This window comes from bacterium (assembly GCA_029210965.1).
Lineage (GTDB): Bacteria > BMS3Abin14 > BMS3Abin14 > BMS3Abin14 > BMS3Abin14 > JALHUC01.
Map to the genome: position 1 here is coordinate 57,672 of JARGFZ010000008.1, position 40,763 is coordinate 98,434.

Genomic DNA, 40,763 nt, shown 5'->3' on the forward strand with positions numbered 1-40,763 from the left:
ACTCCAACAACCAGCCGATATTCACCTTCGACTACCGTGATGTGGGGCTCACCCTCAGGCTCACGCCCCAGATCAACAGCAGCAATTATGTGAAGATGGACATATTCAGCAAGCTCGAGGCTTTGGTCTCCAGCACGATAGGGACGTCGGAGCTTGCTCCCACGACCCTGAAACGACAGGCCAACACCACGGTAGTTGTCAAGGATGGAAATACTGTGGTCATTGGCGGGATGATCCGGGACGACAAGGTAGAAAACGTCAGCAGGGTACCGTTCTTCGGAAGCCTCCCTCTCATTGGACCCCTTTTCCGCTCGCAATCGACCAGGTCAGAAAAGAGCAACCTCCTTATTTTCCTGACCCCCCACATCATCTCCAATTCAAAGCAGCTTCAGGATGCGGCCCGGGGAAGGATGGAAGGTTTCCAGGAGTTCCCCGACGCCGACACTAATAAGAAAAAAGATCACAAGGAGTTCCCCGGGGAGGTCAGGAAAAGGATGAACCTTGGCGAGAGTGAAACCGACATACCTGTCGGCTCTGAAGAGCAGGAATAGGCCTCATGACGGTCCCAGGTGTAGAGGATAGGATCCGGCAAGCTCTTTCCGAAGGGGGGTTCCTCAGCCCTGAGCAGTTTATCGAGGTGGATCACCACGCCCAGCGGAAAGGACTCGCTCTTACCGAGGCCCTTGTCCAGTCAGGCTTCCTGGATGAGATGCAAGTCATCGGTCTGTTGAGCGAAGCCACCGGAGTTCCCTTCAGGATGGAATTTCCCTCCGGATCCACAGCTCTTCCACTACCCCGGACCCTTCCCATCCAGTTCGCCAGAAAACATACTATTTTCCCCTTCAGGGATCCCGATGACGGGACACTCTACGTAGCTGCCAGTGCCATCGATGATGAGGTTATGGAAAATGTGCGCACCCTGTTCGCTGAGGAGGTTCAGCCGGTCCTCAGTACACGCCGGTCCATACTGGAAGCTATCAACCGCACATACGAGCGGGCATCGGAGTCGGCAGGGGATGTTATTGAAAACCTCGAAAATGGCGATCTGGCAATCCGTGTCTCGGACCTGGAGGAACCCCAGGACCTTCTCGATGGGTCTGATGAAGCACCTATTATAAACTTCGTTAATTCGGTGCTTTATGAGGCTGTCAAGGAGAGGGCCAGTGACATCCACGTGGAGCCTTTCGAGGATGACCTGTCCGTCAGGTACCGTGTTGACGGGGTTCTTCACAACGTCCACCACCTGTCCAAAAAACTTCATTCCCCTATCCTGTCCCGGGTGAAGATCATGGCCAGCCTGGACATCGCGGAAAAGAGGCTTCCCCAGGACGGCCGGATTAGGGTCAAGATAGCGGGGAAGGATGTCGATATCCGGGTCTCAACCGTTCCCACCAGCTTTGGGGAACGTGCTGTTCTCAGGCTGCTTGACAGGAGCCAGGTTCTCCTGGGCCTTTCCGAGATCGGTATGGGAGAAGATCATCTCAAGGCTGTGGAAAAGGTGACGCATTCCAGCCACGGCATTACCCTGGTCACTGGACCTACCGGCAGCGGAAAAACCACGACCTTGTACGCGGCTCTCACGAGGATAAATTCGGCGGACAAGAACATCATCACCGTTGAGGATCCGGTAGAGTATCAGCTTGCGGGGATCAGTCAGATCCAGGTAAACCCCAAGATCGATCTCACCTTTGCCAACGGTCTGCGGTCCATACTGCGGCAGGATCCAAACGTTATTATGGTCGGGGAGATAAGGGACCTGGTGACTGCTGAGATAGCCATCCAGGCATCATTGACAGGGCATCTCGTGTTTTCCACCCTTCACACCAACGACGCCGCCGGTGCTGTCACCAGGCTCATTGATATGGGAGTCGAACCGTTCCTGGTGGCTTCATCGGTCAACGCGATCCTGGCCCAGAGGCTTGTCAGGATGATCTGTACCCGTTGTAAAGAACAATATGCTCCTCTTCCCGAGGAACTGGAAGAAGTTGGAATAGACAAAAAAGATCTGCATGAGGGAAGACTGTGGCGTGGTGCAGGGTGCGCCCACTGTCTTGGCACCGGCTACCTGGGGCGGACCGGCATTTATGAACTTCTGGTCGTAAGCGATTCCATTAAGGCAGCTGTCCTCAGGAATCCGGACAGCGGATCCATTAAAAAAGCCGCCCTGGCGGAGGGGATGCGAACATTAAGGCAGGATGGCGCCGGAAAGGTCCTGAAGGGTATTGTTACCATCGAAGAGGTCCTGAGGGTAACCCAGGAAGAAAACGGCCATGCCGCTGTTTGAATACGCTGTCCTTGATAGCAAGGGGAAGCGGAAACAAGGGTTTCTGGATGCTCCTTCTTCCCAGTCGGCCAGGGAAATACTCAAGAAAGACGGTTTTTACATCGTTTCTCTTGATTCGGCCGCGGTCGATTCAAGTATACCTGCCCGCTCATCCTTCCCTGGTTTCGGGCGTATCAGCCGGTCGGACCTGGCCTCCCTGACCCGTCAGCTTTCAACACTTCTAAGGGCCGGCCTTCCCCTGGTGCAGGCGCTGGAAGCGCTGGTGGAACAGATGGAAAAACCGGCTATACGAAAGACTCTTTCCGGAGTCCGGAACCTTGTCAACGAAGGGGCCACCTTCCATGAAGCCCTGGCTCAATATCCCCTGGTTTTTCCCGGTATTTATGTACAGATGTGCCGCGCGGGAGAGACAGGGGGTTTCCTTGAAAAGATAATGGAAAGGCTCGCCGATACCCTGGACAGGGAGGTGCGCCTCAGGGGTAAGGTTGTCGCAGCGCTGGTCTATCCCATGGTGATGACAGTTCTGGGCACCACCTTTCTTCTCTTTCTCTTCGCCTACGTTGTCCCACAGGTTGTGGGTATTTTTACCGATTTCGGGCAGACCCTTCCTGTTCCCACCATGATCCTCCTGTTTGTAAGCGGGATCGTTTCCAGGTACTGGATACTGTTTCTGGTGATGATCGGGGTGGCAGGGATTTCCTACCGCGCCTTTGCTCGCGGTGAGAAAACGGGGCTTGCCCTTGACGCCTTTAAGCTAAAGGTTCCCCTGTTTGGTGGACTGGCGCTTAAGGTGGCCACCGTAAGGCTATCCCACATTCTCGGGACACTTCTGACAAGCGGTGTTCCCCTTATCAAATCCCTTGAGATCGTGGGGGATGTTCTGGGCAACAGGGTCCTCGTATTGGCGGTTCGCGACGCCAGCCGGCAGGTTTCCCAGGGAGGGTCCCTTGCCCAGGCTTTCAGGACCAGTGGAGTGTTTCCTCCCCTATTGCCGAGGGTAATATCTATAGGTGAGCAGAGCGGCGAGCTTTCGGAAATGCTCACCGGTGTTGCTGAAACATACGAAGAGGAGGTGAGCCGTTCCGTTCAGGCCCTCACTGCCATCCTGGAACCTGCCCTCATCCTCATTATGGCGGTTGTTGTCCTTTTCGTGGTTTTGGCGATCCTTCTTCCTATTTTTGAGTTGAATCAGCTTGTTGGAGCCGGTTAGAAATGAAGATATATGAGATTTGAATTCTCAACCTTATCACGCTATGCCGTGAGTGACCTGAAAGGAGAAAGCGTGAGTAAAAAATATTCAAAGAGGCAAGCCGGTTTTACTCTCATTGAGCTCATGGTGGTCATGGTTGTCCTCGCGACCATCACTGTTTTCGTGATTCCCAAGTTCATGGATGCACCCAAGCAAGCTAAGAGGGTCAAGGCTCAGGTGACCATTTCCGCACTGGAAACAGCCCTCAAGACCTACTACCTGGACAACGGATTCTATCCCACGACAGATCAGGGACTCGAGGCCCTGGTGATGGAACCGAACACCGACCCGATACCAGGAAAATGGAGGAAAGGGGGATATCTGGAGAAGGGCAGGATCCCTGATGATCCATGGGGTACCGAATACATCTACCTTTCACCGGGATTACACGGGGACTTCGATATTATCGCTTATGGTCAGGACAAGGTTGAAGGTGGTGAGGGGTGGGATGCGGATATTGAATCGTGGAACCTTGAATGAGATCGGTTCCCGGCGATCACCAGACGGTTTCACCCTTCTGGAGGTCGTCATCGTTGTTTCCGTCATAGCTCTGTTCATCGGACTGGCGGTTCCCAGGCTTCCTGACGTGGCTGGTATGAGGATCCACCGAAATGCCCGCAAGGTGTCCATGATGCTTCAACTGGCCCGTACCAGGGCTGTTTCCCTGCGGCGGTACTACCGCATGGATGTAGACCTTGACACCAGCGGTGTATCGGTTTCCTACTTCGGCCCCGAGGGAACTTACATCCCGGACGATGAGGTTCGTCAGTTCAGCCTGCGGGAGGGGTTCATCGCCGATGTCGTCAACTCCAGTGAAGGGAAGGTTCTTGAAGGCACCGGTTGGGTAAGGATATCTCCTCGCGGATATATCCAACCTTCCCTCATCCACATAAAGGATGAACAAGGTCGAGTCCTTACGGTGGCACCGTCTCCGGTTAGCGGGCGAGTACAGATCCAGGAGGGGTACACCGACCTCGCTACGAGGTTGGGACCCCTGTGGCCTGATGAGCGATAACAGATCCCAGACCGGTTTCACCTTGCTGGAAGTGATGGCGGCCCTGTCAGTGCTTGCCGTAGCTTTTGTGGTGCTTCTTCAGACCGACGGTCTGAACGCCACCCGTACCCTTCACGCCGAGCGTGTCATGGGTGCGGTACAACTGGCTGGCGAGAGGATGGAAGATGTGTTCGCATCCGGTTCCGAAGATCTGTTCTCGGATAAAGGAGAACTTGAAAACGGGATCTATTCCTGGGATAGGACTGTATCGGACACCGCATTTGAAGGTTTAAAAGAGGTCCGTCTCACCGTCATGTGGAACGAGGGGGCACGGGAGGAGAGCTATGTGGCGCTGGCATACCTTCCCCGCTAAACAGTTGGATGAAAGGGTCCGGACCGAACAGGACCAAAAGGGCATTGCTCTTATCCTGGCGGTGGTCTCCGTATTTCTCCTCACGGTAGCTGTATTTCAGACCAGAGTAGGCGTTAACCTTGCCGAGGAGATCGCCCTGAGTTCCGCCCATGAGATGCAGGCCCTTTACATGGCCAGATCCGGCCTGGCTTTGGTTCGAGAGGCACTTGCAGAGGACGAAACCCAGGTGGATTCCTATCAGGATGACTGGGCCGCGGCCAACGCAATGGGGGCTGTACCTATTGCCGAGGTGGGGTGGGCCATCGGCAAGGTATCTGACGAAGAGGGTAAATTCAACGTACTGGATCTCGTCAACGAAGATGGGGAATCAGATGATAACACAGATTTCGCGGCCCAAAGACTGGTTGAGCTGCTACTGAGCCTCAATGTTCCCGATTCGCGGGCAGATGAGATCGTCGACAGCCTCATCGACTGGATGGACTTTGACGGGTCAGTGACCGGATCAGGCGGGGAGGATCTTTATTATGGTTCAAGGGATAACCCCTATTCCTGCCCCAATGATCTTCCCGCCGGTATAGATGACCTTTCCCTGGTCAAGGGTATTGGTCCTGTTCTGCTGTATCTGGGTGAAGGTGAAATTCCGCCTCTCATCGACTTTATCACCGTCTATGGTGACAAAAAACCGGGGGATATCTTCCGGCGGATCAACCTTAACACGGCCTCGGTGGGGATGATCCAGACTCTCAGCCACGAAATGGATCGCCAACTGGCCGAGGAGATCGTGGAATCCAGAGATGCGGAGCCCTTCAACTCCGCAGCCGAAATAAAGGACGTGCCGGGGTTCCCCGATGAGATGTACAATGCGGACATGGGAAATAACATCAAATTGGCTGATCTCATAGATGTTTCCAGCAGCCATTTTTCAGCCACCATCACCGGCGAGACGACCATGGCCTCCAGCAAGGCCTATGGCGTTTTCAAAAGGACCGGAAACGCTGTGGAACTTGTTTACTACAGGGGGTTCTAATACATAAAAATTATGAATATAATCTTAATTTTTATGTCTGAAATTACGCGCACATTAATCTGTCGAGGACAGAACATGAAACACCTGGCAAGGATCTTTTATATGGAAAATCCAGGGCGGGTCTCGACGGGACTTGGAAACTCTCTTCCAGATTTAAATTTCCTATGTTCCGTTTTATGCTCATCAACTGATGATAACATTGGAAATTTAAATGTTTGAAAAAAAATCGATCGGCATAGCCTTCGAGGCGGATGGTACCGTCAGGGTCGCGGAACTGACCTCCAATTTGCGTACCGTAACCCTTTCCAGGGTCTGGACCATGGAAGGGGAGGGAGCGGATAACGTCGATTCATGGGAACAGGCCATTGGCCGGCTCCGTGACTCCAAAGTGGATCTTGACAACGCGGTCATCGGCATTCCCGATTCCGTTATCTACCGTAAACATCTCACCTTTCCTTTCAGTAACCGTAAAAGGATCATGCAGATCCTCAATTCCGAATTGGATGGAGAGATTCCTCTTCCCGTTGAAAAAGTGGTAGCCGATTTCATACCGGGGCAATCTGCGGGTGCCGGTCTGCACGGCACCGCCATGGTCTGTGACAAGAGCACGTTATCCCTGTTTCTGGACCTGATGGGACCCGGAGCGAAACTTAAAAGCGTTCAGACCGGATCTGTCGGGCTCGCTGCCGCATCCATCAAGGCCGGTATGGCAGCTGGTGTTGCTGTTCACTGCGGCCCGGGAGAGGCTGTCCTGATCGAATTCCGGTCGTCCAGGATAAAGGTCATCAAGCGGTTGGCTCTGACAAAGAGTGAAGAGAAAAACGCACAGCTTCTTGTTGAAGAGATACGCCAGCACACACTTAACGAAGACGAGGTATATCTGGGGTGCGCTGACATTAACAATGAGGTAAAGGCAGGACTCACTGGTGAGGTGACGCTGCGAATCAAACCCATGTCAGATCTAGATATCGTGCAAAGTGCAGCCGGGGTTGAGACAGACACGGCCCATAATGTGGCCGCTATTGGTCTGGCGCTGGGCAGCCTCGGGGCCAGGGAATCCCTTCCCTTCGATCTGCGCCAGGGGTCCTTTAAACAGGTGACACATTTTGCGGGGCTTAGGACTCCTATCCTGAGGACCTCAGCACTGCTGCTCATCCTTGGATTACTGGGAGTGACCAGCCTCATCACCAGCCTCAACCAGGCCCGCGGGGAGTACCAGAACCTTAATAACCGGCTGGAACAGGATTTCAAAGAGCTGTTTCCGGGAGCGAGGCACCAGGCAGGGCAGGAGGCAGGTCATATAAAAGGGGAGTTGGATGACCTGAAAAGAAAGATGGCGACTCTGTCAGGACTGGAGGGACGAGGAGCCCTGTCGGTCCTTGCCGCGTTGAGCGCTGCCGTTCCTGAAAATGTTTCCCTTAAACTGGATGAGCTGTCTTACGATTCAAACAAACTGCGGCTTGACGGATCTGTTTCCTCCTTCGATGTTGTCGATCGGATCAAGGGGGTACTGGATTCAGATCCTCTTTTTGCCGAGGTTCAGGTACAAAACGCAAGGGTCGGTGCCAATATCAACAAGGTGACCTTCCGTCTACAGATGGAGGTCCGCTAGCATGTGGGGTTTATTCTCGAAACTTTCGGATCGGGAAAGGTGGTTTGTTCTTGGGGCTGCTCTGTTCGTGGGATCGGCTCTCATCTTTGGGGTCATCGTCAACCCTGCCCTGGAAAAAAGGCAGCGGTTCCTCAGAATGGCCCAGGAAAAGCGCCAGGATCTGGTTCAGTTTAACGAATATGCCATGGAGTACCGCTCTCTGCAGTCCTCCTTTGTGGATATGGAAAAGATGGTAGCGTCCAGAAGTTCGGACATGTCACTGCTTGCGGCCATGGAAGGTAATGCAAGGAAACTGGGCCTGGCCGACAGGATCGCCAGCATGAAACCGTTCACCAGCGAACTGGAATCAGGGATCGTCCAATCCAGCGTTGAAATGCGGCTGGAAAAGATAGATCTCAAGGGGTTGGTGCAGTTCATTGAAGCCATTGAGACCGGGCCGCACATGGCTGTGACCTCCAGGTTGAGGATCAAGACCCGATTCGATGACCCTGCTCTCCTTGACTCCACTCTGCTTGTGACCACATTGGAGACCCGATGAACCGCCAGGCCGTCCTTCGTTCTATAGTTTATTTAGCTCTCTTTCTCTCTTTTACTCTCCTTTTCATACTGCTCAACTATCCGTCCGAAAGGTTGACGGATCAGGTGAACGGATTTTTGTTTGCTGCCACCGAAGGTGCCGTATCTGTTGACAATGTTCGTTTCAGGCCCCCGCTATCCCTGGAAGCGGGAGAAGTAACTGTGGTGGTAGGCCAGGGATCAGTGGATATGGGTCGGGCGGTGGTGGGTATGCGCTTGTTTAGTTTCCTTTCCGGTAATAAGGGTGCTGACGTGCGTCTTGAAAACCCCTGGCTCGATTCCAGCTTGACCGTTGTCTCATCCGGGGAAGGCTGGGATCTTGATGCCCCAAAGATTGAAATAGACCTTTCCGAACTACCGGAAGATATCATGCCCTTCTCCATGCAATTGAAGGGGAAGGTAGACTTGTCCCTGAACCTGCTGTCAACAGACTCCTCCATGGGTGTTTCCAGCGCTGAGGTAAAGATCACATCCGGGCCCATTGAGATGAGCGGAGATCTTCTGGAGACGCTGGGTTTGGCCCCCTTCCCCATTTCCAGTGTCATGGCCGTCGCCACTGTAAAGGACAATGTTCTTACTCTTGGGGAAAACGCCCTGGAGGGGGGTCTCGCGGGTAGTGCCCGGGGTGACATAAAAATCGCCCCCGCCAACTTCATGGCTTCGCGCCTTAACCTCACCGTGGAGCTTACGCCGGGTCCAGAATACCGGGAACGCCTGACCCCCTTGTTTGCACTGATGGGTGCGCGGGCGAAAGCCAACGGGAGTGTCAGTTTCAAAATACGGGGAACGATCGAAAAGCCTGCCGTCACAATGTAGGGAAACCGCCCGACACGGGAAGGGAACATCAGGTATCTAAGTAACTAAGTATTTACGTATTTACATATCTGGATGACCTGGTAATCGGGGATATGGTTACCTGTAGCTGGTAAGTTCCTGAAACATAGCTACCTGGACACCTGGACACCTGGACACTCACATACCCTCCGCGTCGCCGCGTCCCCCATGTTTTGCCAATCACCCATTACCAGTCACCATTCACCCGTCGTTCCATTTTTCCCAATCTCCATTCTCCCTTTTCCCTTTTCCCTTTTTTCTTTTCTATTCTCAATTATGATGTATAATTTATCCGGGGTCTTTCAGGGGTGAAGGACCTTTTTAATTTTGGGAGCAAATGAGATGTCAAACAGGGCAAAACGGACCACATTTTATTGGGTAGTGATCATTGTTGCTGCCCTCTCCGTCGATTCCTGGGGAATGTCCCGCAAGCCCCCGCAGCCGGATTACATACCCGGCCGGGTCCTGGTGCAGTTCCAGGAAGGAGTGGCCCCGGAGAAGGCTTTGTTGATAATCCAGGGGGAGGGGTGCAGGGTAGAGAAGGTGTTGAAAAGGACCGGTTTGCATCTTGTAAACCTGCCTGAGGGAATGGATGTGCCGGAGGCACTGGAGCGTTTTCACTCCTACTCTGAAGTTCTGTACGTTGAGCCTGACTATCGTGTAGAAATGCTGGAAGAAAAAAAATAACGGAATAGAAATATCGAGAGGCATAATGGGCCCTGAATGAAAAAAATTATCGGAACGATCATACTTGTGCTTGTTCTGGTCCCCCTTGTTTTTACGGCCGGCGAAGCTGGAAGTAACAGGGGTAAAGGTAAGGAAGATCCGGTTTCCCGGGGGTACGTTATCGTCAAGTTCCGGGCCAACGCTCCTGAAGCAGACAAGGGAAAAGCCAGGGAGCGGGTTTCTGGGCGCAAAGGCCGCAAACTGAAGCGGGCAGGCATCGAAAAGGTGCACATCCCACCCGGGTGGGACGAAGAGATGGCTGTTGAGATGCTCAGCCGGGACCCGTCTGTTGAAAGTGCGCAGGTGGACTACAAGGTCGAACTTCTGGCTGCGCCGGTCCTGTTGGGAGTCATGTCTACCCTGGTCCCCAACGACCCCTTTCTCGGCGACCAGTGGTACCTTGACGCCGTGCCCATTAAGGGCACCTTCGCCAACGCCGGCACCGTTAATGTGGATGTGGATATCGATGCCCCGGAGGGCTGGTACGTTGTGGATCGTACATTTGACACCTCCATGACAGCCGCCGTGGGGGTCATCGACTCAGGGTGCGGGGAATTGGGGACTTTCGATACAACCACCGGATATGATCCTGGGCACAGCGATCTGCCCAACAGCGTTCTTTTCGCCAACACGGCAGAATTGCCGGCTGACGGAGCGGACACCACAGGCGACACAAACCTCATGCGCGACGACGCCAACGGCTGGGACTTTGCAGACGTAGACAACATCCCGGCCGACGACATAACTGCGCCTGTCGCGACCTACCACGGGACCCTTATCAGCGGCATCATCGGGGCTGCCTGGGATAACGGGCAAAGGGGGGCCGGCATCGGGAAGGGCCAGCTCCAGGTACTGCCTCTCCGTTTTACGAACAGTTTTTTCGATGTGGTAAATGCTGTTGAGTACGCCATGGATCTTGTGGATGACGGCCATGCTGTCCCTGTCCGGGTCCTTAACATGTCCTTTAAATCGGCCAACGGAATTGATCCCAACGGTCTTTCCGAGGCTGTTGCCATGGCTGGGAACCCTACATATCGTATAGCGGTGGTTGCGGCAGCGGGGAACGATAACGGGAACAATAACGACGATTTTATCAACCGTGTGTGGCCTGCGGAGTACACAAGAGATCCTTCCATAGCCAGCGTTCTTGCAGTGGCAGCCACAGGCACAAACGGGGCTCTTGCCGGGTTTTCCAACATTGGCCCTAACTCCGTTCAGATCGCGGCTCCCGGTGACAATATCTATTCCACCTACGGGGGCAGTGCAGACTACGCTTACGGTAACGGGACCTCCTTCTCAACACCCATTGCGGGAGCGGTGCTGGGCCTCGTCATGGCAGCTTACCCGGAGCTTTTGCCCGCCGAAGCCATCGACCGGGTCATTAAGGGCGGGGATTTCGACGCCCGTCTGGCTGGTCTGGTGCAGTCCGGAAAAAGGGTGAACCTGGCCGGCGCTCTGGCTCCCTTTTACCCCTATTCCGGCCTGGCCTACCTGGACAGTGCCGTTACGGTTTCCATGTACGCCGATACAATAAATCAGCAGTATGGGACAATGGTGAACGCGATCATTGATCCGGTTTTCAGTACAAGCCCCGATGCGGCGGTCATCGTCGCTGGAGGGGGAGGGTCGTGGGCTGTGTCTCCCCTTGCGCCGGGTATCACCCAGTTTACTCTAAATTTTGATGGAGCTTCGGCTCCCGTGGGAACCTACGATACAGGTCCCTGGAGGGTGACCGCCATACGGCCTTTCACGGCCCAACTCTTACCCAATGAGACGGTGTCTTTCAGCTCCCTTATTTCGGGGGATATCACCTGGGCCGTTAGCGACACTTCAGTAGCCACCATTGACAGCAATGGGGTCCTGACCGGACTCTCCAAAGGCATGACGAGGGTCATTCTTTCAGTTGCCGGCGTGGAAACGGATTACAGCGGACAGGTGCTGGTGCTGTCGTCTTCCACCTCTTCCAGCGGGTCGAGCGGGGGAGGGTGTGGAATCACTTCATCCCCAGGTGATCCATATATATCGGAGCTGATTGAGATGATGCTGGTGGGAATGATGCTGGTTATGCTGCGCAGGAGATGGATGGCGGTGCCCAGTCCAATGTCCAAAGCCCAAAGTCCAAAGTGATAGGACTTCAAGTCTGATATTCACCCCCTGGATACGGCTGGCTGGACCTAAAGCTGTCACAAACGAACCGCAGTTACGACTGCGGTTTTTCTTTGGACTTTGGTCTTTGGGCGTTGGTCCTTGGTCTGTCCCCTTTGTGTTAACCCTTAATGACGCATAACGGGCGCATTCTGGCCACTTTGGCCGCGATCCCGGCCCGGTGCACCACCTCCACAACAGCGGAAACATCCTTGTAAGCTTCAGGCATCTCCTCCATAAGGGAGGTCTTTCCCGCAGAACGAGCGAAGATGCCCTGATCTTCCAGCTCCTTCCAGATAGCTCTTCCCTTTGCCGCCCTGATGGCCGCCGTCCGGGAAAGGACCCTGCCGGCCCCGTGGCAGGAACTGCCGAAGGTCTCCTTCATCCCTTCTTCGGTCCCCCTCAGCAGGTAAGACGATGTCCCCATGTCACCCGGTATGATCACCGGCTGGCCAAAGGGTCGATAGCTCTCGGGTACCTCCCTGTGTCCGGGGGGAAAGGCCCTGGTGGCGCCTTTTCGGTGGACAGCCAGTGTCCTGGTTTTTCCATCCACTTCATGTTTTTCCAGCTTCACGATGTTGTGGGCGATGTCGTAAACAAGCTTGAAACCGAGATCGGAGGGGCCGATCTGTAGAAACTCCTGAAAAGACTCCCGTACCCAGTGCATAAGACACTGCCTGTTGGCCCAGGCGTAGTTGGCAGCACACTTCATGGCCTTCCAGTAGTCCTGTCCCTCGGGTGAGTTGAAGGGGGCGCAGGCAAGCTGCCGGTCCGGCAGTTCTATCCCGTATTTCCTCACTGCCCGGTTCATGACCTCAAGGGAGTCAGTGCACACCTGGTGGCCGAAGCCCCGGGACCCGGAGTGGATCATGACGGCGATCTGTCCCTTATGGATGCCGAAGGCATCCGCGGCGGCAGGGTCGAAAATTTCCTCAACATATTGCACCTCTATGAAGTGGTTCCCCGAACCCAGGGTCCCCTGTTGGGGAGCCCCCCTGGTGAGAGCCTTGTCTGAAACAGCTGAGGGATCGGCCCCGGCCATGCAGCCCCCCTCCTCCGTGTAGACAAGGTCCTCCGGTTCCCCAAGCCCCCTTTCCACTGCCCACCTCGCTCCCCGGGTGAGGACCTTTTCCCGCTCCTTGCTGCCCAGTTTAATGGGACCTTTGGAGCCAACACCTGTGGGTATCCGGGTAAAAAGGGTGTCCACCAGCTTTTGAAGGCGATCCCTTTTGTCCAGGTCCTGGCGTGTCAGGTGAGTCACGACCATGCGGACTCCGCAGTTGATGTCGTAACCTGTTCCACCCGGTGAGATGATCCCCTCCTGGTCTACATCGGTGGCCACAACCCCGCCAATGGGCAGGCCGTAACCGAAATGCATGTCCGGCATGGCCATGGAGGCGCTGACAATGCCTGGAAGGGTTGCACCGTTAGCCACCTGGCGGGCGCTCTTGTCCCTGGCAATGTCCTTCATGAGTCGGTCATCGGCATAAATGATGCCGTGCACCCTCATGCCCGGAACGGCACCCTTGGGGATCTCCCATTTGTAGTCGTTTATTCTTTTGATGGTGATTTCGCTCAAAAAAGCGGTCTCCGTTTGGTAATCCGTTATCAGTGATCCGAAATCAGTTATCCGTGATCAGTAAGTTCAAAACATTATACTGTTTATTCCGTATTACCTTACCTTCCCAATTGACAAAACAACGGATAAAATTATTCTTTCACGCTTCACTGCATTTAAACATCAAAGATCACTTTAATCGTAACACGTTCGCTGGATTGGTCGATCTCCAGCCCGTGGTAAGTTGCCGCCTTGATGTGTGCATTGAGGGTGTGGATCTCAGGGTCATAGATGGCGCCTGTAAAAGTTGCGTCCAGATGGTTATTCCTGATATTCAGATGTGTGATTTTACCAGGGAGAAAACTCTCAGTATCTTCCAGATAAATGATCTCGTTGAGGAGTTTAACTAAAAGACTGGGAAGGGATCCGGCTTCGATCCGGATACTTCTGGTGAGAGGCTGGTCGCCTCCGGAAGAGTCTGACAGGAGGGAGGCCAGACCATGGACGGCGCTGGTAAAGGCATCCTCGAGGCCAATGCCCCAGGCTTCGATGCCCAGGTCTGCGGTTATATTTTCGAGTTCCCTGAATCCTCCTGCCATTATAACCTCGTAAAAAGTCCCGTTGGTCCTTTTTTCGAGGTGGTCACGCATCAGGCGTGACCACCCCAGGTCCCGTCGCGGCGGGACTGCTTGATGGATTTATTCTGCGTCCATCAAGTGTTTATCATAACGCTACCTGACAGCAGCTGCAATGTTGTCTGTTTCCATGCCGTTCTTCACATCAGCGATGGCGTTTGCACCGTCCACGTAAACCAGTGAAGGTTTGTGCATGGCAGCCTCCGCTGCGTCAACATGAACAAAACATGCCACGATGATGAGGTCCCCGGTAGATGCCTTGTGGGCAGCGGCGCCGTTGATGACCATTTCTCCGGCACCGCGCTTCCCCACGATGGCGTAGGTCTCGAAACGGTTACCGTTGGTGATGTTGTATATCTGGACCTGAGAGAAGGGGATGATCTTTGCCGCTTCCAACAGGTCCTGGTCGATGGTGATGGACCCCTCATAGTGCAGATTGGCATTTGTAACTGTTGCCCGGTGGATCTTGCCTGCCAGCATGTTGTAAAGCATTGTAATAGCCTCCTTTAAGGGCCCGGTGTGGGTTTATTAGTCACCACTGATCTCAAGGACAGTGTTATCGATGAGCCTCGTATCTCCCAGGAATACTGCCATAGCCAAAAGCGCTCGTTTCTCTATGGATGAGAGAGGGGTCAGGTCGTCTGCATTGACGACACTTACATAATCGATCCTGTTAGTTGACTCCGATTCGATGATCCCGGCTACCTTCTTCTCAATTGCCCGAGGGTCCCTGACCCCTTCCCTTATCATTTCACGGGCCGCGTCCAGGGAACGAGAGAGCGTAAGGGCGCCGGCCCTTTCGTCGTTGTAAAGACGGGCATTCCTGCTGCTCATGGCCAGCCCATCCTCCTCCCGAACTGTCGGCACTCCGATAACGCGGATGTTCATATTCAAATCCTGGACCATCCTGGAGATGACGCGGTACTGTTGGTAATCCTTGAGCCCGAAATAGACCATGTGGGGACGCACGATATTGAACAGTTTGGAGACCACAGTTGTGACTCCGTCAAAGTGCCCCGGTCTGGAGGCACCGCACAAGGTTTCGGTGAGGCCCGCAACGGACACTGTCGTGAGGGTACCTTGTGGATACATCTCATCGGCGCCGGGTGTGAACAGGACATCGCAACCCACCTCCCGGCAAAGGGAAGCGTCACTTTCCAGGTCCCTTGGGTATGAATCGTAATCCTCGTCAGGCCCGAATTGGGTCGGGTTTACGAATATACTAACAATCAGAGCATGGTTCTCTTCCCGTGCCTTGCGCATGAGGCTCAGGTGCCCTTCGTGGAGGAACCCCATTGTGGGGACGAACCCGATCCGGTCGCCTTGTTCGCGGAGGCGGTCGGAGTGGTCATACATCTCTGATATAGTTGTAATGATCTTCATATTATTTTCAGGGTTAATGCGGCTTTCAATAAAGGGTCATCTACTGCGTTATCGCCCTTCGGAAATCCTCACCGTATGTTCCATATACGCCTCCGGTGTCCCTCAGGACTCTGGCCTTGTATCTAACCCTTACTTGAAAGCCTTGTAAAAAAGGAAGGATGAATGGGGAAGGAGGGAGAGTGAAGATGAACTCCCGTTTTCTATATTCCACCTTTCCCATTCCACCTTCCTCCTTCGTTATCCTGTTACTCCTCTACACTCTACACATTGCACTCTGCACTCACTCATAAGAGTGCTCCTTCCCCGGGAACCTCCCTTCCGTCACTTCCCTGGCGAAGTCGGATATGGCTCGTTCCATCTCCTTACCCAGCTCGGCGTACCTCTTGACGAACTTTGGTACGAACTGGTCGAAAAGGCCAAGCAAATCGTTTAACACGAGAACCTGTCCGTCACAGTGTGGACCGGCTCCAATTCCGATAGTTGGTATGGCAAGCTCTTCGGTGACCTGTCTGGCGGCCTCGGCAGGAATGCCCTCAAGGACCAGGCTGAAAGCCCCCGCGTCCTGAACAGCTCGGGCGTCGTCCAGAAGAGCCTGGAGCCCTTCTTCCCCTCGGCCCTGGACTCGATATCCCCCCATCGTGTGAACCGACTGGGGCATCAGGCCAATGTGGCCCATAACAGGTATACTTCGCTGGGTGAGGTAGCTGATCGTCTCGGCCATGATCACACCACCTTCCAGCTTCACCGAGTGGGCTGGAGTCTCCTTTAAAAACCGGCAGGCGTTTTCAAAGGCCTGGACAGGGCCGGTCTGGAAGGAACCGAAGGGCATATCGGCAACGAGGAGGGAACGCTGGCAGCCACGGCCCGCAGCGCGGGTGTGGTGCAGCATTTCCTCCATGGTTATGGGCACGGTGGTGTCGTACCCAAGGACCACCTGGGCAAGGGAATCGCCTACTAAAATAATGTGGACGCCCGCACGGTCCGAATAAAGGGCGCTGGGATAATCGTAGGCCGTGACCATAACTATAGGTTCGCTGGCCTTCATCCCTTTGATGGTGTTTATGGTTATTTTCTCACTCATTTAAGACCCCATCGTTGGTGAAGGGTGAACTGTGAAGGGTGAACAGAAAGTGCGCTGATTCCCAATCACTTTCCACGAGTCACAAATCACGGCTTCTGACATAAAAAACCCCGTACTCAGACGGGGACATCTGCCGCATTGGCAGGCTCAAAAAGTATCCCCGTCCCGGTCCGACTAAGCGGATCCAAGCGGTACGTAAAACTGGACCCCTTTTTTCATCCGTTGGATCTCCCGGACCAGGTCCTGGAAGTCCTCAGGTCTCCTGACAAAGTCCACCTCGGCGGTGTTGATGATCAGGAGTGGGGTTTCATCATAACTGAAAAAGAATCTGTTGTAAGCCTCGTTAACTGCTTCAATATAATCCCGGCTTATCTCTCTCTCGTAACTCCGGCCTCTCATTCGGATACGCTGCTGAAGCACCTCCGTTGGCGACTGGAGGTAAATGACGAGGTCCGGTTTCGGGATTCTCTGGTCCAGCAGTGCGTAAATCTGCTGGTAAAGCATCAGTTCGTCCTCATCGAGGTTAACCGATGCAAAGATCCTGTCTTTGGCGAACAGATAATCACAGATAATACTCTGGCTGAAGAGTTCCTGCTGAGCCAGTTCGCGCTGCTGCTGATACCTGCTCAGAAGAAAGAACATCTGGGTCTGGAAGGCAAAGCCCGAAGGGTTCGTATAGAACTTGGGAAGGAAAGGGTTATCCGCTGCTTTTTCCAGGACCACCCTGGATGCGAACTCCTCACCAAGCATCTGAACCATGCTCGTCTTGCCGACCCCGATGGGTCCTTCAACAACGATGTACTTTTTATCTGCCATTACCAGTCCATAATTATAAGGCTACATTGGGCGATTGACAACAGAAGAAAAGTTCCGGATTCCTGGTTCCGAATTGAGAATAAATGACATTAATCCTCAATCCTCAATCCTCAATCCGTAATTATTTAAGTTCCTCCAACGTTCCCAACCGTCTTATTATCTGCTCTGGATGCTGGATAGCCAGGTCTGAAGCTGCCTCACAAGCTGTTATCCCGGAGGGCGGTATTTTCAGGTCCGGCGCCAGTTCGGCAAGTGGCTCCATGACGAACCTTCGGTGGAGCATGCGCGGGTGAGGAACGATAATGTTTTTTCCTTTTACTGTAGTATTTCCGAGAAGCAGAAGGTCAAGGTCAATATTCCTCGATCCGTCCACTTCCTGTTCCCGAGCTCTGCCCATGGCTGTTTCAATGCTTAATAGCGCTCTCAAGAGGTCTTCGGGTACCAACGCGGTTTCCATCACGGCAACGGCGTTGAGGAACGGTCCTCCCTCCACACCCACAGGCGATGTTTCATAAAGGCCGGAAAGAGCTATAAATCGGGTATCCTCAACTGTTTCCAGCTTTTTCACTGCCTTATCAAAGGCCAGGACCCTGTCACCAAGGTTGCTTCCCAGACCGATATAGGCGGTCTTGATCCTCATACTACCAGCTTACAGCTCCGATGCGGTCAAGTGCTTCCTGCAGGCGATCCTCGTTCACCGTGAGGGAAATTCGGAAATAGCCTTCTCCGTAAACCCCGAACCCGTTGCCAGGAGTCAGGACCACTCCTGTCTCCTGGAGTATCCTCCCGACAAACTGGGCGGAGGACAGACCCTCGGGAGTTCCCACCCAGAGATAGAATGTGGCTTTGGGGACCATGAAGGAGAAGCCGCTCTTTGAAAGATAACCGCATGCAAGGTCACGCCTTGACTGGTAAATCTTCCTGAGTTCCTCCACCGGTTCCTGATCACCCTGGAGAGCTTCAATACCAGCTTCCTGGATCGCCTGGAAGATGCCGGAGTCGATATTTGTCTTGATCTTACCAATGGCACCGATAGCATCCTGGTTACCGCATACCCACCCGATGCGCCAACCGGTCATGTTGTAGGTCTTGGAAAAGGAGTGGAATTCGATCCCCACCTCGTCGGCCCCGGGGATCTCAAGAAAGCTCATGGGAAGCTCTCCATCATAGTAAACTTCGGAATAGGCCGCGTCGTGACACACGAGGATATTGTTCTGTCTGGCGAAGGCGACGACCTTTTCGAAGAACTCCCTGGTAGCCCCAGCGGATGTGGGGTTGTTGGGGTAGTTTAAAAACATCAGCTTGGCCCTGTCCAGTATGTCAGCCGGGATGGCTGAAAGGTCAGGCAGGAAGAGGTTCTCCTCTAAAAGAGGCATGAGGTAGGCTTCCCCGCCCGCGAACATGGTGCCGATGCTGTACACCGGGTAACCCGGGTCGGGACACAGGACGACGTCTCCCGGGTTGATGAAGGCGAGGGGAGCGTGGGCAATCCCCTCTTTAGACCCGATGAGGGATACAACCTCCCCGACCGGGTCCAGATCAACGCTGAACCGGTCTCCGTACCACTTGGCGACCGCTTTCCGGAAGCTCGGCATTCCTTCATAGCTCGGGTACTGATGATGGATCGGGTTGTCCACGGCTTTCTTCATTCGATCGATTATATTGGGCAAGGTGGGGAGATCCGGATCTCCGATACCAAGGCTGATAATATCGATCCCTTTGGCCGCCACTTCCGCCTTCATGCGGTCGATCTCGGCAAAGAGATAGGGAGGAAGAGCCTTGAGGCGGTCAGCTTGCAATATTTTCAACGGATACCTCCTGGGTGAAATAAAAACATGTAACTAAGTATCTACGTGTCAAAGTATCTAACTGGTCTTGTGGATAATTTTCCACCATGATCTGATGTGTTACCTAGACACCTAGACACCTAGACACACTGGTCGTAGTTATATGCCAAGAACGTCCGCCATGGAATACAGGCCTGGTTTCTTACCCACGATCCAAAGGGCGGCGCGGACAGCGCCCAGGGCGAAGTTGTCCCTGCTGTGGGCACGATGGGTCAGTTCAACGCGTTCCCCTGGTCCGGCTAAAAGAAGGGTGTGTTCCCCCACAATATCCCCCGCGCGGATGGTCTGGATGCCGATCTCATCTTTCGTACGTTCCCCGATCATCCCATGTCTTGAGTAGACTGCGTGGTCAGCAAGGTTCCGTCCAAGGGCTTGGGCCACCACCTCGGCCAGGGCCAGGGCGGTGCCGCTGGGAGCATCTTTCTTCATGCGGTGGTGGGCCTCCACGATCTCAACATCGTAATCATCACCCAAAGCCGTCGCCGCCATGGCGGCAAGTCTGAAGAGGACATTGACTCCGACGCTCATGTTGGGAGAAAAAACGGTGGGAGTCCGGAGGGCGAACATGCCTAAAGCTTCCTTGTGCTCCTCCCTTAGGCCCGTGGTTCCGATAACCGCGGGAAGACCAGTTTCAGCACACACCTCCAGGTTCCTCAGGCTCCCTTCCGGTGTGGTGAAATCGATGAGGACATCCGCCTTACCGGAAACAGATTCCACCCCGGACGTTATGGGAATATTGCCGTCCGGCAGGTTGGGGGTGTCGATCATTTGTCCGAGACGCGGGTGTTTTTCATGTTCGAGGGCTCCGCTCAGCTGAACCCCGTCCGTGAACCCGATGGTCTGGATAATGGCGTTCCCCATTCTTCCACATGCGCCGGCAACAGCAACTCTGATCATTGAATTTTCCCCATTCAAGATTCTAATATGTCTCAGGATTCAAAGTTAAAGATAATCCATCACAGGGCACACAGGGTTAATAAAACCAAGACTTGATGGACTCGCAAAAAGTCCATCAATGCGCCCCGCGCGGGGCGCCCGAATCAATGACTCGCACTGTAAGTCATTGATTTGTAAGGAAAGGGAAAACGACGCTTTTCCCTTTCCTTGGAGCGAAAAGTCCCGGATTGGACTTTTTGCGACTTTATCAAGACTTGGACTGTGAGCAAAAGTATATTTCTCCAGTGTCACCGCCGTGGAGCGGCCTTAAGCAGGCCGCACTGTGTTAAATTAGCTTTTGATCTTATTCTTCGCTCTGTGTCCTGCGTTCTATCTAATCACTAATCACCAATCACGGATTTTAAAGCAGCCCGAACTTGGTTATGGCTCTTCGCACGACCTCCGCTCCCTTATCCGTGATGGGAACCAGGGGAAGTCGAAGTTCATTCTTCATGCGCCCCATCATGGCAAGAGCAGCCTTGACGGGGATAGGGTTGGTTTCGACGAACAGGGCATCGCACATCGGCAGGAGCCGGTGATGAAGCTCTGCGGCTCCCGCCATGTTGCCCTCCAGGAACCTCCGGCAAAGTTCAGCCATCTCACCCGGAAGGATGTTGGAGGTGACCGAGATAACTCCGCTCGCTCCTACTGCCATGAGAGGGTAGACCAGCGTGTCTTCCCCTGACAGAATAACAAAGTCATCCGGAACCAGTTGGCGGGTGAAGCTGGTTTGCTTCAGGTCGGCAGCAGCGTCCTTCAGGCCCACAATGTTGGGAACAGCTGCGAGGCGGGCAACCGTGTCCGGAAGCATGTTGATTCCCGTCCTGCCGGGTACGTTATACAGGATGATAGGGATGTCCACCTTCTCCGCAATGGTGGAAAAATGCTGAAAAAGCCCTTCCTGAGTGGGTTTGTTGTAGTAGGGGGTGATCATGAGGCACGCGTCTGCCCCCGTTTCTTTCACCTTTTTTGTCAATTCCAGCGCTTCGGCAGTGGAATTGGATCCGGACCCGGCGATGACCGGTACTCTGCCTGCAGCGTGCTCTACAGTGATGTGGACAACTTCGATGTGCTCATCATGGCTCAGGGTGGAAGCCTCGCCGGTTGTGCCGCAGGGCACAAGTCCGTCGATGCCCTTTTCGATCTGAAAATCCACGTGGTCTCTCAGTGCCTGGGTATCGATCTGACCGTCCGAAAACGGCGTGACTAAGGCAGTGAACGCTCCCTTGAACATGTTAACCTCCCCGGATTGTTTCTTCAGTAAGCTGAGCCCGATAAACGAGGGACGCCTCTCCCTCAAGGCTGACGTCCACGAAATCTTGATCTGAACCGTCCAGGTAAACCCCCAATATGTCCCCACCCCTGGTTTTTGCCAGAACATGTGGGGAGGTTAAGCCTCGAGCGGTTGTAATGATGACAGAAGCGATGACCCCGGTCCCGCAGGCCAGGGTCTCGGCTTCAACACCCCTCTCGTAGGTCCTGACCTGAATATTTCCTGAATCGGTGATGTGTACAAAGTTAACGTTGGTTCCGGCAGGTGCGAACCGCGGGTGAAACCGGATCTCTCTTCCGAGATCCTCCACAGCGGCTGATTCGAGGTTATTGTCCTCCAGAACAATGACCGTGTGGGGGACCCCCGTGTCCACGAAACCGGCTGCAAACACCTTGCCGTCGTTCAGGTTAAGAATGAACTCAGGATCCAGGCTGTGGGGCTTCGTGAGCTGTACCCGGACAACAGATCCATCAACCGATGCCCGGATCGGTCCGGCGATAGTTCTGAATACGGATTGGGCGCCAGCGATACCGTCCATATATGCCAGACGTGCAGCACACCTTGCGGCGTTGCCGCACATCTCAGCTTCGCTGCCGTCCGAGTTGAAGAACCTCCAGGCAAAATCGTGCTCTTCATCGTTCTCAATGAGGAGTAAACCGTCAGCTCCAACTGACTGACCTCTTCGGCACGCACAGACAGCGAGATTTTTCATCTCATCATCAGCCACGATCTTGTTGCGGTTGTCGATGATGATGAAGTCGTTGCCTGTTCCGCTCATTTTCGCGAACGGTATCGGAAACTTCAATGTGCCTCCATTTGGTAGCGATGGGGCCGAAGTTTCCGATCCCATTCGCTCAAGTCCAAAGTCCAAAGTCCAAGGTCCAAGGTCCAAAGTGCTCAAAGTGCGCATTACAATATTAACGTTATTGATTCTTTGCGCCCCGTGTGGGGCGCCCGGATCAATGAACAGCCGCGCCTGGGAGAGGCGCCCGGATCAGTGACTGAAATACAGGTCGTTGATCCGTGAGGAAAGCGAAAATGACACTTTTCGCTTTCCGTGGAGCAAAAAGCCGATAACGGACTTTGTGCGACCCTGTCAAGTTAAAAGAACCCCTCTCCCTTTATCAGATCCTCGTATGTTTCCCGGTCCCGGATCACCTGGTAGCGGTCGCCCTTGACCATCACCTCTGCGACCCGCGGCCTGGAGTTGTACTGTGAGGCCATGGGAAAGCCGTATGCCCCGGCGCTCATTACCGCCAGCAGTTCTCCCGAAGCCATTACCGGGAGTTTGTGGTCCCGGGCCAGGAAGTCTGTGGATTCGCAAATGGGCCCCACCACATCCGCTACCATTTCCTCCCTGTCGTTTTTTACGACCGGGATGACCTCCTGGTAGGCGTCATACAGACTCGGGCGTATGAGGTCGTTCATGCCCGCATCCACGATGATAAAGTTCTTGGTGGCTCCCTTTTTGTTATAAAGGGTTTTCGTAACCAGGATGCCGGCGTTGCCGACGATAACCCGTCCCGGTTCCAGTATCAGGGTTCTTTCACTGTTACCCAGAGCGTCGATGATGGCATTGGCGTAATTATCAGGCAAGGGGGGCGATTCATCATCGTAAACGATACCAAGCCCGCCGCCCACGTCAAAGTACCTTATGGACATTCCCCCGGCTTCCAGTTCGTTTACCAGAACCATAAGCTTGGCAACTGCTTCTGCGAACGGCCCGGAGGTTGTGAGTTGGGAACCGATGTGGCAGTCCACTCCCAACACCTCGATCCAGTCCAGTTGCGCCGCTTCCCGGTAAATGGAAAGTGCCTCAGTTATGGGGATACCAAACTTGTTTTTCTTCATCCCGGTGGAGATGTAGGGGTGGGTCTTTGGGTCAACGTCAGGGTTTACCCTGAGAGCTACGGGCGCTCTTTTTCCCATTTTCCGTCCCGTCTCGTTTATGGCGAGGAGTTCGTCTCTGGACTCCACGTTGAACATGAGTATTTCGGCCTCAAGGGCACTACGTATCTCATCAACTCTCTTGCCCACACCGGAAAAGACGATCTTGTCTGCCGGGATGCCGGCGCGAAGAGCTCTGAAGAGTTCCCCGCCGGAAACGATATCCGCTCCAGCTCCCAAGTCAGCAAGCAGCCTGAGTACCGCGAGGTTCGAGTTGGCTTTGACCGAATAGCAGACGATGTGGTCACGCTGTGAGAAAGCCTCGGTAAATACCGTGAAGTGTCTTTCGATCGTAGAGGCGCTGTAAAGGTAGAATGGGGTCCCAACCTCCCGAGCTATCTCCTCAACCGATACATCCTCGCAGTAAAGTTCCCGGCCTTTGTATTCAAAGAAATTCATATATGGCAGTCCTATACTTGCCCTGGTCCCGCCTGTGGCGGAACTGATTGATGGGTGTTTTCCAATCCCATCAAACGTTAACGAGGGTTAAAATTATCCGGTTTCGAAGGCTTTGATCAACTTGCCAAGCCGGAAACGAAGCCCGCAAATCTAACAGAGGCAGTTGTGATGTGTCAATCAGGCTTGCTGTCAGGCTGGGTCTTTTCTACCGGAGCATCTTCCAGCGGACCCCAGGGCCCGCTGGGGTTTGCGGGTGGACCTTTGACACCGCAGGCGGAAAGGAAAAGCCAGATGACAAGGGAGCTAATCAGAACTGATCTTGGCCAGCCAGTCACGGGCTTCCTCCATTGCGATCTGGACCTGATTCCCCGCCGTCCCTCCGGGTATGTCCCTGCGCGCCACCGAGGACGTCACTTTTAGAATGTTGAAAACATCCGCATCAATGAGGCCGCACTCTTCCCTCATTTCGTTGATGTCCAGATCACTCAGGCCGCACCCCTTTGCAAGGCAAAGAGCCACAAGCTTTCCTGTGATCTCGTGTGCCTCCCGGAAGGGAACACCCTTTTCAACAATGTAGTCAGCCAGGTCCGTTGCTGTGGTGAAACCGCCATCGGCTGCGGCCTCCATATTGGCTGCCTCAAACTGGACGTCGCTCATCAGTCCGGTCATGACTTCAAGAGATCCAGTCAGGGTCCTGACCGAGTCGAAGATCGGTTCCTTGTCCTCCTGGAGGTCCCGGTTGTAGGTTAGAGGAAGACCTTTCAAAACAACCAGAAGGGAAGTGAGGTTACCGATAGCCCGTCCTGTTTTACCGCGCACAAGTTCAGCGGAATCGGGATTTTTCTTCTGTGGCATCATGCTGCTGCCGGTGGCGAACCCGTCCGGAAGAGTGACGAAGGAAAACTCGGCGGATGCCCACAATACGATCTCCTCGGCCAGACGGCTCAGGTGGATCTGGCACAGTGCTGCGTCAAAGAGGAACTGTGCGGCGAAATCCCTGTCTGAAACGGTGTCCATACTGTTTCTCGTGGTGTCAGTAAAACCCAATTCCCTGGCTGTCATGGTTCGGTCAATGGGGTGCGGAGTCCCGGCCAGGGCTCCAGCGCCAAGGGGCGAATCGTTGAGGCTGCTTTTAAGAGATAGAAACCTTCCATGGTCCCTTCTCATCATTTCAAAGTAGGCCATGAGGTGATGGGAGAGCAGGACGGGTTGTGCCCTTTGCAGGTGGGTATACCCTGGCATGACTGTGTCGGAATGCTCCTGGGCCCTTTCAAGGAGACAGTGGAGCATGCGCTCTATCCGCTCTAAAATCACATCACAGGTGTCCCGAACATACAGCTTTAGATCGAGGGCTACCTGGTCGTTCCTGCTTCGTGCAGTGTGCAGTCGTCCCCCTGCCTCGCCGATGCGCTCAGTGAGAAGCGTTTCGATATTCATATGCACATCTTCCAGAACCGATTCCCATGGCATGGAACCGCCATCCAGCTCCTCAAGGATCCCTTCGAGACCTTCGATAATGAGTTCCGAATCTTCCTCGGTAATGATCCCCTGTTTACCCAGCATACGGGCATGGGCCATGCTGCCCCTGATATCCTGGGGATAAAGCTCCCTGTCAAAGGTCACGGACTGGGAAAAATCCTCCAGTATTCGGGACGTTTCCTCATTAAACCTTCCTTGCCAAGGTTTTTTGGTCATGATAACTCCAGAACCCAGTACCCGGTAACCAGTACCCAAGCGTGAACAATCTCTAATCCCAGGTTTCAAATTAGATTCGAAGAACGGTACACTTTATCTAAGACTTTGGAATATAACAATATTATAAGAGATGTCGAATCAATTTTTCTCTGGTTACTATTCTCGAGTCACGAATTACGGCTCTCAAATATATCCGTCTGTTTCGTTCATGTTGTCTGTGATGCCTGTCAGCAGGTCCTCGCCGCTCATCCGTTCCCAATGGTGAGGGGTGGAAGGCCGGTAGATCCCGGTCACCTTCACCATGGCTCGTGAGGAACGGGGGTCAGTCTCGTGATGGGGGAAAAGCCGGCACAAATAAAGCCTTGTTGCATCACCGAAACGCAGCCTGGAAACGGGAGCTGCCGAAAAATCATCGGTCTTAAACTCTGACAGCTTGATCCTGGGAAGCTTGTGGCGTGCACCGTTCACGATGCTTGAATGACCGAATGAATCTCCCCCAACTGCCCCCTCCAGTTCGGTCTCGCAGGAGCTGTTGATGAAAACGGTCAGGGTGTCCCTTGTGCCTGGTGTCTTGAACAGGTGCTCCCCGTAGAAGCCTGTGACGACATCCCTGAAAACCTTATGCTCAGGTTTGGGGTTGCACTGAATGACGGCCAGGAGGTCCAGGTTCTGATGGCGCCGGAAATAGATCTCATTGGCTTTTTCAATGATCGACATGATGTTTGAGTCGTGCAGGTCCCTGTAGACGTAATCGAAGCAGATCAGGGGCATGAAGTTAAACGGCGTGTTCTTGCAGGAAAAGAGGAGAAACGCTTTTCCGCGGTACAGGTCGAAAAGGTCGTCAACAGTCTCCTCTCCCGCGAAAGGGTGCGTCTTGGCTGCCAGAAAACACCTGATTCGTCCCTTGCGCTCCTTGACCACGGTAACACACATGTTTACCGGTTTGGACCGATCGTCACCATCATCCTCATCGCTGAGGAGCTCCATGATATCCGAATTGTCCGCTATGTAGTGGTCCAGCACCTTGCGGAATTGGTGGAGCGTGATGTGTTCCACACCGAAGATCACCACAGTATTGTCGGGAAGCTCTGTGGAGATCACCTCGATCACTTCGTCCATTGTGTCGAAAGGCACGGAACTTTCGGGCAGGAGAATGAAATGGAGTTTTTCATCACGGGGCAGACCGCCTGCAATCCGAAGGATCGACATTGTCCTTGCGGTCTGCTCAGCTTTATCTTTTATCTTGAAAAGCCGGCCTTCCAGGCGAAGACGTGTCGGTATCTGGGCGATGAGGGTGTGTATTCCCTCTCCGGCGGGAAAATCAAGGTCCACTGTATGTTCAATGATCCGCACCATGACTCAGGTAGTGAAGACTTTGGAGAGGATGTGCCTGGTACCGTTGGAGATATCCATGCGGCTTACTGCCTCCCGGTCAGCCCATGCAATTTCGGAGACCTCTCCCTCATTGGGTGTCAGATCACCGCTTTTTGGAGATGCGAGATAATAGAGGATCACAAAGTGCACCGCATGCTCATCTGAGGGAACGATCTCATATATATCAATGAGCCCCTCTACATGAATTTCCAGACCAACCTCTTCCCAGACCTCCCTTTTGAGGGCAGATGTTATAGGTTCCCCCAGGTCGACCTTGCCGCCAGGCATGACCCATTTACCCAGATAGGGGGGGATCGCCCTTTTGGTGAGGAGGACGTTGCCTTCGTCGTTTTTGACGACGGCTACAACCGCTGTCCGAACTGCCTTTTTCCTATATCTCATAATTGTTGGGTTTTGTGCGGCATGCGATAACGGGGCATTTGCTGCGTTATCGGGGTTTGGTGATCCTCGACGTATGTTCCATATACGCCTCCGGTCTCCTCACCCCTCTGGCCTTGCACCTGCCCCATTCTCCCATGCCTTAAAAGCACACAACTCCTCCGGTTTCCTCAGTCACGCCATCGGCGTGATGGCCTTGCATCCCCTCGACCTTGCTCAGGGCCTGAGCCTGTCAAACGGCTAACCCCTTCTTGAAAGCCTTGTAAAAAAGAAAGGATGAATAGGGAATGAGGGAGAGTGAAGATGAACTCCCGTTTTCGATATTCCACCTTCCACATTCCACCTTCTTCCTTCGCTCTCCCGGTACTCCTCTACACTCTACACTATACACTCTACACCCTACATTCTGGGTTTACGATTTCTTCCGCTTTTTCAATGCATTAATTCGCAGTCTCAAGGCGTTGACCCTGATGAAGCCGGTGGAGTCGGCCTGGTCGAAAACCGTCTCCTCCTCGAAGGTCGCGAAATCGGGCACATACAGGGAGACAGCCTCCGGGGCCTTTCTTCCCGCTACACTGCAATGGCCCTTGAACAGCTTTATCCTGGCAGTACCGGTCACTCCGGTCTGGGTCTCGTCGATACACTTTCTGAGCCAGTCCATCTCCGGGGAGAACCAGTACCCGTTGTAAATGAGTTCCGAGAATTTCGGAACGAGGGAGTCCCTCAAGTGCATGACTTCCCTGTCCATGGTGAGAGACTCCACCGCCCTGTGAGCCATGTGCAGGATGGTGCCGCCTGGAGTCTCATATACCCCTCTGGACTTCATGCCGATATATCTATTCTCAACAAGGTCGATGCGGCCCACGCCGTGGCGTCCGCCTAATTCATTAACTCGTTTCAACAGTGCTGCAGGTGAGAGGATGTCGCCATCCACCGCTACAGGTGTCCCATCTTCAAAATCGATGGTGACATATTCAGGCTTATCGGGGGCATCCTCTGGCGCCACCGAAAGTGTGAACATGGATTCGTGCGGTTCCATCCAGGGATCTTCCAGGATCCCCCCCTCGTAGCTGATGTGAAGCAGGTTGCGGTCGCTACTGTAAGGTTTGTCTTTCGTCACCGGAATGGGGATATCGTGTTTTTTGGCGAAATCGATGAGGGCAGACCTGCTTCCGAGGTCCCACTCTCTCCAGGGAGCGATCACCGTTACACCAGGCATGAGGGTGTGGTACGCCAGTTCAAAACGGACCTGGTCATTCCCTTTCCCGGTAGCGCCATGGGATACAGCATCGGCTCCCACTCGCCTGGCCACTTCGATCTGGGCTTTGGCGATGATGGGACGGGCGATACTTGTGCCCAACAGATAATAACCTTCATAAATGGCGTTGCCTCGAAGTGCCGGGAACACGAAATCCCTGACGAACTCCTCCTGGACATCCTCGATGTACACTTCGCTGGCTCCAGTTTTCAAGGCCTTCTCCCGGATGCCTTTCATCTCATTTCCAAGACCCAGGTCGGCTGCAAAAGCGATCACCTCGCATTTATAGACCTCTTTGAGCCAGGTGAGGATCACGGAGGTGTCTAATCCGCCCGAATAGGCTAGTACTACTTTGTTTACTGAGGGTCTTGTGTTCATTTTATCTCCTTACATTTTGGGTTTTATGCGGCACGCGGTAACGGCCCTTCTGCTACGTTCTCAGTCGTCGGTAATCCTCAACGTATGTTCCATATACGCTTCCGGTTACCTCCTCCTTGTGGCCTTGCATCTGGACCATTCTCACGTGTCTTGTAACGCGTACTTTCGCCTCCGGTCAGATCCTCGATCGAGCCTCGTATTTGGCGCACTCTTGAAAGCCTTAAAACTTATAGTCTGTCATCGGCAATCCTCATCCCGCCATTGGCGGGACTCCGGTTCCCTCGTCAGTCGAGCCTTGTATCTGATGTACCCGTCAAAGCCTTGAAAAAGAAGAAGGATGAATAGGGGCGCCCTTCGACGCACTTGTGTTTGCTCAGGGTCCCGAGCCTTGTCGAGGGAGAGGAAGTGTGAAGAAGAGCTCTTTTTGTTTTCATTCCTCATTCCTCCTTCTTCCTTCACTATTCTATTTTAACAGCCATTCGAGAAGCGCTTTCTGCGTGTGCAGCCTGTTCTCTGCCTGGTCGCAAATAGTGCTTTGGGGGTGATCGATCAACTCTTCTGTTATCTCCTCGCCGCGGTGTGCCGGAAGGCAATGGAGGATCTTTGCGCCAGGGTCAGCATCGTTGAGCCTGGCGGTGTTCAGCTGGTAGGCAGCAAGGTCTTTTCGTCGTTTCTTGGACTCTTCCTCCTGCCCCATGCTGGTCCACACATCGGTGTAAAGGAAGTGGGCGCCGCGACACGCTTCCTCGGGATCCCTGACAAGCTGCACCGATCCGCCCGCTATGCCGGACCGCCTGATACCCTCTGCGAGGAAATGCGGATCCGGGTCATACCCTTGGGGACATGCCAGTTTCAGGTGGATCCCTGTCATGGAGCACCCGATGATCAGACTGTTGGCGACATTATTCCCATCACCCAGGTATACGACCCTGGTACCCTCAAGGGTGTCAGAGTTTTCCTTGATTGTCTGCAGATCGGCGAGGGTCTGGCATGGATGGGTCAGATCGGTCAGGGCGTTAATGACCGGAATGCTCCCTTCCCGTGCCAGAGTCTCCACAGTTTCCTGAGAATAGGTCCGTACGACCAGAGCGGACAGATACCGGGAAAGGACCTTGGCGGTATCACTCAGGGGTTCCCCCCGGGAGAGGTGCACATCCCTGGGGCTGAGGAAAATTGACTGTCCACCCAACTGGTAGATCCCTACCTCGAAGGAAACGCGGGTTCGGGTAGAGGCTTTCTCGAACAGGATGCCCACACTTTTGCCTTTAAGTGGGCGCTCGTTCAAGGCTGTGCCAGATCTTTTCATCTCAACAGACCGATCAAGGAGCATCTTCAACTCCTTGGGCTCAAGGTCCAGGAGAGTTATAAAGTCTCTCTTTTTCAAATGTTCAACCTTCGCTTTCCGTAAGAATTTCGTCCAGTGCGGTGAGAATACTGTCCACCTCGACCGTAGTGATATTCAGGGGAGGGGTGAACCGCAGGGTTTTATCAGCCACAGTGGTCACAAGAAACCCTCTTTTCATAAGGGCCTGCACAAAGGGAGCAGCAGGCTCTGAAAGTTCCATACCCAGGAGCAGCCCGAGACCTCTCACGTCCTTAACCTGTATGTGCTTTTCACCCAGCTTCATCAGTCCTGCTCTCAACCGCTGGCCTACTTCCGCGGCTTTTCGGGGCAGGTCCTCCGCCTCCAGGATATTGAGGGTGGCAAGGGCTGCAGCGCAGGCAAGGGGGTTCCCGCCGAAGGTGCTTCCGTGGGTCCCTGGTCCCAACGAGGCGGCCAGGTCGCTGGTAGACAGGACAGCGCCTATGGGGAATCCGTTGGCAAGGCCCTTGGCAAGAGTCATGACATCGGGCTCGATCCCGAGGACCTGGTGAGCGAATAGGGCGCCGCACCTGCCCATGCCGGTCTGAACCTCATCCAGCATGAAGAGGACATCGTGCTCCTTGCACAGATCTGCGGCTTTCTTAAGGAAGTCCCGGTCCATGGGATATACTCCCCCTTCACCCTGGACCGGTTCGATGAACAGCGCGCATGCCTTTGGGAAATGACTTTTAAGCCCTTCGATGTCTCCCGGCGCGATATGTACGAACCCCTCAGGGTAGGGCGCGAAAGCCTCCAGGTGATGCCTGGGGTCAGTGGCGCTGAGCGCTTTCATCGTCCGACCGTGAAAAGCTCCGAAAATGCTGATAACCAGGTTTCGTCCCGCACCATACTTGTCGAAAGACCTTTTTCGGGCCAGTTTGATCGCCGTTTCGGATGCTTCGGCACCGCTATTACAGAAAAAGACCCTGTCGAGGGATGTCAGGGATGTCAGTCTTTCGGCAAGGATCGCCTGGACATCGCTGTAGTACCAGTTGGATATATGGATCAGGCGGCCGGCCTGATTAACAATGGCTCTGGTGATCCCGGGGTGACAATGCCCCAGGTTGCAGGTCGCTATGCCGGCTACGAAATCGACATATTCGTTTCCCTCCGTGTCACGCAGCCGTGCACCTCTGCCGCTTGTGAAAACGATGGGAAACTGTCGGTAGTTCGGGAAAAGGGCGCCGTTTACCGCGTCGATATATTCCTGACTGCTCTTACCGTATACTCCTGTCAAGGTACTATCTCCGTTCCTACGCCTGTTTGAGTAAAGATCTCAAGCAGGACGGCATGGTTGACCCTGCCGTCCACAATATGTACTTTTGACACACCTCCCTCGAGAGATGAAAGGGCGGCCTCGACTTTGGGGATCATGCCTCCGTGGATGACCCCCGATGCAACCATCAGGTCGAGAGCCTTCCTGTCCAGGGATGAGATCAGTTCGCCTTTCTCATCGGCGATTCCAGGGACATCAGTCATGAGCAGCAATTTTTTGGCTTTCAGGGCCGTGGCAATTGCCCCAGCCACGGAGTCAGCGTTGATGTTGTAAGTGTTCCCTTCTGCATCCACTCCCACTGGTGCAATTACCGGGATGAAGTTCCCTTCATCCAGACGATGGATGATCTCAGGATGGACAGAAGTAATCCGCCCCACCTTTCCCGGGTCTATGATCTCGGGCGGACCATCCCCTTGCGAAGCCTCCTGGATGAGAAGCTTCTCAGCGAAAAAAAGGCCTCCATCCTTGCCGGTCAGTCCTACGGCCTTTCCTCCATGTTTCTGTATAAGGGTGACGATCTCCTTATTCACCTTTCCACCCAGGACCATCTCCACCACATCCATGGTCTCATCATCGGTGAACCTGTGACCGTGCACGAATCTGGTTTTCAGACCCATTCGTTCAAGGGTCTTCCCTATCTGGGGACCTCCACCGTGGACCACGACAGGTTTGATGCCGACATAACGGAGCAGGATGATGTCCCTGGCGAAATTGGAGCGGAGGGTTTCGCTGACCATGGCGCTGCCGCCGTATTTTATGACGATGGTTTTGCCTGCAAACTCCCTGATATAGGGCAGGGATTCTAACAAAATGTCGGCCTTTTTTATGAGTTCCTTCATGTCGCCACCTTGCTCTTTAACCAGTTGAGCTCTTTTACTTTCTGCCGGACCTCTGCGTTGGCATCTTCGAGCTGCTTGTTCGTTTCGACGACCTCATCAATACTCTTGATCAGGTTCTGATAGAGCCAGGCCTGCTTGATGGCCATGGAAGCCGGAGGAGAGACGGCTTCCAGGATCTCCCTGTCCCAGTCATCGAAAGGCAGGTTCTCCTGCTTATTGTAAACTGCAAGAAGGCCCAATACCGTATCGCCGGAAAGGAGGGGCGTTACTGCGATGTTCCCGGGAGTAATCCCCGCGGGAAAGTCCGCAGCCATGTCGACACCGCTGTCTTCGCCCGTTGTATTCCTGATAACGGCATGTCCTTCCTGCAGGACGGAGAAAAAGACACCGTTTCCTACCAGAACCGGACTGTCGGGTTTCCTCACGTGATCCTCGGGAGCGACATGCTCGATGAGTATTTTCTGGCCGCCCGGGTCGGAGAAGGCAAGTATGCCGCAGGTGGCCCTCAGCCCAATCATGACTTTTTCGAGAAGCGACTTGTAGATCTGGCCCGGGTCTATTGAAGAGACGAGGGTTTCGACGATCCCGTTAATGAACCGAAGCTTGAGTTTTTCCCTCTCCGTCCTCTTCATCATGAACACGTTGGCTACAGCCATGGACATCTGATTGGCGAAAGTGTTGAGTATGGCCAGGTCTCCCTCGGTAAACGGCTTTTTGTTTCGTTTGTCGTTGGCTGAGATCACGCCGATCACCTTCCTCCCACAGAGGAGGGGGGTCACAATAAATGACGAGGATTCGTATTGCCTGGTGAACTCATTAGTCAGGTCCTTGGTGTCTCTGGCGGCGTCTGTAACCAGAAGTGCTACCCCTTCCCTGACAACCTGTCCCGCAACACCCTGGTCTATGAGCTGTCTTATGTTGGGGATCTTGCTGGGGAGGATCCAGTTGGATTTGGCCATGACAAGCTCCTTGCCGTCACGGCTCAGGAGCATCAATGAGACCTTTTTGGCGTCGAGGACCTCCGAGATGAGTTCGATGGATCTGCTCAAAAAGTCGCTTTCCTTTAAAACCTCTTCCGGAGGCAGGTCGTCATCCTCGATGTGGGTCAGTTCACTGGTCTGCTTTTCCAGCAGTTGAAGCCTGGATATCTGCTGGTCAATGGTTTCCTGCAGGTGTCTTTTTTCCATAAGATGTCTCGTGACGACCAGGACATCCTCCACCTTGACAGGTTTGTTCAGGAACCATGCAGCCCCCCTGCTCAGGGCTCTCTGGGCTGCCTGCCGGTTTTCGTTCTCTATGAGCATGAGGACAGGGACTTTCGGCTGAAATTTCCGGATGGCGATTAGGGTGTCCAGACCGGACAGCCCCGTAAGCCTGTCAGCAAGGAAAATAACCCCGACATCCTCGTGGCTGCGGACTGCGGTGATCCCTTTCTGTCCATCAATGGTTTCCACGACCTCGAAGCCCTCGTTGGCGAGGATCCCCTTTAGGACCTGCCGGCTGGAAACGTCGTTGTCAATAATGATGGCCCGGTTCATGATCTTCCTCTCTCTCCATTTTGGGTCTTACCTTGATGTCCTCGTATTTACAGAATATACCGGCTGAGATCATCATCCCCGACAATGTCTGCCAGCTTGCTCTGGACCGTACCCGAGTCGATAAGGATCTCTTTTTCCACAAGATCGGGAGCCTGGAATGAAATGTCCTCCAGGAGCTTTTCCATGATCGTATGCAGCCTGCGTGCCCCTATGTTCTCTGTTCTGGTATTAACTTCCTCAGCCATGTGTGCGATGGCTTCTACAGCATCAGCGGTAAAGGTCAGCTTGAGCCCCTCCGTCAGCAGGAGCTCAGTGTACTGTCTGATAAGCGCGTTCTCCGGTTGTGTCAAAATGAGGACAAAATCATCCCGTGTCAGAGGGTCGAGTTCCACACGTATGGGAAATCGGCCCTGCAGCTCCGGCAGGAGGTCCGATGGCTTGCTTCCATGAAAAGCTCCGGCGGCGATGAAAAGGATGTGATCCGTTTTGATCATGCCGTGTTTTGTCGTAACTGTCGTTCCTTCAATTATGGGAAGCAGGTCTCTCTGCACCCCCTCACGGGAGACGTCAGGTCCCTGGCCCGCGTTACGACCGCTGATCTTGTCTATTTCATCTAAAAAAACGATCCCGCTTTGTTCTACTTTAGTAATAGCCTCAACCGTTACATTGTCCATGTCGATGAGTTTGGCTGCCTCCTCCTGGGTCAGGATCTCCAGGGCTTCGGGGAGTTGCACCTTGCGAATTTTTTTCCTCCCGGGGAACAGGTTACCCATCATATCCTTCAGGTTTATATCCATCCCTTCGGTTCCCGGGGAGTTGAAGATCTCTACCAACGGTGTGGTCCGCTCCTCAACCTGGATCTCGACCTCTCTCTCGTTCAAATCTTCATTGCGCAGCATTCGGCGCAGTTTTTCCCTGGTCTCCACACTGGGCGAGGGTTCAATAATTGTCTCCGATCCCTGTGTACGGGCAGTGTTCCCCGGCAAAAGCAGATCCAGTATCCTCTCTTCGGCCAGCACTTCGGCCCTCTCCATGACCGACACCATCTTTTCTTCCTTCAGCATCTTGATGGCCAGTTCCACGAGGTCGCGGACAATAGATTCTACATCGCGGCCCACGTATCCCACCTCGGTGAATTTGGTTGCTTCCACCTTGAGAAAAGGTGAGTCTGCCAGGGATGCCAGGCGTCTGGCGATCTCTGTTTTCCCGACTCCCGTGGGCCCCATCATAATAATGTTCTTCGGTGCGATCTCGTCCTTCAGTTCCTTAGGGACCTGTTGTCGCCGCCATCGGTTCCTCAGAGCGATGGCAACACACCGTTTAGCCTGGTCCTGACCGATAATGAAACGATCAAGGCTGTCAACGATCTCGCGTGGTGTAAAGTTTTTCTGAGTCATTGTTTATAATTCCAAATTCTAAACTTGATAGAGTCGCAAAAAGTCCAATCCGGGACTTTTCGCTCCACGGAAAGGGAAAAGCGTCGTTTTCCTTTTCCTTACAAATCAATGACTTACGGAGTGAGTCATTGATCCGGGCGCCCCGCGCGGGGCGCATTGATGACTTTTTGCTAAGTCATCAAACTTTATTTGTGAAATGTGAACGGTGAACCGTGAACAGGACTTCCTTCCCATTCACTTTTCACCAGACCTTCTCTGCACTTTGCACTTTGCACTCTACACTCTGCACTGACTTATTCCAGTTCCATCACAGTGATCTCTTCATTCGTGTATATGCATATTCTGGCTGCTATGGTCAGAGCTTCATGGACCACCTCAGCTGCCCCGAGATTTGAGTGGTCAAGAAGTGCCTGGGCAGCCGCACTGGCGTAAGGCCCTCCTGAGCCGATGGCCAGCACTCCCCCCTCTGGTTCCAGAACGTCCCCTGTCCCGCTGATAAGGAAGAGGCCGTCACTGTCGGCCACAGTCATGAGCGCTTCCAGTCTGCGGAGAACCCGATCGGTTCTCCAGTCCTTGGCCAGTTCCACCGCAGCCCGGGACAGGTTCCCCTGATGCTGGTCCAGCTTCTTTTCAAACCGCTCAAAAAGGGTGAAGGCATCTGCCGTGGATCCTGCGAACCCGGCAAGTACTTTCCCCTGGTATAGTCTTCGCACCTTTTTAGCCGTATGTTTGATAACTGTATCGCCGATTGTGACCTGGCCGTCTCCGCCCATGGCCACTTTGCCATCTCGTCTGACCGCCAGTACGGTGGTACCTCTCATGACCCTGCTCCCTTTCTCTCCGCCCTTGGATGAGATCTGTCATAGACCTCAAGTAGCCTGTCGAGGGTGACGTGGGTGTATCGCTGGGTAGTCTGGAGGCTCTCATGGCCCAGCATTTCCTGGATGGCTCGAAGGTCGGCGCCACTGTCTAAAAGGTGTGTGGCAAAAGTATGTCTGATAACATGAGGACTGATCCTCGTGTCCAGACCGCAGTCCCTCAGCCTTCGCTCCAGCCGCTTCTGAATTCCCCTGACACCCAGCCGTCCGCCATCACGGTTCAGGAAAATGGGTACGCTGTTTCCCTGCGCCGGCCACCTTCCAGATGCTTTCAGGTATTTCTGAAGACGGGCCGAGGCTTTCTCTCCCAGAGGGACGATCCTTGTTTTGCTCCCTTTGCCCCGGATCCGGATAAGATGTCCCTCCTGGTCCCAGTCAGCCGTATTCATACCGGCCAGTTCACTTATCCTGACCCCCGATGAGTAAAGAAGCTCCCAAATGGCCATATCTCTCAGGTCGATGGGACGGTCCCCGGCAGCACCATCCAATAACGCAGTTATCTCTTCCAGGCTCAGAAATCTCGGGTTGTGCTTCGGTGCCCGCGGAGTGGGGATCGAGTCGCAAGGGTTGGTCTCAAGAATACCCTCCCTCACCAGATGTCTGCAAAAGGATTTAACAGAGGATATCTTTCTCGCCATGGTGGTGCGTGCCAACCCTTTTCTAAACAGCTGACCGAGGAAGGATCGAACCGATTCGGGTTTGTCCATGGAGAGCTGCCGATTGTCGAGATGATCCAGATACTCTTCCAGATCCCGCCTGTAGGCTGACAAGGTGTGAGCCGAAGAGCCACGGACTTTCTTCATGTAAAGGAGGTAATCCGCCAGACGCTGCCTGACCGGTCCTGTAGCTGTGACTCCACCTTCGGAACTGTCCGTCATGGGATATCACCCCACCCTCGCCTATAGATAGCCTCACAAAAAATTTCTTCGAGCTTTCTGATGGGCGGTCACGCCTTTGGCGTGATCCCCCGCCAGACGAAGTGGGTTCGTCCCACGCCATCGGCGTGGCCTACACCCCAGTCCCGCCGGTGGCGGGACTGGTTGATGGACTTTCTTCGAGATCCATCAACTTTCCACAATCAGAAATGATATTGGTTTTAATGGGTATTGTCCAGAGGGGCGAAGTACCCGAAATCCGAATCCGAGATTGGTTTTGGCCGGCCTCCGGTCGAAGTGTCTGAGAGGCTGTTTTTTCGTTTTGGGTCCGATGAACCGGTCTAGTTGCCGTCAGGTGCTGTCGACCAGCGCCGAACCCCCCCCCGGGAAGGCCCAATCGGCGGATTTCGGGTAGAGTTCTCCCTCGGGAACTCGTTTGCCGACTGTTGTAAGGTCTGAAGCCTACGCCATCGCGACGATCCGGATCCTCCGCCGGATCATCGCGAACAAACCGTAGTAGGCCTGCCGGACTTTCAGATACACTTGACCGGCGTGACGCACGACCTTGCCCGCCACCTGGTACAATCGCCAACGCACCGTCCGTAACTGATGACGATGCAAATCCGCGGGAAGGACCTTCAGCTCGAACATCCGGAACAGGTTGTAGGCCAGGATACCGATCCGGAAGAATACGGGTCAGAGACGACGGCAGTCCTCCTCGGTGCCTTGATGATCCACGGCATATCGCCGGGGCCCATGTTGTTCACCCAGCACGCACAATTGGTGTGGGCGACTATCGCATCGCTTTATATCGCCAACTGCCTGGGGCTGGTCTTTGCCACAGTCGGCATCAAGCCGCTGACCCAGATACTGCGTCTTCCCCCTGTCATCATGTCTTCTGTGATCCTGGTGATGAGTGTGGTAGGCGCCTATTCCATCAACAACAGTCTGATAGAAGTCTGGATCGTCGTTGCGTTCGGTTTTATCGGGCTTTTGATGAAGCGTCTCGATTTCCCGGTTGCCCCGGTTATCCTGGCGCTCGTATTGGGCCCAATGGCCGAGAAATCGTTCAGACAGGCCCTTTTCATGTCAAACGGCAGTCTGACGATCTTTGTTGAAAGGCCGATCACGGTGGTCATGCTGGTCCTGGGTGTGCTCAGTCTTATGCTCCCTTACATTCTGGCCCGATTCGATAAAAGAATCCCGGTCGACGACTGATCGGCAGTCGAATACAGCCTGGCAATCCGAAACTCGCGGCCCCGATTGAATGGATAGGTCAAGTGCAGGAAACGCGTCTTGGCATGGGTTCAGGCCGCCGGGAAGATTAAACTGAGGCAGAGGGCAGGGAGTCTTAGAAAAGGAGGTTTTACGAAAATGGCGAACAATACTCATATCACCAGGGAAATCGCGGAATGGTCCAGGGATCAGACTTTCGACAAGATACCCCGGGAAGCGCGGCGCATAGCCAAACGCTGCGTGCTGGACGGGCTGGGGCTGATGGTCACCGGCGCCCGCCAGGAGTGCACCCGGATAGTCCGGGATTACTGCCTGGAGGCTGGAGGGGCCGCGCAGGCGACCCTTTTTGGCGAAAACCCGGTCAAGGTCCCGGCCGCCTCGGCCGCGATGGTCAACGCCACGTCGGGCCACTCAATGGACTGGGACGACACGCAGTTATCTTCTTATCCCGACCGGGTTTTCGGGCTGCTCACCCACCCGGGCATCCGGGTGAATTTCGGCACCATGACCAAACCGCTGCACGTCGGCAGAACGGCGCAAAGCGGTGTGACGGCGGCAGAGCTTGCGGTGCGCGGTTTTGAAGCGGACCCCGACGGTCTGGACGGAAAATGGGGGTTCTTCCAGGTCGCTGGAGGTGGTTTTGACCTGGACAAGATCCAGGGAAAACTGGGGAGTCCGTTTTCAATAGTCGACCCCGGCGTCAGCATCAAACCCTATCCGTGCGGCTCACTGACCCATCCTTCAATGGATGCGATGCTGGGCCTGGTGACGGAAAACGATCTGAAACCGGAAGACGTGGAGAACGTGGTGCTCTATGCGGGGAAGAACATCCTCAATCCCATTCGTTACGAAACTGCCAACAACGAACTCGAGGCCAAGTTCTGCATGCCCTTTCTGCTTTCCGTCATCCTCCTGGAGCGCAAGGCCGGCGCCAAGGAATTCACCGATGAGTACGTCACCTCACAGAAGGTGATGTCAATGATGAGCAGGGTCCGGACGCAGGTGGATCCCGAGATCGAGGCCGAGGGGTTTGACAAGATGCTCTCCCGGGTGGAGATCCAGCTGAAAGACGGTAGTAAACTGGTGCGGGAATCGGATGAACGTTACCGCGGCGGCCCGGCCTTCCCCCTTTCCGATGAAGAGCTTCAGGCCAAATTTACCGATTGCACCGAACACCTCCTGCCGGCGGATACGAGGCAGGAGATTTTCACGACCATCGCGGAACTCGAAAAACCGGGGAATTTAGACCGGACACTGGGACTGATAAAGGGGAAATAGCTCACCCGCGAATGTCCCAGGGGGATGGTTTAAGAACCCTTTTCCGATCAACAGGATAAAGCCTGAGGAGTCGAAAAGGAGTTCCTCAGGCTTTGTTAAGACACCAAGCGGGACCGGCCCTGCCAGGGGCCGGTTTCGCTGTGGAGGGCTTGCCAGGAAGTGGTTAAGACCGAATTCCATGGGGACACGCCGTGACGGTCTGTTGCCCAAATACCTGGTTTTATTGGGTTTAAGGTAGCTGTTATGGTAATATACAGGCAACCTTTTTTCGGAGGTTTTGCCTATGATGGGCCGCGAGGATCCGCCCCAGCCTTCCCTGCTTTACACGTCCTTTAATCTCGACAAACGTATCCGTTCGAACCACTCCTTACGCAAGGTAGCGAAGGCCATTGACTTTGGTTTCGTGTCCGATGATGTGGAGCATCTTTACGGTACCAACGGCAACGTATCGGTGCCTCCGCCTGGACTAACCGTGGGTAGAGTAGGGAGCAGGTCACTGCTGCCGTAGGCCTGGCTTCACTGTTTCCGTCCCTTTCGTCTGACGGTGCCCGAGTAGCCTTACCATAGTTTCAGTGACCAGCTCCCCCTCATCAAACCGTGCGTGCGGTTTTCCCGCACACGGCTTTCCGATGTTCTTCACCGTAGGGCATGCGCCCTCTTCCAGCCTGCTGTCATCGGCACCTTATAGAGCCCGTACTTCTCGCACAGACCGGACAAGATCATAGGCATGACTGAGGATGTCAGCACGATGAACCTTGTCGTACAAGGAGTAGAAACGGTAGGCTGGGTCATGCTTGGCCTTACGGTAAAGCTTCCTCTGTAGCGTCCTGACTTTTTCCGGGGTTGTTAGCCGCATGGCAATCCCCTCGTCCTCCACTCTTCGGTCGCGCGAACAAAGCAGGGCCCCTTCCCTCGGGTCGGGTTATGTTGTCCCTGACCCTCAAACGGTACTATGAACCCCTCCGACTCCCCATACGGCCCGCCACGATTTCGTCTCCTTATACGCGGCGGTTGACACCCCTCCGGCATCACCATATCGGGCCTCCAGCACTGGACCATTTATCCTCCGCTGCATACCACCCCTGCTACCCCGGAAGATCGCACGGACCGTCTCCGTTATCATCACCCGTGCGCGGCGGCCTTTACCTTACGACCACAGGTTCGGCTTCTCCAACTGTGATTAACGAGGCTACATATAGGTTCACTTGCGTTGTGGCCTGCGGCTTTGCCGGGAGGGAACTTACGACCCCTGGTTACCCAGACGCCGCTCCCGCCAGCTACCGA

At 54.1% G+C, this 40,763-nt stretch carries 40 protein-coding genes and 2 pseudogenes (1 of these 42 only partly in view); 15 read left to right on the forward strand and 27 right to left on the reverse strand.

All coding sequences use genetic code 11. The features are described 5' to 3' along the window. The 12 genes from gspD to P1S59_05265 form a co-directional block, all read left to right on the forward strand. A protein-coding gene (gene gspD, locus P1S59_05210; protein MDF1525654.1) for a type II secretion system secretin GspD crosses the window boundary here: on the forward strand, nt 1-551 show its 3' end. Its footprint begins 1,471 nt before the window's first position; only the last 551 of its 2,022 coding nucleotides appear in the window; its start codon lies off the left edge, out of view; its stop codon occupies nt 549-551. Between the two features lie 5 nt (nt 552-556). Beyond that, nucleotides 557-2,284 carry a type II secretion system ATPase GspE gene (gene gspE / locus P1S59_05215; GenBank protein MDF1525655.1) on the forward strand — a complete coding sequence of 576 codons (1,728 nt, stop codon included), beginning with the start codon at nt 557-559 and terminating at the stop codon, nt 2,282-2,284. Further along, complete coding sequence (locus P1S59_05220; GenBank protein MDF1525656.1) at nt 2,271-3,494, forward strand: type II secretion system F family protein; 1,224 nt, start codon at nt 2,271-2,273, stop codon at nt 3,492-3,494. The genes gspE and P1S59_05220 overlap by 14 nt, the downstream gene beginning before the upstream one ends. Before the next feature lie 12 nt (nt 3,495-3,506). Continuing rightward, complete coding sequence (gspG, locus tag P1S59_05225) at nt 3,507-4,013, forward strand: type II secretion system major pseudopilin GspG (protein MDF1525657.1); 507 nt, start codon at nt 3,507-3,509, stop codon at nt 4,011-4,013. Beyond that, nucleotides 3,982-4,548 carry a prepilin-type N-terminal cleavage/methylation domain-containing protein gene (locus P1S59_05230; GenBank protein ID MDF1525658.1) on the forward strand — a complete coding sequence of 189 codons (567 nt, stop codon included), beginning with the start codon at nt 3,982-3,984 and terminating at the stop codon, nt 4,546-4,548. The genes gspG and P1S59_05230 overlap by 32 nt, the downstream gene beginning before the upstream one ends. After that, nucleotides 4,538-4,900 (forward strand): prepilin-type N-terminal cleavage/methylation domain-containing protein, encoded by a 363-nt coding sequence (locus P1S59_05235; GenBank protein ID MDF1525659.1) that lies wholly within the window; start codon nt 4,538-4,540, stop codon nt 4,898-4,900. The genes P1S59_05230 and P1S59_05235 overlap by 11 nt, the downstream gene beginning before the upstream one ends. After that, nucleotides 4,872-5,927 carry a type II secretion system minor pseudopilin GspK gene (gspK, locus tag P1S59_05240; GenBank protein ID MDF1525660.1) on the forward strand — a complete coding sequence of 352 codons (1,056 nt, stop codon included), beginning with the start codon at nt 4,872-4,874 and terminating at the stop codon, nt 5,925-5,927. The genes P1S59_05235 and gspK overlap by 29 nt, the downstream gene beginning before the upstream one ends. Before the next feature lie 211 nt (nt 5,928-6,138). Then, nucleotides 6,139-7,539 (forward strand): hypothetical protein, encoded by a 1,401-nt coding sequence (locus P1S59_05245; protein ID MDF1525661.1) that lies wholly within the window; start codon nt 6,139-6,141, stop codon nt 7,537-7,539. A gap of 1 nt (nt 7,540) precedes the next feature. Next, nucleotides 7,541-8,077, forward strand: a complete 537-nt coding sequence (gene gspM / locus P1S59_05250) for a type II secretion system protein GspM (GenBank protein MDF1525662.1) — start codon at nt 7,541-7,543, stop codon at nt 8,075-8,077. Then, nucleotides 8,074-8,931, forward strand: coding sequence for a type II secretion system protein GspN (gene gspN / locus P1S59_05255; protein MDF1525663.1), 858 nt, complete (start codon nt 8,074-8,076; stop codon nt 8,929-8,931). The genes gspM and gspN overlap by 4 nt, the downstream gene beginning before the upstream one ends. Nucleotides 8,932-9,291: 360 nt before the next feature. Next, a complete protein-coding gene (locus P1S59_05260; GenBank protein MDF1525664.1) occupies nt 9,292-9,636 on the forward strand; it encodes a hypothetical protein in 345 nt (114 codons plus the stop codon). 36 nt (nt 9,637-9,672) lie between these two features. Further along, nucleotides 9,673-11,802 carry a S8 family serine peptidase gene (locus tag P1S59_05265; protein ID MDF1525665.1) on the forward strand — a complete coding sequence of 710 codons (2,130 nt, stop codon included), beginning with the start codon at nt 9,673-9,675 and terminating at the stop codon, nt 11,800-11,802. 139 nt (nt 11,803-11,941) lie between these two features. Here the strand turns inward: P1S59_05265 and P1S59_05270 are convergent, their stop codons facing one another. From P1S59_05270 to P1S59_05395, 26 genes and pseudogenes are all read right to left on the reverse strand, one after another. Continuing rightward, nucleotides 11,942-13,399: an RtcB family protein gene (locus P1S59_05270; GenBank protein MDF1525666.1), complete on the reverse strand. Its 1,458-nt coding sequence runs from the start codon at nt 13,397-13,399 to the stop codon at nt 11,942-11,944. 155 nt (nt 13,400-13,554) lie between these two features. Further along, the gene (locus P1S59_05275) at nt 13,555-14,028 is read right to left on the reverse strand and encodes an archease (GenBank protein MDF1525667.1); all 474 of its coding nucleotides are present in this window, start codon (nt 14,026-14,028) and stop codon (nt 13,555-13,557) included. Between the two features lie 81 nt (nt 14,029-14,109). Beyond that, complete coding sequence (locus P1S59_05280) at nt 14,110-14,505, reverse strand: aspartate 1-decarboxylase (protein MDF1525668.1); 396 nt, start codon at nt 14,503-14,505, stop codon at nt 14,110-14,112. 36 nt (nt 14,506-14,541) lie between these two features. Next, a complete protein-coding gene (gene panC / locus P1S59_05285; protein MDF1525669.1) occupies nt 14,542-15,396 on the reverse strand; it encodes a pantoate--beta-alanine ligase in 855 nt (284 codons plus the stop codon). A 40-nt stretch (nt 15,397-15,436) separates the two neighbouring features. Further along, nucleotides 15,437-15,616, reverse strand: a complete 180-nt coding sequence (locus P1S59_05290) for a hypothetical protein (protein ID MDF1525670.1) — start codon at nt 15,614-15,616, stop codon at nt 15,437-15,439. 60 nt (nt 15,617-15,676) lie between these two features. Next, nucleotides 15,677-16,477: a 3-methyl-2-oxobutanoate hydroxymethyltransferase gene (panB, locus tag P1S59_05295; GenBank protein MDF1525671.1), complete on the reverse strand. Its 801-nt coding sequence runs from the start codon at nt 16,475-16,477 to the stop codon at nt 15,677-15,679. A 174-nt stretch (nt 16,478-16,651) separates the two neighbouring features. Next, nucleotides 16,652-17,293, reverse strand: coding sequence for a deoxynucleoside kinase (locus tag P1S59_05300; protein MDF1525672.1), 642 nt, complete (start codon nt 17,291-17,293; stop codon nt 16,652-16,654). Between the two features lie 121 nt (nt 17,294-17,414). Beyond that, nucleotides 17,415-17,933, reverse strand: a complete 519-nt coding sequence (folK, locus tag P1S59_05305; protein MDF1525673.1) for a 2-amino-4-hydroxy-6-hydroxymethyldihydropteridine diphosphokinase — start codon at nt 17,931-17,933, stop codon at nt 17,415-17,417. Between the two features lies 1 nt (nt 17,934). Then, the gene (locus tag P1S59_05310) at nt 17,935-19,101 is read right to left on the reverse strand and encodes an LL-diaminopimelate aminotransferase (GenBank protein ID MDF1525674.1); all 1,167 of its coding nucleotides are present in this window, start codon (nt 19,099-19,101) and stop codon (nt 17,935-17,937) included. A 138-nt stretch (nt 19,102-19,239) separates the two neighbouring features. Then, entirely contained in the window at nt 19,240-20,037 is a 798-nt protein-coding gene (gene dapB, locus P1S59_05315) for a 4-hydroxy-tetrahydrodipicolinate reductase (GenBank protein ID MDF1525675.1), read from the reverse strand. A gap of 400 nt (nt 20,038-20,437) precedes the next feature. Further along, complete coding sequence (dapA, locus tag P1S59_05320; protein ID MDF1525676.1) at nt 20,438-21,310, reverse strand: 4-hydroxy-tetrahydrodipicolinate synthase; 873 nt, start codon at nt 21,308-21,310, stop codon at nt 20,438-20,440. A gap of 1 nt (nt 21,311) precedes the next feature. Then, entirely contained in the window at nt 21,312-22,154 is an 843-nt protein-coding gene (dapF, locus tag P1S59_05325) for a diaminopimelate epimerase (GenBank protein MDF1525677.1), read from the reverse strand. Between the two features lie 296 nt (nt 22,155-22,450). Continuing rightward, the gene (gene lysA, locus P1S59_05330) at nt 22,451-23,695 is read right to left on the reverse strand and encodes a diaminopimelate decarboxylase (protein MDF1525678.1); all 1,245 of its coding nucleotides are present in this window, start codon (nt 23,693-23,695) and stop codon (nt 22,451-22,453) included. Between the two features lie 303 nt (nt 23,696-23,998). Further along, a complete protein-coding gene (gene argH / locus P1S59_05335) occupies nt 23,999-25,390 on the reverse strand; it encodes an argininosuccinate lyase (protein ID MDF1525679.1) in 1,392 nt (463 codons plus the stop codon). Between the two features lie 183 nt (nt 25,391-25,573). Continuing rightward, entirely contained in the window at nt 25,574-26,746 is a 1,173-nt protein-coding gene (locus tag P1S59_05340) for a hypothetical protein (protein MDF1525680.1), read from the reverse strand. 3 nt (nt 26,747-26,749) lie between these two features. Beyond that, nucleotides 26,750-27,166, reverse strand: a complete 417-nt coding sequence (locus tag P1S59_05345; protein MDF1525681.1) for an NUDIX hydrolase — start codon at nt 27,164-27,166, stop codon at nt 26,750-26,752. Nucleotides 27,167-27,575: 409 nt separating this feature from the next. Beyond that, entirely contained in the window at nt 27,576-28,799 is a 1,224-nt protein-coding gene (locus tag P1S59_05350; protein ID MDF1525682.1) for an argininosuccinate synthase, read from the reverse strand. Between the two features lie 284 nt (nt 28,800-29,083). Next, nucleotides 29,084-29,233 (reverse strand): hypothetical protein, encoded by a 150-nt coding sequence (locus P1S59_05355; GenBank protein ID MDF1525683.1) that lies wholly within the window; start codon nt 29,231-29,233, stop codon nt 29,084-29,086. A gap of 29 nt (nt 29,234-29,262) precedes the next feature. Further along, nucleotides 29,263-30,183 carry an ornithine carbamoyltransferase gene (gene argF / locus P1S59_05360; GenBank protein MDF1525684.1) on the reverse strand — a complete coding sequence of 307 codons (921 nt, stop codon included), beginning with the start codon at nt 30,181-30,183 and terminating at the stop codon, nt 29,263-29,265. A gap of 4 nt (nt 30,184-30,187) precedes the next feature. Continuing rightward, the gene (locus tag P1S59_05365) at nt 30,188-31,399 is read right to left on the reverse strand and encodes an acetylornithine/succinylornithine family transaminase (protein ID MDF1525685.1); all 1,212 of its coding nucleotides are present in this window, start codon (nt 31,397-31,399) and stop codon (nt 30,188-30,190) included. Further along, on the reverse strand, nt 31,396-32,277 hold the full coding sequence (argB, locus tag P1S59_05370) for an acetylglutamate kinase (protein MDF1525686.1): 882 nt from the start codon (nt 32,275-32,277) through the stop codon (nt 31,396-31,398). Before argB ends, P1S59_05365 begins: the two co-directional genes overlap by 4 nt. Next, nucleotides 32,274-33,815, reverse strand: a complete 1,542-nt coding sequence (locus P1S59_05375; GenBank protein ID MDF1525687.1) for a GAF domain-containing protein — start codon at nt 33,813-33,815, stop codon at nt 32,274-32,276. The genes argB and P1S59_05375 overlap by 4 nt, the downstream gene beginning before the upstream one ends. Before the next feature lie 47 nt (nt 33,816-33,862). After that, nucleotides 33,863-35,212 (reverse strand): ATP-dependent protease ATPase subunit HslU, encoded by a 1,350-nt coding sequence (gene hslU, locus P1S59_05380; protein MDF1525688.1) that lies wholly within the window; start codon nt 35,210-35,212, stop codon nt 33,863-33,865. Between the two features lie 293 nt (nt 35,213-35,505). Next, nucleotides 35,506-36,033: an ATP-dependent protease subunit HslV gene (hslV, locus tag P1S59_05385; GenBank protein MDF1525689.1), complete on the reverse strand. Its 528-nt coding sequence runs from the start codon at nt 36,031-36,033 to the stop codon at nt 35,506-35,508. Next, entirely contained in the window at nt 36,030-36,968 is a 939-nt protein-coding gene (locus P1S59_05390) for a tyrosine recombinase XerC (protein ID MDF1525690.1), read from the reverse strand. The genes hslV and P1S59_05390 overlap by 4 nt, the downstream gene beginning before the upstream one ends. Before the next feature lie 525 nt (nt 36,969-37,493). Further along, nucleotides 37,494-37,658, reverse strand: a pseudogene (locus tag P1S59_05395) (IS1380 family transposase). Between P1S59_05395 and P1S59_05400 the strand changes: the two are divergent. The 3 genes from P1S59_05400 (at nt 37,581) to P1S59_05410 (ending at nt 39,987) form a co-directional block, all read left to right on the forward strand. Continuing rightward, nucleotides 37,581-38,183 carry a tripartite tricarboxylate transporter permease gene (locus P1S59_05400; protein ID MDF1525691.1) on the forward strand — a complete coding sequence of 201 codons (603 nt, stop codon included), beginning with the start codon at nt 37,581-37,583 and terminating at the stop codon, nt 38,181-38,183. The pseudogene P1S59_05395 and the gene P1S59_05400 overlap by 78 nt on opposite strands. A gap of 156 nt (nt 38,184-38,339) precedes the next feature. After that, the gene (locus P1S59_05405) at nt 38,340-39,479 is read left to right on the forward strand and encodes an MmgE/PrpD family protein (GenBank protein MDF1525692.1); all 1,140 of its coding nucleotides are present in this window, start codon (nt 38,340-38,342) and stop codon (nt 39,477-39,479) included. A gap of 283 nt (nt 39,480-39,762) precedes the next feature. After that, nucleotides 39,763-39,987, forward strand: coding sequence for a hypothetical protein (locus tag P1S59_05410; GenBank protein MDF1525693.1), 225 nt, complete (start codon nt 39,763-39,765; stop codon nt 39,985-39,987). 198 nt (nt 39,988-40,185) lie between these two features. Here P1S59_05410 and P1S59_05415 read toward each other — a convergent pair. After that, a pseudogene (locus tag P1S59_05415) lies at nt 40,186-40,335 on the reverse strand (group II intron reverse transcriptase/maturase). Nucleotides 40,336-40,763 lie beyond the last annotated feature (428 nt).

What these genes read in the sequence shown, in the direction of transcription:
- gspE (MDF1525655.1), top strand. Translation starts at nt 557, where the DNA reads ATGACGGTCCCAGGTGTAGAGGATAGGATCCGGCAAGCTCTTTCCGAA.
- P1S59_05220 (MDF1525656.1), top strand. Translation starts at nt 2,271, where the DNA reads ATGCCGCTGTTTGAATACGCTGTCCTTGATAGCAAGGGGAAGCGGAAA.
- gspG (MDF1525657.1), top strand. Translation starts at nt 3,507, where the DNA reads ATGAGATTTGAATTCTCAACCTTATCACGCTATGCCGTGAGTGACCTG.
- P1S59_05230 (MDF1525658.1), top strand. Translation starts at nt 3,982, where the DNA reads ATGCGGATATTGAATCGTGGAACCTTGAATGAGATCGGTTCCCGGCGA.
- P1S59_05235 (MDF1525659.1), top strand. Translation starts at nt 4,538, where the DNA reads ATGAGCGATAACAGATCCCAGACCGGTTTCACCTTGCTGGAAGTGATG.
- gspK (MDF1525660.1), top strand. Translation starts at nt 4,872, where the DNA reads ATGTGGCGCTGGCATACCTTCCCCGCTAAACAGTTGGATGAAAGGGTC.
- P1S59_05245 (MDF1525661.1), top strand. Translation starts at nt 6,139, where the DNA reads ATGTTTGAAAAAAAATCGATCGGCATAGCCTTCGAGGCGGATGGTACC.
- gspM (MDF1525662.1), top strand. Translation starts at nt 7,541, where the DNA reads ATGTGGGGTTTATTCTCGAAACTTTCGGATCGGGAAAGGTGGTTTGTT.
- gspN (MDF1525663.1), top strand. Translation starts at nt 8,074, where the DNA reads ATGAACCGCCAGGCCGTCCTTCGTTCTATAGTTTATTTAGCTCTCTTT.
- P1S59_05260 (MDF1525664.1), top strand. Translation starts at nt 9,292, where the DNA reads ATGTCAAACAGGGCAAAACGGACCACATTTTATTGGGTAGTGATCATT.
- P1S59_05265 (MDF1525665.1), top strand. Translation starts at nt 9,673, where the DNA reads ATGAAAAAAATTATCGGAACGATCATACTTGTGCTTGTTCTGGTCCCC.
- P1S59_05275 (MDF1525667.1), bottom strand. Translation starts at nt 14,028, where the DNA reads ATGCGTGACCACCTCGAAAAAAGGACCAACGGGACTTTTTACGAGGTT.
- P1S59_05280 (MDF1525668.1), bottom strand. Translation starts at nt 14,505, where the DNA reads ATGCTTTACAACATGCTGGCAGGCAAGATCCACCGGGCAACAGTTACA.
- panC (MDF1525669.1), bottom strand. Translation starts at nt 15,396, where the DNA reads ATGAAGATCATTACAACTATATCAGAGATGTATGACCACTCCGACCGC.
- P1S59_05290 (MDF1525670.1), bottom strand. Translation starts at nt 15,616, where the DNA reads ATGGGAAAGGTGGAATATAGAAAACGGGAGTTCATCTTCACTCTCCCT.
- panB (MDF1525671.1), bottom strand. Translation starts at nt 16,477, where the DNA reads ATGAGTGAGAAAATAACCATAAACACCATCAAAGGGATGAAGGCCAGC.
- P1S59_05300 (MDF1525672.1), bottom strand. Translation starts at nt 17,293, where the DNA reads ATGGCAGATAAAAAGTACATCGTTGTTGAAGGACCCATCGGGGTCGGC.
- folK (MDF1525673.1), bottom strand. Translation starts at nt 17,933, where the DNA reads ATGAGGATCAAGACCGCCTATATCGGTCTGGGAAGCAACCTTGGTGAC.
- dapB (MDF1525675.1), bottom strand. Translation starts at nt 20,037, where the DNA reads ATGATCAGAGTTGCTGTTGCCGGCGCATGTGGAAGAATGGGGAACGCC.
- dapA (MDF1525676.1), bottom strand. Translation starts at nt 21,310, where the DNA reads ATGTTCAAGGGAGCGTTCACTGCCTTAGTCACGCCGTTTTCGGACGGT.
- lysA (MDF1525678.1), bottom strand. Translation starts at nt 23,695, where the DNA reads ATGAATTTCTTTGAATACAAAGGCCGGGAACTTTACTGCGAGGATGTA.
- argH (MDF1525679.1), bottom strand. Translation starts at nt 25,390, where the DNA reads ATGACCAAAAAACCTTGGCAAGGAAGGTTTAATGAGGAAACGTCCCGA.
- P1S59_05340 (MDF1525680.1), bottom strand. Translation starts at nt 26,746, where the DNA reads ATGGTGCGGATCATTGAACATACAGTGGACCTTGATTTTCCCGCCGGA.
- P1S59_05345 (MDF1525681.1), bottom strand. Translation starts at nt 27,166, where the DNA reads ATGAGATATAGGAAAAAGGCAGTTCGGACAGCGGTTGTAGCCGTCGTC.
- P1S59_05350 (MDF1525682.1), bottom strand. Translation starts at nt 28,799, where the DNA reads ATGAACACAAGACCCTCAGTAAACAAAGTAGTACTAGCCTATTCGGGC.
- P1S59_05355 (MDF1525683.1), bottom strand. Translation starts at nt 29,233, where the DNA reads ATGAAAACAAAAAGAGCTCTTCTTCACACTTCCTCTCCCTCGACAAGG.
- argB (MDF1525686.1), bottom strand. Translation starts at nt 32,277, where the DNA reads ATGAAGGAACTCATAAAAAAGGCCGACATTTTGTTAGAATCCCTGCCC.
- P1S59_05375 (MDF1525687.1), bottom strand. Translation starts at nt 33,815, where the DNA reads ATGAACCGGGCCATCATTATTGACAACGACGTTTCCAGCCGGCAGGTC.
- hslU (MDF1525688.1), bottom strand. Translation starts at nt 35,212, where the DNA reads ATGACTCAGAAAAACTTTACACCACGCGAGATCGTTGACAGCCTTGAT.
- hslV (MDF1525689.1), bottom strand. Translation starts at nt 36,033, where the DNA reads ATGAGAGGTACCACCGTACTGGCGGTCAGACGAGATGGCAAAGTGGCC.
- P1S59_05390 (MDF1525690.1), bottom strand. Translation starts at nt 36,968, where the DNA reads ATGACGGACAGTTCCGAAGGTGGAGTCACAGCTACAGGACCGGTCAGG.
- P1S59_05400 (MDF1525691.1), top strand. Translation starts at nt 37,581, where the DNA reads ATGCAAATCCGCGGGAAGGACCTTCAGCTCGAACATCCGGAACAGGTT.
- P1S59_05405 (MDF1525692.1), top strand. Translation starts at nt 38,340, where the DNA reads ATGGCGAACAATACTCATATCACCAGGGAAATCGCGGAATGGTCCAGG.
- P1S59_05410 (MDF1525693.1), top strand. Translation starts at nt 39,763, where the DNA reads ATGATGGGCCGCGAGGATCCGCCCCAGCCTTCCCTGCTTTACACGTCC.